The sequence below is a fragment of the Shewanella sp. SP1S2-4 genome, assembly GCF_031932075.1.
Lineage (GTDB): Bacteria > Pseudomonadota > Gammaproteobacteria > Enterobacterales > Shewanellaceae > Shewanella > Shewanella baltica.
This window is the reverse complement of the sequence record NZ_JAUOET010000016.1, coordinates 57672-102226: the sequence shown is the minus strand read 5'-3', so window position 1 is coordinate 102226 and position 44555 is coordinate 57672. Positions and strand designations below refer to the sequence as shown.

The window sequence follows — 44555 nt, the reverse complement described above, 5'->3', positions numbered from 1 at the left end:
ACTTGCTGCGAGTCACTGGAATGACAGTGCTTAATCATTCCTCGTCACAGAACAAGTATGATGCGGTGTTAACGCTCTAGTAATCCACGCCCTGACTCAATCAATGCCAGCTTTTGACTACGGCTTAACTTTTTAACTGCGATCTCACGTCGCAGTGCATCGCCATGACTGCCAACCTGCTCTTGATACATCAGTGTTAATGGACCTTTACCCCGCAGATACTTAGCGGATTTGATACCACCCGATTGATGCTCGCTAAAGCGTCGTGTGACATCTGTAGTGACGCCAGTGTATAAATGCCCGTTGGCGCAGCGGACGACATACAAGTACCAGAGGGATGATGACTTTATGGGTGTAGGCTTCAGAGGTGCAGAATTTAATGGTACGGGATTCAGCGCATCTTCTGTCGTGGCGACAGCGCTAGTCACTGGGGCAAGTGTGTCTGCCCCCAGTGACTCATGTTGCTGTAAAGCGCCTATGTCCGTATTGCCTAGGCTGACGGCTGATTCGGTCACTTGCGAATGACCTACTTCGCCATACCTAACAGACTCAAGAAGAACGCATATTCTTGGGCTGTGTCTTGGTATTGGCGATAGCGACCACTCTTACCACCGTGGCCGGCTTCCATATCCACGTTAAGTAACAAGACTTTATCGTCGCTCTTGTACCATTGGTTTTTAACATCGCGCAGCTTAGCGACCCACTTGGCGGGTTCAAAATACTGCACTTGCGAGTCATGCAAACCCGTCGTCACTAACATGTGTGGGTATTCTTGCTCGGTGACATTGTCGTAGGGCGAGTAACTCAACATGTAATCAAAGTAAGTTTTCTCGTTCGGATTGCCCCACTCGTCGTACTCATTGGTCGTCAACGGAATCGACTCGTCCAGCATAGTCGTCACCACATCAACAAAAGGTACATGGGCTGCAAGGGCGAAATACTTGTCCGGCGCTTGGTTAGCAATCGCGCCCATTAGCAAACCACCCGCGCTGCCGCCAGAGGCGACAACCTTGTTTTTATCGCCATAACCTTGCGCCGTTAATGCCGTGGTTACATCGATAAAATCATTAAAGGTGTTTTGCTTATTCAACAGTTTACCGTCGTCATACCAAGGACGGCCGAGCATTTCTGAGCCGCGTACATGGGCGATGGCATACACAAAACCACGATCAAGCAGACTGATAACGGATGAAGAAAAATCGGGTTCCACTGTGTAACCGTAAGATCCATAACCGTATTGATACAGAGGGTTAGTGCCGTCTTTGTTGAATTTATCTTTACGATACACCAAAGAAACCGGCACTTTTACGCCATCACGGGCGGTGATAAACACACGTTCAGCACGATATTGGCTGGCATCGAAGCCGCCTAAGACTTGATCTTGTTTCAATAAATCCCGTCTATCGGGATTCACTAGCGAATATTCGTATACGGCTTCTGGCGTTGTCAGACTAGAGTAGAAAATGCGTAACTTATTGCTGTCTTGCTGAGAATTAACATCTAAACCCATCACATAGGCAGGTTCATCAAAACTCAGTTCGAAAGGCTTTTGACCATTGAACGGCATCACTTTAATTCGCGTCAGGCCATTTTCGCGGGTCTGAATAATCAGATAATCCTTGAGTACTAACTCGTCTTCAATACGGGCATTGGGGTTATGCGCAACCACTTCTTGCCACTTAGATTTGTCCGCCGCATCTTTGATGGCGACTTTCATCAAACGGAAGTTAGTCGCCTGCCAGTTGGTGAGAATGTAATAAGTATCACCCAGCTTAGACACGCTGTATTCGTGGCCTTCTTCCCGCGCTAACACTGGCTTGAATAAACCCAGTGGTTCGCTGGCATCGAGCACTGACACTTCGCTCGTTGTGGTGCTCTCTTGGAACAACACAATTTGTGACTCATCTAAGGTTTTGCCAAGCGAGATATAAAAGGAATCGTCTTGTTCTTCATACACTAACACGTCGCTCGATTGCTTAGTGCCCAGCTCATGGCGATACACTTGGTAGCCAAGTAAGGTCTGCAAATCTTTGGCGATATAGAACACATGTTTGTTGTCGTTCGCCCACACCACCCGACCTTCGGTGTTTTCAAGCACGTCGACGATCATGTTGCCCGAGGCCAAATCTTTAAAATAGATGTGGTACACACGGCGGCTGAGGACGTCTTCACCAAAGGCCAACATGGTTTCATCAGGGCTAACACTGGCGCCGCCTAAGCCATAAAACTCATGGCCCTTAGCTCGCTCATTCACATCGAGCATCACTTGCTCAATGCCATCGGCGCCCTTACGGCTGATTAGCGGATATTCGCCGCCTTCTTTATAACGACTGTAATAGCTGTGCTGGTGCCATTGGTAGGGCACGCTTGACTCATCGGCAACTAAGCGCTCAGTTAACTCTTTAAAAAGGCCATCTTGCAGCGGCTTTAAGGGTTTGAAATAAGCCGCAGTGTAGCGATTCTCAGCTTCGAGATGGGCCAACACTTTAGGATCTTTGCGTTCATCGTCACGCAGCCAATAGTAATCATCGGTGCGCGTTACGCCATGCAAGGTCATCAGATGGGGAATTTTTTCAGCAACTGGGGCGGGTACTTGCCCTTTTGAGGTCGAACAAGCGGATAACAACATGGCAATACCTAAAGTTAGCAGCAGAGATCGCATTTATACGTCCTTGTGACGTCCATAACGACCGTCGCAGAATGCAACGGCAAGTCAATAAGCTTATGTGTTCAATATGATAGTGGTCAGGTGTGCACTAGCGCAAACATTGAACGCGAGAAGTTGCCATTCGCGGTAAATAAGAGCAACATAACCGCGTTTTTGAGCGCAAACGGCTCAAAAGCAAATTCTCAGGGCGGGGTGAAACTCCCCACCGGCGGTAAATGGGTAACGCTAAGTGATTATTTTACTGAGCATCCCCAAAGCCCGCGAGCGCCCGAAATCACTTTCGGGGTCAGCAGATCTGGTGCCTTAGATTTTGCCTAGTGCAAAACTGACTATTCCAGAGCCGACGGTAATGGACTGTTTGCTTTAATGGCGACAGTGCTGAGTCCGGATGGAAGAGAATGTAAGACAACACCTTGTGGTATTTAAGTGCAACGCGCTTATGTATTGCAGTGTTAGCCTCATGTTTTGCAATAACTTCACCCCAAGTGAAGTGATATTGCTACAGCAAAATCGAGCCATTAGGTTTGATTAGGTTGTATTTCTGCACGCCCTGATTCTGGATATTCCAATGTCGTATTTTTTAAGGATATTAACCATGAATCAGTCTTTACTTGCTCCTTTTGGTACTGCTATCGAACGCGTTGAAGCGGGTCTTAATGCCCTGCGTCAAGGCCAAGGTGTGTTAGTGGTCGATGACGAAGATAGAGAAAACGAAGGCGATTTAATTTTCGCTGCCGAGACGCTGACGAACGCCCAAATGGCCATGCTCATCCGTGAATGTAGCGGTATTGTTTGCCTGTGTTTACCCGATGAAAAAGTCAAAGCCCTCGAACTGCCTGCTATGGTCGAGCACAACTCGAGCCAATACGGCACGGCTTTCACTGTAAGTATTGAAGCAACTGTCGGTGTAACGACTGGGGTTTCTGCCGCTGACCGCGTGACCACCATTAAAGCCGCGATTGCCGACAACGCTAAGCCAAGCGATCTCGCTCGCCCTGGCCATGTGTATCCACTTCGCGCCCAACCGGGCGGCGTGTTAACTCGCCGCGGCCATACCGAAGGCACGATCGATTTAGTGCAACTCGCTGGCTTAAAACCCGCAGGTGTATTGTGTGAAGTCACTAACCCAGACGGTACTATGGCGCGTTTACCCGAAATTATCGCCTTCGGTGCGCTGCACAATATGCCAGTGCTGACGATTGAAGACATAGTGGTCTACCGTAAATCGTTATTGGCTAAGGTCGGTTAAGTCAGACTTCAATGGCCTAAACTTAGGTCATTAATTTAAGACGAAGGGACGTTTCGCTGCGGCAAACGTCCTTTTTATTGGGCTTTATTTGCAGTCCAACATCGCTTAACCCACCGGTTATACCATTCCCTGAATCAACGCCCATAAGGGCAATAAATAAAGCCATTCTTTCGAATAACAAAATACTGTGTCACATCACAGACAAATGAAATGTTTGTTTGATAGGCAAAAAATACACTAATAAAAATAGTTGCTTAGCTCGATATATAACAATCTGCTTAATTTCGTGACCTAGATTAGATATCCATAAACTAAAGGTCGCGGTGACTGGCCGCCTATGTTAAATATTCTCACCCTGTGCCTAGTTCCATTTTCAACTCAAGTTCAACGTGATGACGTTGAATTTCTTTTTTGACTAGGCGAACGAGTGGAGTGATCTTTAATGCCGTCAGCGCTACACCACCTCAGTTTGAAGCAAAAGCTCATTCTGTTTTCGCTTGTCCCCCTGTTGATGATGAGTTTTTTTATTCTGACTCGCATGCATGGCTTAATAAATGAATCACACTCGGCCAAGCACAACCATCTTGCGGTGCAGGCGACGGTACACATCACCGAATTACTGTATCAGTTGCAGAATGAATATGGTCTGAGCACCAACCAACTGCCCACCGATAACGCGCTAGTCACGCAACAACAGGCGACCTCCAAAGCTCTCGATACGTTACTTAACAGTGAACCTTTAGCCCACCTCAGTGAGTCGCTCGATCCTAAGAGTATTGAAGCCAGTCAGATGAACGCATTATTAGATGCCATCACACTCACGGGCCACAGACTCGCCAACGCACGCCAAACCCTTGCGAGCGAAACACAAAGCCCGTTTACTGACCTCTATAGTCAACTGCACACTCAGCTGTTGCAGCTCATTCAACTATTGCAGTTACAGACCAACGAAATCAGCCAATCCCGCGCTTATACCGATTTATTGAACCTGCTAATGGTGCAGGAACTCGCCGTAAAAGAACGTAGCGCAATTAATCATTTGCTGCTCAGCGACTCACTCAATCTGAATGATTACCGCACCATAGGCTCCTTCATGTATGAATATGGCCGAGCTGTGATGCACGCGAGCAATGCAGCGATTTCCGATAGAAAATCGTTACTGCAAAACCTACAAGATTCGCCAGAGAATCAACGTATTCTGCAGATAAGCCAACAAATTGAGCAGCAAACCCGCATTAGCGCACTGGCACAGAATATTAATGCCAACTTAGGTTACGGTGGCTTAATGGGGAGTTTTCAGGACTATCTGCTGAAGGGCGATGACGTTTCACTGCAAAAATTTAATAGCGCGCTGGCGACGATTCATCTCAACTTAGATGAACTTAATCACGAGACCCGCTTTCTTCCCGAATTTAAGCCAGCGCTGAAAACCCTTGAGGACAGCATAGATCAATACCAATTCAGCATGGCCAAGCTGCAGCAACTGAAGCAGCAAGGCTTGCCGATGGCGGAGATCAACGCCATTGCGCAAGTCCCAGCCAGTGAGGACAAGTTAAGCCAAGCGATGACACAGTTGCTAATGCCGCCACATCCGATTGACAGCCAAAAATGGTGGGCGCTCACCACCCAGCGTATTGAACAACTGCATCAACTCGCCAAAGGCATCACCCAAACCATGGCGCAACAGAGCGAGTTTCAACAAAACCAAGCCCTGACCTTCCTCGGTCTGTACTTGTTATCAGCCCTGTTCACCGCAACCGTTACACTCTGGCTCGGACAGAAGATCATTCGCAACTTTATGGATAAAATCACTAAGATTGCCAATGATATGCAGCAAATGGCGGAAGATCCCAAGCTCAATATCAATATTCGCGTCTCAGGTACCGATGAACTGGCTCGCATGGCTCGCGCCATGAACCGGATGATCAGCGAACGGCAGAAGGCAAACCATGCCCTCACCCGCGCCGCTGCGGTATTTGACTATTCTGCCGAGGGCATAATGGTGACTGATGCCGACAACCATATCGAACTGGTCAATCCGGCTTTCTGCAATATTACTGGCTATACATTGGAAGAGGTGAAAGGCCGCAGTCCATCCATCCTCAGTTCTAGCCGTCATTCGCAGCACTTTTACACCACCATGTGGGAGTCGCTGCAAACAGAAGGAAAATGGGAGGGTGAGGTTTGGAATAAGCGCAAAAATGGCCAAGTGTATCCCGAGTATTTAGCCATTACTGTGGTGCGAAATGAGCAGGGGCAAATAATCCAACACATTGGTTTATTTATGGATATCAGTAAACGTAAACAATATGAGCAAGATCTTTGGTATCAAGCCAACTTCGATGCGTTAACGGGGCTGCCTAACCGTAAGTTGTTTAATGAGCGCCTGCAGCACGAAATCCATGTGGCGCAGCATGACTCACGCAAACTGGCGATTCTGCTGATAGATTTGGACCAATTCAAATACATCAACGATGTGCAAGGCCATGCCACTGGCGACCTATTACTTAAAGATGTGGCCAAACGCTTAGAAGGCATTGCGGGTAAAACCGACTTTATCGCCCGCATCGGGGGTGATGAATTTGTACTTATTCTGCCACGACTGACCAACGAACTCGCCATCGAACACATGGCAACGCGTATTATCGAAACCTTGGGCATGCCGTTTGACTTAAATGACCGCGAGATCCAGATTTCAGCCAGCTTTGGTATCGGCGTCTATCCCGAAGATGGCCTCGATGTCAGCTCACTCACCCGCAATACCGAAACCGCCATGTATCAAGCTAAAGATGCGGGACGGAACAATTTCAAATACTTCACCGCGGGTATGAATCAAGCCATGTTCGCCCGGATGGAATTAGAGCAACGCCTGCGCCGCGCCGTGGCACAAAATGAATTTGCCCTGCATTATCAACCCATAGTGGATATGCAAACTGGAGTCGTCTGCAGCGTCGAAGCCCTTATCCGCTGGCAAGACCCCGACTTTGGCCTGATCCCACCGGATCAATTTATCCCGCTGGCCGAAGAAACCGGACTGATAGAACCTATGGGCGAATGGGTGCTCAACCAAGCCATGCATGATCTCAGGCAGTGGCAAAAAAGTGGCTTAAAAATCAATGTCGCGATTAATGTTTCCGGTCGCCAATGCATCAACACCCGCGGCATGGGATTCGACCAAGTGCTGCAGGAATGCTTTAACCGCCACCATGTAAACCCACGCAATGTGCATATTGAGATCACTGAGAGCATGCTGATGGGCGATGCCAGCCATTGCTTGAGCACGCTCGAATCGATTCGCCATTTAGGCTCGCAAATCTATATCGATGATTTCGGCACAGGTTATTCTTCCCTGAGTTATTTGAAAAAATTCCCGATTTCAGTGATTAAAATCGATCGTAGCTTTGTGGAAAATGCCCTCGAAAGTAACGCTAATGCTAACTTAGTCAAAGCTATCGTCATGATGGGGCAAAGTCTCGAAATGGAGTTAGTGGCCGAAGGCATAGAAACCGAGGCCCAGTGGCACTTCCTGCGGGATCTAGGTTGCCACTTTGCCCAAGGATATTTGATCTCTAAACCACTGCCCTTCGACGAGATCACGCCCTTGCTGCACATCAAGCACACAGCACTGCTCAATCATGATTACCAAGATAGTTGTGTGAATATCTAAGCTTATAAAAAATAAAATGATAAAGAACAAAAAAGCAGCCTAGGCTGCTTTTTTGTGGCAAATAAAACGGACTTAAGCCTGTGGTTGGCCTTGACCGTTCATTATGCTTTCGCCGCCCTTAGAGGCTAACTTAGCTAAATCTTTATCAATAAAGAACAGCGCCTTACCATCTTCACCCACTAAACGTATCTTATCGACAATCGACTTGAACAGCTTTTCTTCTTCGTGCTGCTCGGCCACATACCATTGCAGGAAGTTGAAGGTTGAGTAGTCTTGATTCGAAAAGGCGGCATGGGCCAAGGCATTAATCTGACTAGTGATCAACTGCTCATGTTCATAGGTGAGTTCGAACAGAGCCAGTAAAGAACTAAACTGTGACTGCGGCGCTTCGATCGCCCCTAACAAAGGTAAGCCACCGGTTTCACTCACATAAGTGAACAGACGACGCATATGGCCCATCTCTTCGTCCGCGTGCTCACGCATAAACTTAGCTGCACCTTCAAATCCCTGATCTTCACACCATGCGCTCATTTGCAGGTATAAATTTGAGGAGAAGAACTCCATATTAATTTGTTCATTCAACTTTTCGATCATAGTGGCTGACAGCATAGTAAATCCTCTTTTGCATTCGAACTGAATCATGGGGCACATTGTCATCAAGGGGGTCGACAAAAGCAACAAAATTTACCTTTAGATTTTTAGCTAAGTTAATGATTCATTGATAAAAATGATTTTCATTTGTCCAGCGACTCGCGTTCAGCCTTCGACTTAGCTGCGCAAATTGCGTTACTTCTTGCTAGGTTATCATCCAAAGTGGCAGGAAAAACTGACTGGCCTATCACAGAAACTCACATGCAAATCATAGCCATCACCGATCACCGTGGCATAATAGCCAATCATAGTCAGGTGGAAATTCATTCAGCGTCATCACGACCCATTGCATATAAGGCAGACCCTCATGTCCGTAACAGCCGATCCTTGTTCGCAACCTAGCTTAATGCATCCAGATCAAGCTATTCCCCTTTTGCTCGAACAAGTTAGCCCAGTGTCAGACACCGAAGTCGTATTGCTTCCCCATGCCCTTGGCCGCGTCCTTGCAGAAGATCTCGCTTCCTGCATCGACCTGCCACCCTTCGACAACTCCTCCATGGACGGTTACGCCTTCCGTTTTGTCGACTTGAATACGCAAACCAATCACACCTCATTACGCCTTATCGGCACTTCGTTCGCCGGCCATGGTTTTGAAGGTGAAGCCAAACCTAATACTTGCATACGGATCATGACGGGCGCGCCCGTGCCTGCGGGTTATGACACAGTACAAATGCAGGAAGAAGCCGAAGTTGAAGGTGAGATTATTCATATTCGCCATCCTAAGGCGCAAGGTGCCAATGTGCGTTGTCGTGGCGAAGAGCTGACCCAAGGCACTAAAGTACTTACTGCTGGTATTCAAATTGGCGCTGCCGAACTCGGCGTATTGGCCACTATTGGTATCAGCCAAGTGCGAGTCTATCGTCAACTTAAGGTGGCGTTTTTCTCCACGGGTGACGAACTGCGTCCTGTTGGCAGCGAACTCGCGCCGGGGCAAATTTACGATTCAAACCGTTACTCGATTCAAGGTTTACTCAGCCGCGCTAATGTTGAATGGCTCGATTTAGGCGTGATTGCCGATGATCCTGAAGCCATACGTCAGGCATTTCGCCAAGCCGCCAGCCAAGCAGACATGGTGCTAACCTCGGGCGGCGTGTCCGTCGGCGAAGCGGATTTCACAAAACAAATTCTCGATGAAGAAGGTAAAATCACCTTCTGGAAACTCGCCATCAAACCAGGCAAGCCCTTTGCCATGGGCAAAATTGGCAAGGCGGTATTCTGTGGTTTACCGGGCAATCCCGTGTCTTCTATGGTGACGTTTTACAAACTCGTTTGGCCAATACTGAACAAGATGCAAGGTTTAACCCCAGTCGAGCCTTTGATGTTGGACGCCACTCTCACCACGCCAGTGCGTAAACAACCGGGCCGCGTCGAATATCAACGGGGCATTTTAAGCCGTAATGCACAGGGCAAACTCGAGGTTGCCATTACTGGTAGCCAAGGTTCTGGCATGTTGACCTCAATGAGCCTAGCGAACTGTTTCGTTTTATTGGAACAATTCCAAGGGGATACTGCCGCTGGCACGCAAGTGACGGTCGAGCCCTTTAACAGCGTGCTCTGCTAGGAAAATCTCAATGAATGTGCCTGACGATATTCTCAGCGACAGCGAACTCTTAAGATACAGCCGTCAGATCTCCATCAAAGCCATGGATATCGACGGCCAAGAACACCTAAAACAAGCGAAAGTGTTGATGATAGGTGCAGGCGGATTAGGCTGCGCCGCCAGCCAATACCTCGCAGTTGCGGGGATTGGCGAGCTGACCTTGGTCGATTTTGATCACGTTGAACTCTCTAACCTGCAGCGCCAAGTGCTGCATCAAGATGCCAATGTCGGCCAGCCAAAAGTCGAATCGGCCAAACAGAGCCTGAGCCAGCTCAATCCCTTTATTAAGATCAACATTATCAATGCAGTATTAGATGATCATGAGATTGACGCCCTTGTCGCCAATCACAATCTAGTGCTCGACTGCACCGATAATGTCAGTGTGCGCGAACAACTCAACCTCAGCTGTTTTAAGCATAAAGTGCCCTTAGTGTCCGCGGCGGCAATTCGGATGGAAGGCATGGTCACTGTGTTCGATTATCACAGCGAAACACCTTGTTATCATTGCTTTAGCGCCCTATTTGGCGAGCAACAACTCAGCTGCGTCGAGTCGGGCATCCTAGCCCCGGTCGTCGGCATGATAGGTTGCTTGCAGGCGGTTGAAGCCATCAAGGTGATCACTGGTATGGGTAAAACCTTAGCGGGCCGCATTTTGATGATCGATGCGATGACGATGGAGTTTCGTGAGATGAAACTACCGAAACACAGCAACTGCAGTGTCTGTGGTACTCAGGCTTAAGATATTCTCGCTTGAAAAACGGCTTTACTTGCCTTAACTTAGCTCGACGCTGGTGAGGCTGAACGACCAGTTAACATAAGGAAATCACAAGGAAAACATATGGATTCGGAAAACAGTGTATTTGATCGTATGACAACAGACGATCCCATCGTTGGCGCAGGTATGTACAACCTCGTTATCGGCCTCACGCTGATTTGGGGTTTTGCGGTTAACTATTGGATGGTCACCAATATCGACCCAGAAGCGATTGCCAGCGTTAATCCTTGGATTTTCTTTATCGGCTATTTTGCCTCCTGTTTCTTCGGGATTTATTTGTTTCAAAAATCGAGTAATCCCATCGTCAGCTTTATTGGCTACAACTTTGTAGTCGTCCCCTTCGGCTTAATTATCAATATGGTAGTCAGTCAATACGACCCTGAGTTAGTGACGGAAGCCATTCGAATCACAGGCCTAGTGACCATTGCCATGATGTGTTTAGGCACACTCTTTCCCGCCTTTTTCCAAAAAATTTCCGGCGCACTCACGATTGCTTTGGTGCTCGTCATCGTCGTCGAACTGATTGAAGTGTTTATCTTTAATACCCACCACGGGATTTTAGATTGGATCGTCGTGCTGATTTTCTGCGGGTATATAGGTTACGACTGGGGACGGGCGAATCAAATTCCGAAAACCATAGATAATGCCATCGATAGCGCAGCCGCTTTGTATATGGATATCATCAACTTATTCCTACGCATTCTGCGGATTCTAGGGCGCAAATAAGTCACCACGGAGTGTCTATGAAAATCCTATTACCGCTTGCTGCAACTTTACTGCTGGCAACTGTGGCACTCGTGGGTTGCGGCGAAGCTGAAAAACCTGCTGCGCAAGTTAAGATTGCTAATCCGGCCTCTGAGTATTGCATCTCTCAGGGTGGTAGCTTAGTAATAGAGAAAACCGCCGAAGGTGAGCATGGTATCTGTACCTTGCCAAACGGTGAAGCCATAGAAGAGTGGGCGTTATTCCGCCGTGATCATCAGGAAGAAAAGCCGCAGTAACAGTGGTTATTTTTACCTTTAATCAAAACAGGCGCCATTGGCGCCTGTTTTGTTATTAAGTAAACTGAAAATCTTAATTGGCTAAGTGTTCAGCGCGCCAGATTTTGCGCTTAGCGGCCGACTGAAAGCTCCACGCTAAGACCCGCGTAATTTTATTGCCTTGCTGCATTTCAATCGTCTTCACTGTATCGACGTTCAACTGTGCTAAGGCTTGATAACAAGGTTTCAGGTTTTCTTGCTTCGACACTAGGCTAGTGAACCACAGGCATTGGTCTGCAAACATCTGACTCTCACGGATCATAGTCGCCAAGAACTGTCGCTCTCCGCCTTGGCACCAAAGCTCTGCCGCTTGGCCGCCGAAATTCAGCTTAGGTGCAGCCTTTACTGAGCTCCCACGATTAAGCTGTAGATTATTCACCTTACGCTTTGTACCTTCGCTCGCCTCGGCCATAGAGGCATGAAATGGAGGATTACACAGGGTTAACTCAAAACGCTCTTCGGCTTGGATTACTCCCTTGAAGACCGCCTTGTCATCTGGCTGTAATCGTAAGCTTATCCGCCCTTGCAGCGCTGGGTTTTGCTCGATAATACTCTGCACATTGGTGAGTGAATGGGCATTGATATCCGAGGCAACAAATTGCCAGCCATACACTTGGCTGCCCAATATGGGATAAATACCGTTCGCGCCTGTACCAATATCTAATACCCTCGCCTTACTTATGGCACATGACTTATCGCCTTCGGCTAACAGATCTGCCACGTAATGCACATAATCGACGCGACCGGGGATAGGAGGACATAACGCTCCTTGAGGAATATCCCAAGAACCAATCCCATAGTGATGTTTAAGTAGTGCCGCATTGAGGGTTTTGACTGCCAAGGGGTCGGCAAAATCTATCGACAACGCGCCATAGGGCGTGGGCCGAACAAAGGTTTTCAGCCGAGGGAATGCACTGATTAGCGCCGGAAAATCATAGCCATTCAAGTGGGCATTACGCGGATGCAGGGCTTTTTTGATTTCAGCCCTAGGTTTGTCTTTGCTGGGCTTTGACCTGCCTTCAGGTTTAACCTGCTTAGATGCGTTAGCTTTTTGGCGGGGGCTCGCTGCGCGGGTTGCGGTTTTCGCAGTCGCTGATGGAACGGATTTAACGGCAGGTTTTGACATAGCAGCTCTTGTAACGCAATGGGCCGACATAAGTCAGCCCATAGAATAAGACAATGAATTAATCGTACAGATAAGAGGTAAAGAGTAAGTTTACAATCAATGCTTTACCTGCTTCTTGAGTGATCAAGTTATTGACCATATCGAAGCACTCACGACGGATTTCTTCACGGCCAGTGAGTGACTTAATCTTTTCTTCCGATTGATTACCTAACACTTCCACAATCGCGGCGCGTAATAGCGGATCGTGACGCTCAATAGTGACCAGATCATCGGGGCTCTTCACCATTAACTCGACGCTGATCTTCACAAACCCTAATTTCTTACGGTTAGAAATGTAGTTAGTGACGATTTCGGGCTCAAAACCATAGTAGGCGTATTCACCCGTAGGTGTTGCCGCGGGTGCAGCTTCTTTTTCATCGGCCGCATAAACACTGAAAACACTGGTAAACAGGATCAGACAGACTGAGAGTAATTTTTTCATAGCGACTTGCGGCTCCCTAAAAACAATCATGGTGATGGAAAATACTTCCCAATCTATATAGCCAAACAACCTGAAAACGCCAGATCAGTATCAGGAGGTCGCTTGGGTATATATGCTAGTGTCGCGACATGTTAAACTGCCGACGTTTGCCTATATTGTAACGAGTATTTAATGAATGTGACTAGCTTAAGCTTCCCCTATGGTGAATCTATTCAGTGGTTTTCAGCCGAACTAGCCGACAAACTCCCAAAATCGCCCTTGAAAGAATGGTTGCTAGCTACAGGCAGCCTAACTCAAAAACTCAAAACTTGCTGCACTCAATTTGAAGTCAAAGTCCTTGGCGAAGGACTGCATGCGCCCTTAGATGGCGAATATCCCCAGCAAGGCTCAGTATGGATCCGCGAAGTGTTACTTTGCCTCGACTCAATCCCTTGGGTGTTTGCCAGAACCTTGATCCCCGAAAAGTTAATGGCCGAGCGCCAAGCGGATTTTTTAGGGCTGGGCACCCGCCCCTTAGGTGAACTACTGTTTAGCCAAGATCATTTTGTCCCTGGCAGAATCGAAGTCGCCAGTTTTGAGACCTGTAGCCGCCTCGCGCATTTAGCCGAAAGTTTAGATCAGAGTGTCGAACATGAACTCTGGGGACGCCGCCGCTATTTTCATCACGGTGAACACGAAATGATCGTCAGTGAAATCTTTCTGCCTGCGGCCGAGCAAGCTATCCGTAAGCTTGAATCCGAGCTTTAGCCAAAGCTGCACTAATGACTGATGACAAATAAAAATGCCTCTAAATTAGAGGCATTTTTGATCTGCTATTACGCGATTCACTTAGCGAATATTTAACTGACGACGCCAAGTCAATAAGCCAAGGAAAGCAAGGCTCAACCAACCTAGACTACCACCGCCAGAACTTTCATTCGCCGGCGGAGTCACCGGAGGTGTGACTGGCGGCGTAACTGGTGCAGTAACGGTCACTGTCAGACTACTAATATCTTTAGTATTTTGCGCATCAGTTACTGTAAGCGTCACAGTATAAGAGCCTGCGCTTGCGTAGGTATGGGTTGGCGAAGCCGCTGCACTTGTGGTGCCATCACCAAAATCCCAAGCGTAGGTTAATGCTCCCGCACCACCATTGACATTACTGGTGAAGTTTACAACTAATTGATTGACTGTATTAGTAAAACTGACTGTTAACGGCGCTACAGCATCAGAATTTGCATTTGCTAACCGAATAACCGCTGTGCTGTTATTACTGGCTTGCGATAGTACCTGCATCGTCAAACCTAACTGCTGCAATACCATACCTGACTGGGGTTGTAGCGGCGCACTGTAATCTAGACTATCATCAAATAAACTGACAGCATCGCGATTATTGTCACCTGCATAGAAGGTTTGTTTTACTGTGCTAAAGGCTGCATCGCGGATTTGTACCTCGGTAGAGCGAGTGCCAATCAGGTTTTGGTCAGCATCAATCACGCCAATCAAGCCATGGCCCGCATGATCCGAGACATTATTGTCACTGTAACCAAAATCTTCTAACCAGACTAATACACCAGGATCAAAACTTGCCACGTTTAAGCCAGCATCGACACCGTTATGGCTACGCAGTTGGATAAGATAGCGAGATGCTGGCCCAGGACGTGAGTCCTTAATCCGACTATAACCATAGAACGTCACTTTATCCGCAACTTCGGCGTTATCACTATAGAACTCAGTGGTATTTTGTTTAACGCTGATGTTATCGAGGGTGATCCCTGACCCTCCGGTATAGTCATCGGTGACATAATTGATCTCGACCGCAATCGTTTTCCCTGAATAGGCAGATAAATCATACTCTAACGTTACCCAAGCATCATTGCCTTCCGCCTGAGCAATCGCAGACGACTCGCCAGTAATAATATGACGAGCGCTATTTACCCCATTGTTAAACTTAGTGTAATTACCCGCAATAGCCTCACCATCCACTTTCACTTGCATGTAGTCATAGTCACGTTCAATACTCCAACTGGCTTTCATACTCAGGATCAGTTTATCTGTCGTGACTGCGGGCAAAGTAACATTGAAATTCATGCTGTTATTCAGCATATCCCCTTGACCAGAATAATACTGATAACTGCCCTGATAAGGTGTTTTAAAGGGGATTGGCGTTGGAGGAAGTGGAATGGAGATCTGGTTAACCGCCTGATGATTAACCGCCTCATTCAAGGTCACATCCATGCCAGATTTTGGAATACTATCTAAACTGATTTCACGTTCATTCAACCACTTACCTTTATATCTTTCCTGTAGGTAAGAGCGCGCATAGGGACTAAAGCCACTCGGCTGGGCACCAGCGATAGCGCCAGCCCAACTTCCACCAGACATCAAAGACCATAACCCTACAGGCGAGCCGTCTTTATTATCATTTTCAGTGGTATCGTATTCATCTGGCAGACCTAAATCATGGCCAAACTCATGGGTACACACGCCCGTGGCCGCATCGATAGGCTGAATGGTATAACCGAATACTTTTTTATCCGTACCAGGAAGCGCATAGCCATTGGTTGCTTGGTCAACAAAAAATCGATGCGACCAAATTGCACTCGCGCCTAAAGCTCCACCACCGGCTTCTTCACCTATGCTAGAGTGGAAAATCATCACATGGTCGATAATGCCATCGGGCTCGTTGTAATTACCGTTGTTGTTCAAGTCATTTTGGTCTTCAACATCATAGCTAGCCAACTCTGCAGGAGACATATTCGCGACGGCTTGAGATACGGCTTCTTTTACCAATTGTTCGACCTGTGAATCACTACGAGTATCTGGATCATTAGCACCATAGTATTCGGCATTTTGTGAGGCGGTATACCAACCCTTTACATCCCCAGTAAAGGAGAAGGTTTGCCCTGAAACCGCTTGATAATATTGATAAGCCGAATCTAACGTCTGCCCCTGTGGACCATTAAAGCCAGTCGTCGAAAAAAGTAATGCCTTGTAGTGGGACGCAGGATAACTTGGGTAATACATGGCCGTATCACCCGCACTTAAGCCATTGTTATCATGTTTTAAATCAGGAAAATCCACTAATATAGAGAGTACTTTAACGGTTTTTTTTACATCCGCATCAACCAGTAAACGCTGTGCGGGTGAGCGCATCATTTGCGATGACTTAGCTCTTTGCAGACGCGCATGTTCGGCTTCAACTTCGATGCGCGGCGCCTTAGGTTGAGCCAAAGTGGCACGATGAATATATGCTTCTATCGCTTCCTGCTTGACGCTATCACTGGCATCCGCGGCCACTTCGCCACGTTTAATCAACCAATATAAAATTCGATCTTTATTAATCACACCCGCATCAGCAGGCGTATGATTCGGAGCCGCAATACTCGCGCCGCTAATCAATGCCAACATCAGTCCAAACGCTGTCACGCCTTTTGCACTTCGCATTTTTAACATCCTTACTGTAACAGCCAACGCCATTCTATTTATTAAGACTAGTGTCTCTTTGTATTAAGACAAATTTGCCTTTATGAGTCATCTACTCAGGGTTTATCTATCTCAAGATAGAGAGACAGAGTTTTTGACATTATCAGCACTGCGTTGAAGTAACAACTTGATACATTACTTCGCTGGCACGATTTACACTTTTGTCAGCGTTTATTCAGCAAACCTCTATGCTGAGGGCATTCCAGCCAAATCCCTGCCATAAAAAAACCGCATTAATAGCGTTAATGCGGTTTCGATTTAAGCGAGCGAGATAAATTTAGCCGGCGGTTTTTAGATAATTTGAAATACCGTCGAGGAACATTTGTACTGAGATCATGACCAATACCATGCCCATCAAACGCTCAACCGCAGTGAGGCCTTTTTCACCCAGCACACGGGTGAAGAGTTTATAAAACATTAAGATCACTGCGCTTGCCCCCCAAGCAGACACTAATGCTATGGTCCAATCGCCCATGCGTGAGCTATCGGTATGCGCCAGTAGAATCAAAGCGGCAAGAATCGATGGACCTGCCATCAAGGGAATGGCCATAGGTACGATAAATGGCTCTTCTCCCGCGGCTAATCCAACGACACCACCGGGTTGAGGGAAAATCATTTTAATCGCGATAAGAAACAGAATAATCCCGCCTGCAATACTCACAGACTCAGAGCGAAGATTTAAGAAACTTAAGATAGCCTCACCCGCATAAAGGAAAGACAGCATGATCACTAAGGCGAAGAGTAACTCGCGGATCAATACCTTACGGCGTTTCTTAGGATCGATATGCCGTAGAATCGACGCAAAAATCGGCAAATTCCCCAGGGGGTCCATGATCAAAAACAACATTACCGCAGCAGAAAATATATCCATTTAACGTATCAACACCCAAGCCAACATAAGCCCATATTGTATAACCTTTTCTCGGCTTAGATCTGAAAATTTCTCCGCTAAATGGCCAAAGTGAATAAAATTCGCCCCCGAAAACCCCAGCGCAAAATGTCAGTTTGGTAAATTGCCAGCAAGTCACTGCTCACTTTGACTTACAGCTGGTATACTATGGCGTTTTTTCAGCAAATTTCCGTGGAATCCATGCTCTATCTTCTTGCTAGTTGTATCGCACTCTTAATTGGGCCACTGTTTTATCGCTACTTTTCATCGGGCAGCGGATTACAGAAGGGGCTCGATGGCTTTATATTCGTCTCATTAGGCGGATTAGTGTTGATCCACATCTTGCCAGAGCTGCTGCAGCATGGCGGTTTGTTAGCCGTTGTTTTTGTATTCCTAGGTATCTGGGGACCGACCGCCAGCGAACGCCTATTCCACCGTTATTCAGAAATCACCCATAATCTCACCTTGTCCCTAGGGATCGGTGGCTTGCTACTGCACACCATCACCGACGGTGGCGCTATGGTATTGGCGCAGCAAGACGGCAGTTCGATCTTACTTGCCCTCGGGGTCATTATGCATCGCCTCCCCGTCGGCCTCGCCATTTGGTGGTTACTCAAACCTCAAGTCGGCACCCGCTGGGCAAGCTTAGTGCTGGTCGCTATGATGCTACTTACGGGTGTTGGTTACTTTGCAGGCGAGCAATTAATCACTCAGCTCAGTTTAGAAAATACCGTTTATTTACAAGCCTTTGTTACCGGTTCTATTTTGCATGTGGTGCTACATCAACCCCACGGCCAGCACGATACCGACAAGCAAGGCAAATACGAGTACCAAGCGGGTATCGGTAGTTTGCTCGGCATAGGCTTGCTCGTGATGCTGCTCTTGATGGATTCTGGCGGCCACGAACATGCCCACCATGATCACAGCACAGAACAATTAATGACTTGGCTACTGACACTCGCGCCCATATTACTGCTGAGCTATGGTGCGGCGGCGCTGCGCTTTAAATTAGGTCTGACACCGCAGGATAGCAGCTTAGCCCGTCGCTGGTTCCAACGCTTAGCGGGGCCAGAAGCCTTAGTCATCACCGCCCTGTTGCTCGGTCCTTGGTTAGCGTTATTCCAGTTACTTGTGGTCTTTATTCTCAGCGCTTATTTAAGCCACGCTAACGTCACTATTACCGATCCACATACTAAATTACCCAGTAATTTCCTACGTTTCGGCTTTGCACATTTAGTCGATCGCAGCGCACCGTGGATTTTACTCAGCCTAGTATTAGTGAATTTAATCGGCCATCCTTCAGTGCCATTAAGCAATCCGCTCCTGCAGGTTATAGTGCTGTTACTCGTATTCTTACCTATGCGTTTCTGCAACTTAGGCGCAGCGGTGCTGGCTCTTGCACTGGCCTACAGTGGCTGGAGCCCTATCGCAATTATGATGCCGCTGATTGCCGCACCTGTGCTTAACATAGCGCAGCTTAAGTTAATGACATGGCCGCAAAGGGCAATATTACTGAGTATTATTGCGCTGAGTTTAGTCGCAGCACTACGTTTGCCACTGTGGTTCTCCCTATTCACTTTGCCAGAAGTGGTGAACTTAGTCGCGCTACTGATCCTGTCGGGATTATTTGCCGCCAGCTTACTGCGCTTAGGCCCACGTAAATTTCTACGCCGCTTAATGCTGAGCAAACCGGCAGCTCATGGGCATAGTCATTCGCACGCGCATGGACATTCCCACGAACATGCTCATAGCCATAGCGCTTCGCACGCATCTGTTCAAAGCACGACTGAAATACCTAGTGCCCATGATCATTCCGATGAACATACACACGAAAAAGCAAAAGCAAATAAGCACTCGCACCACTAACACTGTTCATTTATGAGCAGACAGGCTAAGTTAATCTACCTTTGGATTAATTTAGCCTGCTATGTGCATACTCTTTGTCGCCATTAATGCCCATCCTAAGTATCCCTTAATCATCTGTGCCAACCGCGATGAGTTTCACCATAGACCGACCGCGCCAGCGCACTTTTGGCCACCAGAAGAAAATATACTTGCAGGTAAAGATCTGCAGGCGGGCGGCACTTGGTTTGGGGTGAATAAACAGGGACAAGTCGCCGCTGTGACGAATCTGCGCGTACCGCAAAAGAACCCAGAAGCCATGCGTAGCCGTGGCGAACTCATCACTATGACGCTCAACTCTGGGTCGCTCGTGTGCCCGAATTGGCTCATTGAGCACAGTGACAATTATCAGCCATTCAACCTCGTCTTCGGCCAAGGTACTGACTTATATTGTTTTAACAGTATCAATAAAGACACAGTCAAACTCGCCGATGGGTTTCATGCCATTAGCAATGGTGCACTCGATGATATTTGGCCGAAAATGGCGAAGGGACAACAAGCGCTAGAAACCGTGATAAGTCAGTCAGACAACCTAGAAGTGCAAGCGCTGTTACAGCTGATGAAAGACGACTCTCGACCACAAGATAATGAATTGCCGAACACGGGAGTGGGGATAGAGTGGGAACGGCGCTTAGCCGCAATTTATATTCGTCACCCCGACTATGGTACGCGCTCCACCAGCATTCTACTTGAGGATACTGAGGGCGGCATGCATTTCACCGAAGTGAGATACGACGGTAAAGGTAGACAGCTCGGACAGCAGGATTTCCATTTAACCCTGCCCGCCGAGCCACCCGCTAAGCCAGACTGTTTATTAACGCAAATCTAAACTGAACAACTGTGCAGCCTTAGATTGAAACGGCGCACTTTAGTCAGCGCTGTTGTTCAATTAAAGTAGTAGCTTAGTCCGAACTGTGATCCATAGTGATCACCCAGCGATCGTCAATTTTCTCAATCAACAGGGTAAACACGCCCGTTGGAGCATCTTTTATCCGCCGTAAATCCCAGCGCCCAACGACCATAGCGGCGTAATTGCTGAGCATTTTGATTTCTTTGATCGTGAACTTCAGCTCACCAAGCGCTTCTTTATTGGGATAATTTATCTTATAGGCAGCGAGCGTATCCTCCCAGCCGAAACGGAACTTACCGTTAGAGACAAAACGCAATTGCTCGCTCTTCCAGTAACCTTGCATATAAGCATCGAGATCGCCGCGATTCCAGGCGTCTTCTTGGCCTTTGAGCATCTGCGTAATTTCATCCGTCGGCACCGCACTCACATGGCAAGTCACTAAGAGTAAAAGTGCCGCAAAAACACGCTGCCAGTTAACCTTGTTTAATAGTCCATTTTTCAACATAGTATTGTTCCCCCACAATCAGGTTAGACTGTACTATAGCGAATTCAGCACAGACTATCTTGTTTAAGCCAATTTAAAATCTAAAAAAGCTGATGATATTATTAATTTTTCGACTCTGGGCACCGAACTATGTTTACACCACTTTGCCGTTGGCTACTTAAGCTTTCAGGCTGGCAGATAGAAGGCCAACTGCCCGACTGCGCTAAATACATCATCATAGTCGCGCCGCATACCAGTAACTGGGACTTCATCGTGGGTATCTTAGCTCGTGGGGCGCTTGGCACTCGAATTCACTTTCTCGGTAAACACCAACTCTTTATCCCGCCTTGGGGCTGGTTCTTCCGCGCGATTGGCGGCAGCCCGGTGGATAGACGCAAAAACAACAACTTGGTCGATGCCGCTGTGCAGCTGTTTGAGTCGAAAACCGATTATAAGCTAGCGTTGGCGCCCGAAGGCACCCGCAGCCCAGTAACACGCTGGAAATGCGGCTTCTACCATATCGCCTGCAAGGCTCACGTGCCTATCACTCCCGTTGGCTTAGACTTTAGCCGCCGCACTGTCGTTATCCGTACGCCACTGCAACCCAGTGGTGATATCACGACCGACATGCACGAGATTTTAAGCTTTTATCGCACCATTAAAGGCCGCCATCCTAAGGTGATCCCTGATTTTGTGGCGAGTGCGAAGCATTAATATTTCCCCCATCTAGAGCGGCACACATGCAACCCGAAACTTGGTTACTCTATCTCTTCGCCATTGTATTGATTGGGATCTCGCCCGGCCCCATCGCTATGTTGTCTATGTCCCACGGGATCCATTTCGGCAAGATGCGCAGCATGGCCACCGGCCTTGGCAGTGTGAGTGCCGCTTTAGTCTTGATGATGGCGTCAGCAGCGGGATTAGGAGCCATTATCAGCGCCTCAGAATACGGTTTTACCCTGCTAAAATGGTGCGGTGCGGCCTATTTAGTGTTTTTAGGTATTAAGCTGTTGTTGACCAAGAACCAAGGTCAAACCCTTGAGGTCAGCCAATTAAAAGGCAAAGGCACGCCAAGGCAACTTTATCAGCAGGCGTTTCTGGTGGGGATCAGTAATCCCAAGGATTTACTATTTTTTGCCGCGCTGTTTCCGCAATTTATCGATCTTGCCGCGCCGCAATTACCGCAACTTACTATACTTGCAGCCACTTGGGCCGTGGTGGATTTTAGCTTTGTGATGATTTACGCCAGCATGGCCAATGTGCTTGCGCCCAGCCTAAAGGCGAGCAACAAGCTGCATTGGTTTGACAGAACCAGCGGCGGTGTCTTTCTTACCTTAGCCGCGATTCTTATCTCTCGAAATTAAATCAATAATCGTCGACAGTCATTAACACTAGTCAACCTTAACCGACTTTAAGCTGCGAATATCGTTGCCCGTTGGCGCTTGGAATGCCTGCAGACCAAACTCAGGCAATATCGCAAAAATATGGTCGAAGATATCCGCTTGTATTGCTTCATAAAATGCCCAGCGGGTGTCGTTGGTGAAGATATAAACCTCGATCGGCAATCCCTCAGTGGTCGGCGCTAATTGGCGCACCATTAAGGTCATTTCCTTATGGATTTTATCGTGACGCTGTAGGTATTCCTGCAGGTAAGCGCGGAAGGTGCCGACGTTAGTCAAATGGCGACCGTTTACTTTCATGTCGAGGTCAGACACTCTGGCATTCGACTCACGGATTTCGTTGATCTTTGCAGGGAAATATTCTTTTAAGCAATTGATCTTACTCAGACGCTCGCGCTCTTCCTCGCTCAAAAACTTAATGCTGTTGATATCGATATTGATGGCGCGTTTGATCCTACGACCACCCGACTCAGACATACCCCGCCAGTTGCGAAACGCATCCGACACTAAGGCATAGGCGGGGATCATAGTGATGGTTTTGTCCCAGTTGCGCACTTTGACCGTGGTCAGCGAGACTTCTTCTACCGCACCGTCGGCGCCGTATTTGTCCATCTGGATCCAGTCGCCCTTGCTCACCATACGGTTAGCCGCTAACTGAATACCCGCCACGAAACCTAAGATAGTGTCGCGGAACACTAACATCACAAAACCCGTCGCCACACCTAAGCCGCTGAGGAAGTACACAGGGGACTGATCGGCCAAGATTGAGATAGAAACGATAATACCGACAAAGAATAAAAACAGCTTAGTTAACTGCACAAAGCTTTTAACGGGTAAACGCCGACTCACCAGATTCACATCTGAAATTTCATCGACCGCATCTAAACCCGCATAAATAGCGCGGATCATCAGCACCACCAGCCAAATACTCAGTAGCCGATCGACTAAATTACTTAAGATTTGATGCTCGGTTAAGGCGATGGGCACTAATAGATTGAGCACGATTGCAGGCACTAGCATGGCCAGCTTTTCGAGCACCTTGTAACGCATGAACACGTCGTCCCAGGTAACTTTGGAGCGCAGGATCACCATGTTGACCGCACGTATGACTACGCGTCGAACAATGAAATAAGCGATGCCTGCAAGCAGTAAGCAGGCAATGATCATGATGCTGGTTGATATGCCGTCCGAGGGTTGGCTATCAATCCCAAAGCCCGCTAACCATGCCGAAATTTCGAGCCTTATTTCCTGATCCACAATTCCACTCCAACGTAGGCGCTAGCGCAACAAACCCATACAAAGGTAACCGCCGAGTTGACCTCGGTTAATGTCACCCTAGAAAATACTGACATCCAAACACAATAAATTTACAAACACTTATTTTAAAAGAGATTTTAGCATTTTGAATTGACCGAGCACAAAGGAAAATGAACAATCTTCAACCTGTTCCCAAGGAAATCATCCCATGAGTCGTTATTCATCTATGCTAGCCTGTCTTAGCTTTGGACTATTGAGCCTAAGCCAACCACTTCAAGCTGCCGAATATAGCACTTCGAAGCCATTGGTGATGTCAGATAAATCAGAGAAAACCGCCAATCCTTCTTATATCGCCCTCATGCTGGATTACGTTCCCGCCGCAGACAATCTCTACGGCATTACATTAGCACCCTATCATTTCGATAATAATTACCAGCAATGGGGCTATTACCTCGGCTATGCCCGCAGCCGTGAAACCGATGTAATAGTGCCAGAACCCGCGCTGTCATATCGCCAAGAAAGCCTCTTTCGCTTAGGGTTAAACTACAGCCTCACTGCCGACTTAAGCTTTTATGCGGGCGGCAGCGGCTATATCAGCGCTGTGTCTTACACGAATAACATTTCACCCAAAATTGTCGATGGCAAACCCACATGGGAAGAAGATAAAACCACCCGTTGGGGCGCAGAAGCAGGGCTAAGATACCGCATCACAGAACATTTCATCCTGAGCGCGGGCTACAACTCCAGCACAGAATCCACAGTTTTAAGCATAGGTTACGCGGGCTAAGCTCCTAGCGACTGGGCTTGAGCTATTTATTGCGTTAGCTCGGCTCGCGCCTTAGCAAGCTCCAATTCCACTTCGGCGACCTTATTGCGTTTCTTATTGATTTTATCCATAGAACGACCTTCTTCTATGGCTTTGGCCAGTTCATTTTGGCGCTCAGTCAGTTTTTCTTCTAAGGCCGAAACTTTGGCAACGCGCTCGGCATATAAGCTGTCGTCATCACAATGGGTTGAGACTTCGTAATAGGCCTTTTCGAGCCCGTCAACTTTATGCTTATTGCCCGCCGCTTTCGCTTGGGCAAGTTCGGCACTGATGGCTTCTAACTTCGCCGCGCAGCCCACTTTAGGGGCTTCATCGGCCCATGCTGCCGCGCTCAATGCCAAGCTAATAACGACGCCATAAATTCCATGTTTAATCTGCATCTTAATCTCCTCACGCTTAATTCATTGATCATTGCCGCTATCTGACTGTGTCCTGTCACCGCGCTATCAATATAGTGCCACACTCAGTGAGCTCAATCTGTATTCGAGTCAGTATCTTCCAGCTAAATCCACTTTATTCATCAAAACACGACTTAGACAGTGACTAATATGCGGCAAATTGTTTATGTTAGGGCAGAATATTGACTCAGACGGATATCGGAGCCAGAAAATTAATGCAAACTTCATTACGCCTTAGCTCACTTAGCTCATTGTTATTGCTAACATCATCGGTTATGGCCGCCGACGTAGCTCAAATCACCCTAGAAAATGGCGCCCAAGTCAGACTTAAAGACGACTTTACCTGGGAATATGTGATCACAGAAACCAAAGCTGCGCCCAATGCCTTAGCAGCGACGGCAGTGAGCACCTCAAGCAATATTGCCAGCGTCCCAAGTGTTGCACTCGCCACTCAAACTGTGGCGGCACCTGTCACCACCTTGACTGCCACCGCGATTGCCCAGCCTGAATTATTAGGCTCGACCGCCAAAGACGGGATCAAAGTCAGCTTTACAGGCGGACAATGGAAAGGCGATAAACTCGGACTCAGTTTCGATCTTGCCAGTACCAGCAATGAACACGTGACCTTAGTCGAAGTGGAAGCCAGCTTCTTCGCCGATAATGGCACTTTGCTCAAAACCGAAAAACTCGAAGTATGGGAAGCCATTTTCCGCATGCCTGAAACCTATCTGCGTAAGGGCGAGCAGCGCAAAAGCAGCGTGATTTGGGTCGAAGGCATAGATAAAGCTCAATGGCAGAAGCAGTTAATTAACCTCAAAATCACCGAAATTAACTCCCGCTAATCCTTTGAGTAAAAGCAGGAATTGGACGTTGATGTCCAATTCCATCTCTTCCTCTTAACACTATTGCCTTACTCGCTGTGATATAGGCTAGAATGCCAACATATCCGACACCGTTTATGCTGAGCCAGTCGCTAATGCCAAATCGCTACCCTACGTTATCTATAGCCATGCTTCTGGTGGGCTTAAGTGGACAAAGCCTTGCTGATACCGTGTTACTCAGAAATGGCGATAGAATCACTGGCGAAATTAAAAACTTTGACGAAGAACACTTAATCATCAAACCCAATTATTCCCCTAAAATAACCATCGAACGTAGTGCAATTAAAAGCTTTGAAACCACCCAAAATCATTATTGGAGCATTAATCGCACCCTGCATGATGTGAGCATTCAATACTCCGACCTCGATGGGTTTGTGCTGGTAAATAATCGACAAACTCCTATTAGTGATCTGGTGTTTTCTGACCGAAAAAGTGACTCTGAGTGGCGCTATAGTGGCAGTGTTGAAGCCGCAATTGATGTCACCAGTAACACTAAAAATACCCAAAAACTTCATGCCAAAGGCGATATTACCGCCGAAACCTTACAATGGCGCCATAACCTCAAAACTGAGGTTCGCTATGAAACCGAAGAGAAAACCACTAAACGCAATACGCTTGAAGCTCACTACAGCCTTGACTACCTCATCAGCGAGCATTGGTTATTACGTCAAGAAGATTATTTTCAAGAAGATAGACTCGACTTCCCCGTTCGCAATTATTACGCCGCGCTCGGACCGGGTTATCGATTTTGGGGAATAGGACGAGATAAACTGGACTTTGTTGTCACTTACAACCACTTTTGGTTAGATAGTCAAATATTTACCTATCAACTCAATGCTTGGGCAACCACAATTAACTATAAACAGTATTGGTTTGATGGCGTGCTGGAGACCTATGCCGATCTCCAAATCGCTTTCCCTGACACGCCAACCATTGACTATATTTCAGACTCAATAATAGGGCTTAAGTATCTGCTTACACAAGAGATTTACCTCTCGTTTAAGTATGATATTAATGAAACTCAAACACCTTGGCACACTACTCGTGATATCAAGTACAACCTTGGACTAGGTATTAATTTCTAATCCTCACTCCTGATACGCTAACCTGTACGCCATAGGATGCCCATCATTCAATTGCAGTAAATCCCATAAATTACCGTAGAGATCTTTAAACACAGCGACTGTGCCGTAGTCTTGTTCTTGCGGCTCGCGCGCAAATTCGACGCCATCGGCGACCATGCGGCGATAATCACGCCAAAAGTCATCGGTATTCAAGAATAAGAACACCCGCCCACCCGCTTGATTACCAATAAAATCGAACTGCTCTGGCTTAGAAGCCCGCGCTAACAAAATAGACGCGCCCTTAGAACCCGGCGGGGCAACAACGACCCAGCGCTTATCTTGCTCGGCTTGATAAGTGTCTTCAACCAGTTCGAATTTTAATTTATTCACATAAAAATCAATTGCCTCGTCGTAATCTCTTACGACCAAGGCGATATGCACAAGGGCTTGTTTCATGGCGACCTTCAATTAACGCTATTTGGTCACCAGTTTACACGTCATTTCTGGCGCTTCGAAGCCCCAAACCACTTTCGCTTCGCCTTGATGTTCCCAAAGACTTTCATTGCGGCCTTGATACTTAGCGCCGCTGCCGCTGGGTTGTACAAACATCAATGAAGTACTATCACCATGTTCAGCAATTAGAGTCGCGGGTTCGGTTTTAAAATAAGTCACCACGACTTCATTAGCAGGATTGCCGTCACAGGCATAAAACACTGGGCCGGTCATATCGACTAAACGGTACTGCGCCTGCAGTTCGGCAATACGGGTTTGGTAGCTAGCTTCAATACACGCGTGTTTATCCTCGCTCTTCCAACACTCATTACGGCCTTTCACCCAACCACGCTGCATCGCTTTTAAAGTCGGTGGCTGTTCATTCTTTGCTTTTTCAAGCGCTTGGCTGTAAATCTCAGCTAACTGATTATCGAGTTGGCTCAGTCCCGCATCCTTACAAACCATAGCTTCGATACTGCCCGCATTGACTTTTGCGCAGTCAAAGGAAGGCGCATCGGCCGCCATGGCGCCTGTACTTAACGAACTCACCATCACAACGGCGACGCAATACCTAGTGAAGCCCAGTCGATTATTCAACATCTTATTGATTAACTTTACCATCTCAATTCCTTTATATTCTGTGGTTTACTTCAACGCTTGCCATAGCTAACCCTAGATCGGCTTAACCTAACCTGACTCAAAGAGTCATGCCTTAAATTGCACTCAAAATAGTGTACAAATCGTGATTAAATTCACCTTTATCTCAACTCTCACGAGCACTTCATTCTAGTGCTAACAATCAAATTCGGCGAAAAAAATACATCGACTTTGCAACCCGTGTCCACCAGCCTGTTCGGACACATTGCCGAACACTCTAGCGCCATCTCGGCAGTGATCGGCGGACACTTAAATAGCCATTAGATTGATAAGTAATATGAAATTTTTATGGCACAGATTCTGCTGTGGCAGGTTAATGCAACTCTGGCATAACCCGCCGATCCACACAGCCATACAAGGAAACACTATGAATACGCGCACTCAACTTATGGGCGGTCTGTTTATTCTCGCTCTGATCCCAACCGCCATTTGGGCGACTCAAACAAAGGGCCAAGCAACGAGCAACAGTGCCGATGGAGGTATATCAGTCTTCAGCCAATCAGTGCTCAGCCAAAGTCAGCCAGATTTTTCATGGATTTATGTTAAACAGGATGGCGAGATGACTATCGGTGCTGGCCACAGTGACGATTGGGAGCAACTTGAACGCCAAGGTAATCCTTATCATACCGATTACCTATGGGTGAAAAAAGCAGGCACGCCTTATGTCATCACAGATCCCGCCATAGTGGCGCAAATAAAAACCGCCATCATGCCCATGCAGCAACAGGGTGAGAAAATGAAAGTGTTAGGCGAACAAATGCAGCAAAAAGGCGACGCGATCAACAGCCAAACTCAGCAACTTCTACTCAATATTGCGGCCGATAAAGAAGATCCTCAGATACAGATGGAGATCGACAACCTGAGCACATCAATGGACATGCTTGGTCAACAAATGGATGAGCTAAGCAAAGTTCATGAAAGCCTTTCCAATACCGCAGAGAAGCAAATTGTCAGCCTCGCTCAAGCAGCCATTCAGGCGGGCACGGCGATAAAGGCACCTTAACCGCCTTTGGAAAACAGCCAGCACATTTGCCAACAGGCTAAAAGCCGCAAGATCCTGACACAAGCTTCCTACGCCAGTTGCGCTTAATGCTGATTTAACCGAATCACAAAACGGTTAATTTTGGTATTACGCGTGATAGTGGTTGAATTTTCGAGCGAAATTGACTATTTTCACGCCGCTTGTCACTTCACTAGGAAAAGGATCAACATGGAACAAGTTATTACCCCAACCGCAGGGAAAGATAATCCCATCCAAATGACAGATATTGTCTATTCGAAGGAAAAATCGCTGTTCACTCTGTTAGCGATTATCTCAGGGATCGTCTGGGCAGCATTGATCATAGGCACTTTGGGCATGGCCCTGCTCTATGTGTTGATGTTTTTCATTATTTATCTTTTCAGCCACTCCGCTTTTATCAGCTACCTAAAAGGTACGGCTGTCGAAATCAATGCAGAGCAATTCCCTGAATTACACAAACAATATTTAGCATGCTGCGATCGTTTAGAAATGAAAGAGCCACCACGGGCTTACTTGTTGGCCGCCGATGGCATGCTAAACGCGCTGGCAACCCGCTTCCTCGGCCGTAACTATATCGTGTTGTTTTCATCGATTGTGGATGCGCTTGAGTCCGATAAAGATGCACTTAACTTCTATATCGGCCACGAATTAGGCCATATTCGCCGCAATCATATTGGCAAAGCGCCCTTTTTAGTCTTCGCCACTTGGTTGCCTTTAGTGGGTGCGGCTTATTCTCGCGCCTGTGAATATACCTGCGACCTCCACGGGTTACGTTGCTGCAACAGCTTACGTTCTGCCACCAATGCCGTCGCCGTCTTAGCCGCTGGCGTAGAGCAATGGAAACGTATGAATGTGGATCAATATATCCGCCAAGCTCGCGAATCGAGTGGTTTTTGGATGTCACTGCACGAGCTTAACGGCAGCTATCCTTGGCTGACTAAGCGTATGGCAAGAGTCGACGCCAAAGCGCAGGGAACTGAATACACGCCGCCATCACGCAGTGCGTGGGCATTTGTATTTAGCCTCTTTATGCCACGCATGGGCACGGCAGGCGGTGGACTCATTATTTTTGCTGCGATTATTGGAGTTGCCGCCGCAGTTGCGTTGCCAGCATACAAGCAATATCAAGAAAAGATGAGTGCAGCCACGAGTTATGAAGCCCCGGCTGCAACCGAAGCGACACCAGCAGCCATGACTGTGCCTGACGCAACACTCGCCATTGCCAGTATCGATCAGCAGCACCAAGCATTAACGCCGATCACCGACATCTTAGTTGGCTATTATCAAACCAACCAAGCATGGCCAACTGAATTAGATGCCCTAAAGCTGACGGACGAGCAGATTGCGACATTTAATTTGTACACAGATGGCATTGTCGGCTTTGTAGGAAGCGAAGCCCTCGGTGATTATCAAGGCTACGAAGTCTATCTATCGCCACAAGTCGATGAGCAAAGCAATATCACTTGGGTATGCAGCAGTAGCGACATTCCTGACGAATATCTGCCGCTAGATTGCCAAGGCTAAGCCTGCGTTAACTCGGTTAGATATCGACTACAGGAAACTTTTCCAAAGGAAGTTAATTGTATTTCCAAAGGAAATAGTAAAAAGGCACAAACTTATGTTTGTGCCTTTTTCAGTTTTACGCCTCAGTGAAAATCAGTCACTAACGCTGGATCAGATAACGAATCGTTGGTCCATTCTGCTCAATTTCTAACACTTTATAGCCATGATTTTTAGCATCGAGAGGAATATTATTGATGGACTGCGGACAGTCACTGATCACCTCGAGAATTTCACCGGGCTTTAACTTAGGCATAGCTTCAAGGGTGGCCACAGCAGGATAAGGGCAAGGTTCCCCCACCATATCGAGTTGATAATCTGGAACATATTGATTCATTACGCCGCCTCCGCTAGCAATTGTTCATCACGCTTCGCCTTGCGAGCAAAGAAACGTTTTTCCCATAACAACATAGCGCCAAAGGAAAGTCCCAGCAGCACATAGGTCAGCAATAAGCCGCCTCGATCACCAAAGCTGGTCAATAAATTCACTTTGTCCCAGTTAGTCGCTAAGGGTTGAGCTAGATCATCCCAGTAATACGCCAGTAAAGTCGAACCTAACACATTGCCTAAACCGACCCACCAGAAATGCACTTGGCCTTCAACTGCACGGTACATCCAGCCCGTTTCACAACCACCAGCAAGCACAATACCAAAACCAAACAGTAAGCCACCGATCACCGCATTAGGACCCGCCCACATAATTTTAGGTGGCACACCCAGTTGCACATAGCTGTAAATGCCTATCGCACTGACCGCCATACCTAAGATAATGGCCTTCGCCATGTGAGTACGACCAGTGATCCACATATCGCGGAACGCTGAGGTAAAGCAGATTTGCGCCCGTTCAATTAACAGACCAAATCCGACTCCGCAAAGCATAGCTATGCCGAGTTTAGGCGCATTGAACATAGTCAATAAGCCCCAACCGACGATGCCGACAAACACTAACATACCGATGCGGAAACGACGTCTAGCCTGATTTTCATCCTGCTTAATCGAAGTCGCTTTATTTACCTTCTTCAGCTTAACCGGAATACGGAACATAGGCAGTAAGGTAAATCTTGCACCAAAGTAAGAGCCCGCAGCGGTCGCCAGAGCAAAGAACCAAGCATGCAAAGAGAACTGCGGAATACCCGTGAAGAAGGCCGCTAAGTTACAGCCCATAGCCAAGCGGGCACCAAAGCCAGCAATAATGCCGCCGATCAGCGCCTGAGCAATACGGATACGGCTCTGTGGCATACGCAATTTGACGTTATTGGCCCAGAGTGCCGCCGCAATACAGCCACCAAACATACCGATGATCATCATGCCGTCGATGCGATCTAAAGGAGATCCCTGTAAACCTATCACTTTGAAATAACCCCAGGTTTCAGGCTCTGCACCTAAAAACTGCATCAAATGTCCGCCCCAACGGGTAAATTCCCCCGTCACCGCCCAGAAGGTGCCAGTTAAGCCAAAATAGTAAGTAGAAAGGATACCGGCGGCAATTACCGCGGGCATAGGCGCCCAAAAACGGACTAAATATTCTTGTTTAAATTGTTGCCATGTCATGTCATTACCCTAATGAACGAGACTATAAAAAATAAGCGCAATGCGCTTATAACCTGTGTGCCAGAGTGATTGAAGGCGTTCGACAACTTCAATCTCAAGTGGCCTCACGCTTAAATGGCTTTAGCTAAGCTGACACACTGCTGCCCCAACAGGCGATAACCGTGGGTGTAAAGCGTTGCCCTGCCGTTACGGCAAAAACCGATAAGCGTGATGTTGCTTTTCTCTGCTAATTCCAACGCCAGTGAAGTCACGGCGGACATAGCAAACAGAATTTGGATATTGGCACTGGCGGCCTTTTGCACCATTTCGAAACTGGCACGGCTGGTGAGCAACACGGCGACAGGACGCTGTGCCTGACGCATTGAAAATCCACCGATTAACTTATCCAGTGCAATGTGCCGACCTATGTCTTCAAAGGCGGCTATGATTTGTCCATCTTGATCTAAGCCCATGGCCGCATGCGTTGCACCCGTGAGCCTAAAGTGATGTTGATTCTCTTTGACTTGTTCGAGGGCAAACTGCAGGTGATCGATATTAAATCTGGCGTCCGAATCTACGCGGATAACGGGTTTTACCGCCTCTTCCAACTGAGCCACACCGCAAAGACCACAGCCAGTTCGCCCCGCCATATTGCGCCTTTGCTGCTTGAGTTCCATAAAGCATCTTTGGGTGATTTCCACTTGAATAAGCACGCCTTCGGGAGTGAATTCGAGATCCACCCCTTTAATTTCATTCACATGGGAAACAATCCGCTCCGACAAGGTAAAGCCAATGGCAAACTCTTCGAGGTTTTCGGGGCTGGCTAACATCACAGTGTGGGAAATGCCGTTGTACACCAGTGCCACACGCACCTCGTTGGCGACATAATCGGTCAAATCCGATGCCTGTCCCAGCTCTAACAGGACTACGTTTCTCTCTGTAACCACAGCGTGTGAATGATATTCCATAGCGCCCTCGAAAAACTACAAAACCAAATAAAAACAATTAGTTTGATAACAATTTAAGACTTGTATCACAAACCCATAAACTAAATAAGAATCGCCTTGAATCATCTTTACGCATTTTCTACTATCGAGTTGTCTTCGAATGGAAGAACGTCGTCTCCGGTGAGGCGTCCGGATTTCAAATCCGGGTAGGGCTGCCAGCAGTCCTGGGTAGGTTCGACTCCTATGTTCTTCCGCCAATTCTCATGGGAATAAAATAGTTCCCCATCCCGAATTTCCCGGCTGTTACTGCGATACTTCCTGCGGGTAAAACCGCTGCGGTCAAAAAACTCCAGCAATTGAATACTGACCTTGCGGCCAAGGCCAATCAGATCCTTAAACTCTGCGGTTTCAAGCTTGCCGTGGGTGTCCACATGCTCACGCACCAGATTGGCGTAGTGGCACAACTGCTCACTCAGCAAATATCTGTCCTTCACCACCGCGGTAATAAAGCCCTGTTGCACCAGTTGAAAGCACAGCAATCTAAGTTTGGCGGGCTCGAGTTCGAGATATTCCCCCATCTCAGTCACCCACACGGGCGAGGTTTGCAGCGCCAACCAAGGGGCCAAGCGTTGCCAGCACTGCTGCGCCTCGCTATCGAGGACAATTTTGTGATCCGCCAACTGCAGCAAAGCGCCGCGCAGCACCATCTGCCCATCTTGGCAGAGGCTATCGAGCACCTTATTGGCAAGCTCGTTGGGTAATATGCTGTGGCTCATGCGTTGCAGACGATTACGCCCAAGCCCTAATTGGTCGGGATGCTGTTGGTGATACTCACGTAACAGCTCGATAAACTGCTGTTTTTCTTGCTCAAGTAACTGAGTCGATAGCCCATAGGTACCGAGACGAGTCAGCCCCGCCTGCGCTAGCATAGCTGCGAGCCCTTCATCGGTTAGCTGCCAGCGCCAACGGATTTCATCAATACTGAGCGCCTCACTCTGGCCGAGTAACGCCAGCACATTTACCGGATTGGAGAGCTGAGCCAGCTGTTGCAACTTACTGACACGCTCCGGGGTGCGCTTCTTACGATTGGGAACTTTTACTGCCAGCACACGTCCCGCACCCAGCGTTTGCTTGCCGCCAATATGCCTGAGCACTATCGGATCGTCCTGACACAGCAGCAGCGGCTTATCGAGCACCATTTCGGCCAGATAGCACCCCTGCTCATCGGCTTCATCGAGTAGTGACACTCGACCCAAGGTATGGTCGGCGCCGTGGTGACAATGAACATTTTGCCAATGGCTGATGGGTTCGAAACTGCGAATTTGCACTACGGGTCTGGCGCACAGCTCAGCCTGAGGCAGGTTGCTTAACCAGTCGCCACGGGCGGGCGCCCTGTGGTTATCGACACCGGTAAGATTTAAGGCGACCCGAGTGCCACTTAGTGCTCGATGAACTTCCATCCCTTGGCAGTGAATGCCGCGCACCCGTAATTTTGCTTTTTGCCCTGAACTGTAGAGGCTATCGCCGATACACACACTGCCGCTAATCACTGTGCCAGTGACCACACAGCCGGCGCCTTTAACGCTAAAGGCGCGATCGAGCGTCATCCTAAAGCTGCTGGCATCTTCCGCTTGGGTAGATTGCTGCTCGGCGATCTCTAAAATATGTTGTTTAAGGGTTTCTCCCCCCGTATCGCCTGCATCATTCGCGCAAACCTCAAATACGCCACTGGCCTCGATACCGTATTCGGCAAGCAGCGCTTTTCCTTCTAGAGTCAACTTGGCAGCGATTTGGTCATCGACCAAATCCCGCTTGGTCAGCACTAAGGTCAAACTTTTTAGCGGTAAAAGCGCGAGGATTTGCAGATGCTCGCGGGTTTGCGGCATCACGCCGTCGTCACAGGCCAACACCAGCAGCGCGTGGCGCACATGGCTCACGCCCACCAGCATGTTATTGATGAATTTTTCATGGCCGGGCACATCGATAAAGGCTAAACGAGTACCATCTCGCAGAGGCATAAAGGCGTAACCGAGATCGATGGTCATGCCACGGCGTTTTTCTTCGGGGAGCCTGTCGGTGTTCATCCCCGTCAGGGCACGGATTAGCGTGCTCTTGCCGTGGTCGACATGCCCCGCGGTGACCATAATCATAGCTGCACACCTAAGGTGCTGAGTTCGGCCAATAATTCGGCCTCATCATCGATACCCCGCAAGTCGAGGCGAAGTTGATCTTGAGCCATTCGACCAATTACAGGGCGCTGCGCCTGCTTAAAATGCTGCTCGAGCAGCGTTAAACTGCCGCCCTCTTGCGCGTTAAAGCACAGGGTGATTGAGGGTAAAAAGGTGTCTGGCTGCGAGCCGCTACCGACTTGGGTTTGGCACTCCACTAACTCGATGCCATAGCTCGGGGCAAACAGCGGTGCTAAGGCGCGCTGCAGGCGCTCACCGATTTGGCGTAACTCAGCTTGGCTACGGGCAAACTTAGCCATAATTGGCAGTTCTTTGTCTAAGGTTTCGGGGTTGAGATAGTGGATCAACGTTGCCTCAAGCGCCGCGAGAATCAGCTTGTCGCAGCGCAATGCACGCTTTAGCGGATGACTTTGAAGCTTATTAATTAACGCCTGTTTGCCAACAATCAAACCCGATTGCGGGCCGCCGAGGAGTTTATCGCCGGAGAAGCTGACCAGATCGACGCCATCCGCCAGCATGGCTTGGGGGGTTGGCTCTTGTTTTAGGCCAAAACGGCGTAAGTCGGTGAGTGAACCACTGCCAAGATCCGAGATCAACGCAACACCACGCTCGCGGCAGAGTTGGCCTAATCTGGCCTCATCCACCGAAGCGGTAAAGCCACTGATATGGTAGTTGCTGGTATGCACCTTCATGATGGCGGCGGTATTTTCGGTGATCGCCTGCTCATAGTCCTTGAGGTGAGTACGGTTAGTGCTGCCGACTTCCACTAAGGTGCAGCCCGCTTGGCGCATAATGTCTGGAATACGAAAAGCGCCGCCAATTTCCACCAACTCGCCGCGGGAGACAATCACTTCTTTGCCCGCCGCGACCGCCGATAACATCAGCAGCACAGCGGCGGCGTTGTTATTCACCACACAGCAGGCTTCAGCGCCTGTTAGGCGCTGGATTAACCCACTAATGGCATTATCTCGATGGCCGCGCTCACCGGCGGCTAATTCAAATTCCAGCGGCGTGGGATAACGCATCACAGAGGTAACGGCACGAATAGCCGCCTCAGACTGTTGAGCGCGACCAAGATTGGTATGCAGAATGGTGCCCGTGAGGTTCCACACGGGCTTGAGACTATGGCTATAATCCTTAGACAATTGATCAACCAAATATCCGTTCAATAACGCCGGGTTAGCACACCAAGCGGGCAAGCGCCGCTCTTGGGCAATCAGCTCACGCGCCGTGCGTAACTGGCTGTCCAGCGCCGCTTTTACTGCTGCTTTACCATAGCTTTGCAGCAAAGGGGCTAACGCCGCATCGGCGAGCAGACTGTCCATCGACGGCAGCGCACGGTACAGGGCTTGGGGTGTATCGGGTACTTGGGTCATCATTTGTATCATCTTGATAAATATAAGAGGAAGGACTCAGTGAGCCCTTCCCGACTTTGGTTATTGCTCAGTTTCGTGGGCCAGCAGCAATGGATTGACCGTGGTCGCCCCAAAGCCCTTGGCATTTAGCTCACTGTCGAGCATCAAGGTCGCTAAGTCGTCGGCCGCCACATCCATCAGCGGTGACTTTTCGACGAACAGCATCTTAGTGTAACCATGGCATTCGTCGCAGCTCTCGATACGCACCTGCGCATTGGCATCATCAAATGACCAAAGGGTCATCTCCTTATCCTGACCACAACTAGTGCAATGGGCACGAATGTAATGCCATTCGCTCTCACACAAACTGCAATGCAGATAACGCAGACCCGCCCTCGGCTCATCCACGATTACGCTCGCGACCGGATGACAACCGCAAATCGGACATAGGCTCTGCTGCGCCACCTTGCGTTGGTCTATTCGTCTGATCACCATAGGCGCCCAGTGGGACCAGTAGACCCCCATCGCCGCCCAGATAAACAAACTGAAGCGCGCAGGCACTGCGCTCATATGTCCCTGACGCAACGCATTACCCCACGAGGTGAGTTGTTCTGGAGATTGCTGCATCAACAACCGCAGCACTCGCGCCATATCCTCATCCACCTGCGGCAACAAATCACTTAACAGTTGCTGTAGCAGTCCTTGCCAATAGCTATCTGCCTCTGAGCCCAAGCGGGAAAGCGGAGTCGCCTCATCTTTCCCCCAAGCGAGCAGTTGACCGAAGTCAGCCTCCGCCGCCAATCTGGCCTGAATCGCAACCACACGGCGGCATAGCTCAAAGTAGTCGGCCAGCGGCGAGTCCTTGGCCAACGACAACAAACGCTGCGCCCGTCTGTGATACACAGCGTTAGGATCCACCGCCTTTAAGGGTTTAAGTTCCAGCGGCGATTCGCTGCCTTGGGCCAGAGGTATCTCGGCTGTATGACTCATTAATGTTTCTCCACGTCCGAATGTTCATCCAACATCACAGGGTGATGTTTGCGGCACCAAGCCTTAGAGACTTTGCCGTAAAGCATGCCTGTAACCGACCCTTCCACCCATGTCGCCATCCAAAAATGCACCATCACAAAAATCAACATGATGAGCGCACAAATGGCGTGCAACAGAATGGCCCAACCCACCACAGTGGCTGAGAAATAGGGCGCAAAGTAAGGCTGCCACATGATGATTCCCGTCACCGTTAAAGTGATAGATGTCAGCACGAAGGCGCGAAACAATACCTTTTGCCCAGGGTTGTAATGGCCGATAGGCGGGATTTTCTCCTCGTTCTCGAACATCACATCCTTAATGGCGAGCATCCAAGCGAGGTCGTGCTTTTCCCATTTGTTGTGTTTGTAGTAACGCACCAACATCAACATCAGAGGTAAGCACATCATCAAGCCCGCAATTGGATGAATAAACTTCGCCAATTGCGGTGTGCCCGCTATCGCCCCAAGCCATTGAAACGATGGATAGAAGAAGGAAAAGCCAGTGAGAAATGTCACTAGGCCAACCGCCACAATGAACCAATGACAGATGCGATCGAACAGCTTGTGACGCACTATCATTTCTTGCTTATCATGCTTGCTCATTTGTCGGCCCCCTCTTCCTGCTTAGCCTCTTCCTCTGGCGGTTGATAACCCGGTTGGTCTTCTTCGACTATGTTGCGACCGACGGTGATCTTATGCAGACAAGCGACGGCGGCAGTGGCAAGAATGCCCATAGTGCCTAAAGGTTTGACCCAGTCCTGCCACAGAGTAAGTGACAGTGGGATCTGCGGGTTATCGGGCATGTTGTAGCTTTCGGGCTGATTGATATCGTGTAATATCATCATCATACCCGTGCCACCTACACCCTCAGGGTTATAAAGTCCTGCCTTAGCAAAGCCCTTTTCCTTCAGTTCTTCGACCCGTTTTTGCGAGTAGAACAACATGTCCTCACGGGTGCCAAAACGCAGCGCCCCTGTGGTACAGGACTTAACGCAGGAAGGTTCCAATCCCACAGCCAAACGGTCAGAGCACATAGTGCACTTGTAGGCCTTGTTATCCTTAGGATCGATTTTGGGCACATCGAAAGGACAAGCACTGGCGCAATAACCGCAGCCGATACATTTGTCCGAATCGAAGTCCACCACACCATTGGCGTGCTGGATAATCGCGCCAGAGGTCGAACAGGCCGTTAAGCAGGCAGGGTCAGCACAGTGCATACAGGCCGAGTGGGTAAATTGCCAACGCAGCTTGTTGCTTTCCATCACCTCATGGAACTCCATCAGGGTCCAACATTGGCCCGATAGCGACATAGGGTTTTGGTAACTGCCTTGGAAAGTACCTACCTCTTCCCGTAAATCATTCCACTCAGAACACGCCACTTGGCAGGCTTTACAGCCATTACACTTAGTGGCGTCGAACAGCTTAGCGACCTTTTCTGACGAATTACGCCCCTTTGCCGCAGGCGTCACCGCTGAAGTACCGGAGCGGCGGATAATGTCTTGTGATGCCATAATCAGCTCCCCTCCGCTTTAGTGATGTTAACCAAAAATGCTTTGAACTCAGGCACCTGTGTATTTGCATCCCCCACTTCCGTGGTGAGTACGTTACAGGAGTAACTCTTACGAGTGAGCGCATTATGGCTGCCGTGACGGGGTAACCCGACGGTATGGACTAACTGGCCATTTACCTTTAACGGCTGTAGCCGTTTAGTCACTAAGGCTTTGGTTTCAATGCTGCCGCGTTTAGAGCTGACAGTGACCCAATCCCCATTGGCGATACCTTTTTCTGCCGCTAACATTTCATCGATTTCGACGAAGGTTTCAGGCATAGAAATCGCAGCTAAACGAGCATGCGTAGACCAGAAGTTAAAGTGTTCAGTTACACAGTAAGTAGTTGCCACATAAGGGAAGTCCTTATGTGAACCTAAGGTTTCTTTCACACCCGGTAACATACGTACCGCAGGGTTACTGGTGACCTTGTGTAACGGGTTCAACCCAATAGGCGACTCCATCGGCTCGTAGTGCTCAGGGAACGGACCTTCGGCCAATAATTTAAGGGCGAAGAAACGACCCACACCTTCGGGTTGCATGATGAAGGGGCCAGCGGATTCCTGTGGTGTTAACTTCATATTGAAGTCGCCCACATCGATACCGTGCCACTTACCGTCAACCCACTCGACGATAGTGCGTTTTGGATCCCAAGGTTTGCCGTTGATATCGCAAGAAGCGCGGTTATACAGCACACGACGGTTTGCTGGCCACGCGAATGCCCAGCCCGGAGTGACACCTTTACCCGAAGGATCATGGTTGTCGCGGCGAGCCATCAAGTTGCCTTCTTCGGTCCAAGAACCGGCATAAATCCAGCAGGCGCTAGCAGTACTACCATCAGCTTTGAGTTCAGAGAAGCTACTGAGCTGACGCTGAGTGACGAGATCCTTACCGTTAAGCTCGCGAGCAACTTCTTCGGCATGCGGCGAGTAAGGATTGTGGTAATCCCAACTTATCGCTTGCACTGGCTCAGGCAATTTACCGCCCTCTTGTTTGTACAGTTCACGCATAGCCATTAAGACACCGGAGAGGATCTCAGCATCTGGCTTGGCTTCACCCGGCGGGTTAGCGCCCTTCCAATGCCACTGCATCCAACGTCCAGAGTTGACAATGGAACCTTCTTCCTCAGCAAAACACGTCGTCGGTAAGCGGAACACTTCCGTCATGATTTCAGCGGGATTCACCTCGTTGAAGCCATCGGCGTTTTGCCAGAAGGTTGCGGTTTCCGTTGCCAAGGCATCCAGCACCACCATGTACTTAAGATTACTCAGAGCTTTGAGTACCTTATTGCGGTTCGGCATAGAGTTAATGGCGTTAACCCCTTGGATAATATAGCCATTCACTTCACCGTGGAAAGCCATGTCTAAGTGCTTAGTAAAGTCGTACTGTTTATCCCACTTAGGCACCCAGTCATAACCAAAGTCGTTTTCAACCGTGGCGTTATCGCCCCAGAAGCTCTTCATTTGTGAAATAAAGAATTTAGGGTAATTTTGCCAATAGTTGGTTTGACCTGGGCGCAAGGCGACAGGCGTGTAACGATCGAGATAGGTCTTAAGATCAGTGTCTTTTTCACTCGGTAACTTCAAGTAACCAGGCAAGCTTTGACACAATAAACCCATATCGGTCGCACCTTGCACATTAGAGTGACCACGCAGTGCGTTAACACCACCGCCCAACACCCCAATGTTACCCAGCAGCAACTGCACCATGGCCATAGAGCGAATGTTCTGCGCCCCTTTAGTGTGGTGAGTCCAACCTAAGGCATACATAAAAGTGGCAGCCCTATTGTGGGTATGAGTGCTGCCAATTTGCTGGCAAACCATCTCATAGTCCGCAATCGGCGTACCGGTAATATTGCTTACTGTTTCAAAGTCATAGCGATCTACATGTTGCTTCATTAAGTTCCACACGCAACGTGGATGCTCGAAGCTAGGATCGACTTTCGCGTAACCCTGTTCGTCTAACTCGTAGTACCAAGACTCTTTATCGTAGCTATCTGTTTCTTCATCGAAACCACTGAACAGACCTTCACTAAAAGAGAAGTCTTCGCGCACTATGTAACTGGCATTGGTATAAGCCTTCACATAGTCGTAGTTCACTTGTTTGGTTTCAATAAGATAGCGGATCACCCCGAGCAGGAAGGCGATATCTGTGCCCGAACGGATCGGCGCATAATAATCGGCCACAGCGGCGCTACGGGTGAAGCGAGGATCGACCACCAAAAGTTTAGCGTTGTTATGTTGCATTGCTTCTGTAACCCAGCCGAATCCGACAGGGTGAGCCTCTGCAGCATTACCGCCCATGATAATGATCAAATTAGAATTTTTAATATCGATCCAGTGGTTGGTCATGGCACCACGTCCAAATGTCGGAGCAAGACTTGCTACCGTTGGAGAGTGTCAGTTACGCGCAATAGTATCGATTGCAACTAGGCCCAGTGCCCGTGCAAATTTCTGGGTGATATAGCCGCCTTCGTTCGGCATCGCCGACGAGGTCATCATCCCAGTGCTAAGCCAACGGTTAACCGTCGTCCCGGCAGAATTCTTTTCAATCAAGTTAGCATCACGATCATCTTTCATCAGGCGGGCGATGCGTTGGTAAGCTTCGCTCCAGCTGATACGTGTCCATTCATTGCTGCCTGGCGCACGGTACTCTGGGTATTTAAGCCGATTAGGGCTATTTACATAATCCACTAAACCAGCGCCTTTAGGACACAAGGCCCCACGGTTAACTGGATGGTCTGCATCCCCTTCGATATGGAAAATACTCTGTTCGGCGTTCTTGCCATTACTTCCTTTGCTGTACATCAGCAATCCGCAACCCACTGAGCAATAGCAGCAGTTATTGCGGGTTTCTTTCGCGCTAATGAGTTTGAATTCCCGAACGGCCGCATAGGCCTTTTCGGACATCAATCCCAACGCAGAAATTGCTGAGGTGGCAGCTCCGGCAGCACACAGTCTAAAAAACTGGCGTCTGTTCATTGCGTCCTCTCACACTCTTGTCGTTATGAGTCTATTGGTTGCAGTGGTAAAGATTGCAACCGATCGAGTGGGGCCACTTAAAGACCACACTTAATTTAAGATTATCCTTAAAGAGGAAATAGATAACAAATAATGACATGAGATCGAGATCGCAAATAACCAATCACAAAACTTAAATCCAAATAAATAAATAATATTGAAATTAAAAACCTTAAATAATGTAAAAAACACTTAATTCAAGAGTTAAAACCCAATAATACCAAAAGGACAATTTGTCTAAAAATGCAGGTACATATTGTCCCACAACCTAACCATATGGTTATTAAAAATAGTTTTAGATATTAAAATGTGTATAACGATGGCGGATAAAAACACAAAAGTGACGGTTTATTGAGGGGTAAGTAGCCACTGAAATTGACAATGTAAAGATCAGCGCAAAAAGTGCAGAGTCGGCGGTGTTAAACACACCAAAAGGGCAAAGATGAGGATCGAGCTAAAAAGGGGAAACACTCAATAAAAAGGCATAAGCAATCCACTTATGCCTTCGTTTTGTTTTATTTCAGCAGTTATGTTTAGCAAATTGGGGAGTGAATCGTGAGTATTTCAGCAAAAGCGCCCCAATACGCCCAACTCAACCGAGTCAACATCGACTGAGTCGTTTACTCACTCGGAGCTAAAACGCTTAAAAGCTCGCTAGCGTTCCTGCTGGCAGGTAAGCGTTAAAACTCGCTGTATATAACAGGTCTGTCGCGGCTTCGATATCTGGTGCGAAGTACCTGTCTTTATCGTAATAGGCGACGACTTCACGCAATTCGGCTTTGGCCTTAGCCACTGCAGCACTTGGCATTAAAGGTGCGCGGAAATCTAAACCCTGCGCCGCCGCTAACAATTCAATTGCCAGTACACCACGGGTGTTTTCGCTCATATCGCGCAAACGGCGCGCCGCAAAGGTCGCCATAGAGACGTGATCTTCTTGGTTAGCAGATGTCGGTAAACTGTCTACCGACGCTGGATGGGCGTAGGTTTTGTTCTCAGACGCCAATGCCGCCGCTGTTACTTGAGCGATCATAAAGCCTGAGTTCACGCCGCCATTTTTCACTAGGAAAGGCGGCAGTTTCGACAGGCTAGAATCAATTAACAGTGCGATACGACGCTCGGCAATAGAACCCAGCTCGGCAATCGCAATCGCCAGATTATCCGCCGCCATAGCCACAGGTTCAGCGTGGAAGTTACCGCCCGAAATGATATCGCCTGTGTCTTGGAACACCAGTGGGTTATCGGTTACGCCATTCGCCTCAGTGCCTAACACATCGGCCGCATGGCGAATTTGCGTTAAACAAGCACCCAACACCTGTGGCTGACAGCGCAGTGAGTAAGGATCTTGCACCTTTTCACAGTTTGCATGGCTCACGCTGATCTCAGACTCTTCGCCCAATAGATGACGGAAAATCATGGCCGAATCGATTTGACCTTTCTGACCACGGGCCGCATGGATGCGTGAATCGAACGGGCTACGGCTGCCCATCGCCGCTTCGACGCTCATGGCGCCGATCACTGAACTCGCCGCAAACAAGTCTTCGGCGTGGAATAAGCCTTCCAGCGCCAGCGCAGTCGAGGCTTGTGTGCCGTTAAGCAAAGCGAGCCCTTCTTTAGCCGCTAAATCGATTGGCTTAAGGCCGGCGATTTCTAAACCTTCGGCGGCGGAAATTAACTCACCTCGATAGCTCATCTCGCCTTCGCCCAGCATAGGCAAACACATGTGCGCCAGTGGCGCTAAATCGCCCGATGCGCCCACTGAGCCTTTTTCTGGCACGCAGGGATACACTTCGGCGTTCACTAAACTGATTAAGAAGTTAATCACTTCTAAACGAATGCCCGAGAAGCCACGGCTTAATGAATTGATTTTTAACACCATCATCAAGCGCACTGTGGCGTCTTGCATGTATTGGCCTGTGCCAGCGGCGTGCGACAACACGATTGAGCGTTGCAGTAATTGCAGATCTTCGGGCGCTATCTTGGTATTGGCCAACAAGCCAAAACCCGTGTTGATGCCATAAACGGTGCGACCTTCATCCAACACTTTTTGCACGATTTGCGCGCTGGTGTTGATGTCAGTAATGGCCTCTGGCGCGAGTTCGAGTGTTAGCTTATGACGACTGATTTCGCGTAATTGCGCTAGGCTCAAGCTGCCCGGCGTTAATACTAAGTGATTCACAGATTTCATATTTTTAGCTCCAAGCTTTTAGTTATTATTGTTATTGAGTCGTTAGCATCGGCTAGTCTTGCATAGGTAAGTCGAGCCCCTGCTCTTTGGCGCAGTTTTTCGCAATCTCGTAGCCCGCATCGGCATGGCGCATCACGCCTGTCGCTGGGTCATTCCACAGCACACGGCCAACTCGTTTTGCCGCCGCATCGGTACCGTCACACACAATCACCACACCAGAATGTTGGCTAAAGCCCATGCCGACGCCGCCGCCGTGGTGCAAAGACACCCAAGTTGCGCCACTGGCCGTATTGAGTAGTGCATTCAATAATGGCCAATCGGATACCGCATCTGAGCCATCCAGCATAGATT

General features: G+C 48.5%; 38 protein-coding genes, 1 tRNA gene, 1 pseudogene and 1 riboswitch (1 of these 41 only partly in view). Of the genes and pseudogenes, 17 read left to right on the top strand and 23 right to left on the bottom strand.

Going from position 1 to position 44555, the window contains the following annotated elements:
- Positions 1 to 68: 68 nt before the first annotated feature.
- Entirely contained in the window at positions 69 to 515 is a 447-nt protein-coding gene (locus Q4Q52_RS15035; protein WP_311990978.1) for a GIY-YIG nuclease family protein, read from the bottom strand.
- An 11-nt stretch (positions 516 to 526) separates the two neighbouring features.
- Complete coding sequence (locus Q4Q52_RS15030; RefSeq protein WP_311990977.1) at positions 527 to 2662, bottom strand: S9 family peptidase; 2136 nt, start codon at positions 2660 to 2662, stop codon at positions 527 to 529.
- A gap of 180 nt (positions 2663 to 2842) precedes the next feature.
- Positions 2843 to 3072: riboswitch (FMN riboswitch) on the top strand.
- A gap of 191 nt (positions 3073 to 3263) precedes the next feature.
- On the opposite strand from Q4Q52_RS15030, the gene ribB reads away from it, so the two are divergent.
- Positions 3264 to 3917: a 3,4-dihydroxy-2-butanone-4-phosphate synthase gene (ribB, locus tag Q4Q52_RS15025; protein WP_006083662.1), complete on the top strand. Its 654-nt coding sequence runs from the start codon at positions 3264 to 3266 to the stop codon at positions 3915 to 3917.
- A gap of 442 nt (positions 3918 to 4359) precedes the next feature.
- Positions 4360 to 7584, top strand: a complete 3225-nt coding sequence (locus tag Q4Q52_RS15020) for an EAL domain-containing protein (RefSeq protein ID WP_311990976.1) — start codon at positions 4360 to 4362, stop codon at positions 7582 to 7584.
- 72 nt (positions 7585 to 7656) lie between these two features.
- On the opposite strand, the gene ftnA is transcribed toward Q4Q52_RS15020, so the two are convergent.
- Complete coding sequence (gene ftnA / locus Q4Q52_RS15015) at positions 7657 to 8193, bottom strand: non-heme ferritin (protein WP_006083664.1); 537 nt, start codon at positions 8191 to 8193, stop codon at positions 7657 to 7659.
- A gap of 349 nt (positions 8194 to 8542) precedes the next feature.
- Here ftnA and moeA point away from each other — a divergent pair, with 349 nt between their 5' ends.
- The 4 genes from moeA to Q4Q52_RS14995 all read left to right on the top strand — a co-directional run bounded on the left by moeA (position 8543) and on the right by Q4Q52_RS14995 (position 11611).
- On the top strand, positions 8543 to 9796 hold the full coding sequence (gene moeA, locus Q4Q52_RS15010; protein ID WP_311990975.1) for a molybdopterin molybdotransferase MoeA: 1254 nt from the start codon (positions 8543 to 8545) through the stop codon (positions 9794 to 9796).
- 10 nt (positions 9797 to 9806) lie between these two features.
- Positions 9807 to 10574 (top strand): molybdopterin-synthase adenylyltransferase MoeB, encoded by a 768-nt coding sequence (moeB, locus tag Q4Q52_RS15005; RefSeq protein WP_311990974.1) that lies wholly within the window; start codon positions 9807 to 9809, stop codon positions 10572 to 10574.
- 99 nt (positions 10575 to 10673) lie between these two features.
- Entirely contained in the window at positions 10674 to 11336 is a 663-nt protein-coding gene (locus Q4Q52_RS15000) for a Bax inhibitor-1 family protein (protein WP_259515998.1), read from the top strand.
- 17 nt (positions 11337 to 11353) lie between these two features.
- Positions 11354 to 11611: a DUF333 domain-containing protein gene (locus tag Q4Q52_RS14995; protein ID WP_311990973.1), complete on the top strand. Its 258-nt coding sequence runs from the start codon at positions 11354 to 11356 to the stop codon at positions 11609 to 11611.
- Between the two features lie 73 nt (positions 11612 to 11684).
- On the opposite strand, the gene rlmF is transcribed toward Q4Q52_RS14995, so the two are convergent.
- Together rlmF and Q4Q52_RS14985 are read right to left on the bottom strand one after the other, a co-directional pair.
- Positions 11685 to 12776, bottom strand: coding sequence for a 23S rRNA (adenine(1618)-N(6))-methyltransferase RlmF (rlmF, locus tag Q4Q52_RS14990; RefSeq protein ID WP_311990972.1), 1092 nt, complete (start codon positions 12774 to 12776; stop codon positions 11685 to 11687).
- A 58-nt stretch (positions 12777 to 12834) separates the two neighbouring features.
- On the bottom strand, positions 12835 to 13257 hold the full coding sequence (locus tag Q4Q52_RS14985; RefSeq protein WP_107946212.1) for a flagellar basal body-associated protein FliL: 423 nt from the start codon (positions 13255 to 13257) through the stop codon (positions 12835 to 12837).
- A gap of 171 nt (positions 13258 to 13428) precedes the next feature.
- Between Q4Q52_RS14985 and Q4Q52_RS14980 the strand changes: the two genes are divergently transcribed.
- Positions 13429 to 14004 carry a chorismate lyase gene (locus tag Q4Q52_RS14980; RefSeq protein WP_107946211.1) on the top strand — a complete coding sequence of 192 codons (576 nt, stop codon included), beginning with the start codon at positions 13429 to 13431 and terminating at the stop codon, positions 14002 to 14004.
- Between the two features lie 81 nt (positions 14005 to 14085).
- On the opposite strand, the gene Q4Q52_RS14975 is transcribed toward Q4Q52_RS14980, so the two are convergent.
- Together Q4Q52_RS14975 and Q4Q52_RS14970 are read right to left on the bottom strand one after the other, a co-directional pair.
- A complete protein-coding gene (locus Q4Q52_RS14975) occupies positions 14086 to 16683 on the bottom strand; it encodes an immune inhibitor A domain-containing protein (RefSeq protein ID WP_311990971.1) in 2598 nt (865 codons plus the stop codon).
- 316 nt (positions 16684 to 16999) lie between these two features.
- Positions 17000 to 17593 (bottom strand): YhgN family NAAT transporter, encoded by a 594-nt coding sequence (locus Q4Q52_RS14970; protein WP_011848195.1) that lies wholly within the window; start codon positions 17591 to 17593, stop codon positions 17000 to 17002.
- A gap of 219 nt (positions 17594 to 17812) precedes the next feature.
- On the opposite strand from Q4Q52_RS14970, the gene Q4Q52_RS14965 reads away from it, so the two are divergent.
- Both Q4Q52_RS14965 and Q4Q52_RS14960 read left to right on the top strand, forming a co-directional pair.
- Complete coding sequence (locus Q4Q52_RS14965; protein WP_311990979.1) at positions 17813 to 19477, top strand: metal transporter; 1665 nt, start codon at positions 17813 to 17815, stop codon at positions 19475 to 19477.
- Positions 19478 to 19538: 61 nt separating this feature from the next.
- Complete coding sequence (locus Q4Q52_RS14960; RefSeq protein WP_311990970.1) at positions 19539 to 20342, top strand: NRDE family protein; 804 nt, start codon at positions 19539 to 19541, stop codon at positions 20340 to 20342.
- Between the two features lie 73 nt (positions 20343 to 20415).
- Here the strand turns inward: Q4Q52_RS14960 and Q4Q52_RS14955 are convergent, their stop codons facing one another.
- Complete coding sequence (locus tag Q4Q52_RS14955) at positions 20416 to 20868, bottom strand: nuclear transport factor 2 family protein (protein WP_311990969.1); 453 nt, start codon at positions 20866 to 20868, stop codon at positions 20416 to 20418.
- A gap of 129 nt (positions 20869 to 20997) precedes the next feature.
- Between Q4Q52_RS14955 and Q4Q52_RS14950 the strand changes: the two genes are divergently transcribed.
- Together Q4Q52_RS14950 and Q4Q52_RS14945 are read left to right on the top strand one after the other, a co-directional pair.
- Positions 20998 to 21561: a lysophospholipid acyltransferase family protein gene (locus Q4Q52_RS14950; protein ID WP_311990968.1), complete on the top strand. Its 564-nt coding sequence runs from the start codon at positions 20998 to 21000 to the stop codon at positions 21559 to 21561.
- Positions 21562 to 21587: 26 nt separating this feature from the next.
- A complete protein-coding gene (locus Q4Q52_RS14945; protein ID WP_311990967.1) occupies positions 21588 to 22211 on the top strand; it encodes a LysE family translocator in 624 nt (207 codons plus the stop codon).
- Positions 22212 to 22238: 27 nt separating this feature from the next.
- Here Q4Q52_RS14945 and Q4Q52_RS14940 read toward each other — a convergent pair whose 3' ends face one another.
- Positions 22239 to 23504 carry a mechanosensitive ion channel family protein gene (locus Q4Q52_RS14940; protein WP_006083709.1) on the bottom strand — a complete coding sequence of 422 codons (1266 nt, stop codon included), beginning with the start codon at positions 23502 to 23504 and terminating at the stop codon, positions 22239 to 22241.
- A 208-nt stretch (positions 23505 to 23712) separates the two neighbouring features.
- Between Q4Q52_RS14940 and Q4Q52_RS14935 the strand changes: the two genes are divergently transcribed.
- A complete protein-coding gene (locus tag Q4Q52_RS14935) occupies positions 23713 to 24291 on the top strand; it encodes a TonB-dependent receptor (RefSeq protein ID WP_311990966.1) in 579 nt (192 codons plus the stop codon).
- A 26-nt stretch (positions 24292 to 24317) separates the two neighbouring features.
- On the opposite strand, the gene Q4Q52_RS14930 is transcribed toward Q4Q52_RS14935, so the two are convergent.
- Entirely contained in the window at positions 24318 to 24710 is a 393-nt protein-coding gene (locus Q4Q52_RS14930) for a DUF1090 domain-containing protein (RefSeq protein ID WP_259582577.1), read from the bottom strand.
- A gap of 233 nt (positions 24711 to 24943) precedes the next feature.
- Between Q4Q52_RS14930 and Q4Q52_RS14925 the strand changes: the two genes are divergently transcribed.
- On the top strand, positions 24944 to 25570 hold the full coding sequence (locus Q4Q52_RS14925) for a DUF3157 family protein (RefSeq protein ID WP_311990965.1): 627 nt from the start codon (positions 24944 to 24946) through the stop codon (positions 25568 to 25570).
- 92 nt (positions 25571 to 25662) lie between these two features.
- Complete coding sequence (locus Q4Q52_RS14920; protein WP_311890542.1) at positions 25663 to 26694, top strand: DUF481 domain-containing protein; 1032 nt, start codon at positions 25663 to 25665, stop codon at positions 26692 to 26694.
- A 3-nt stretch (positions 26695 to 26697) separates the two neighbouring features.
- Here the strand turns inward: Q4Q52_RS14920 and Q4Q52_RS14915 are convergent, their stop codons facing one another.
- Entirely contained in the window at positions 26698 to 27129 is a 432-nt protein-coding gene (locus Q4Q52_RS14915; RefSeq protein ID WP_011982063.1) for a VOC family protein, read from the bottom strand.
- Between the two features lie 18 nt (positions 27130 to 27147).
- On the bottom strand, positions 27148 to 27786 hold the full coding sequence (locus Q4Q52_RS14910) for an MliC family protein (protein WP_311990964.1): 639 nt from the start codon (positions 27784 to 27786) through the stop codon (positions 27148 to 27150).
- 403 nt (positions 27787 to 28189) lie between these two features.
- Between Q4Q52_RS14910 and Q4Q52_RS14905 the strand changes: the two genes are divergently transcribed.
- On the top strand, positions 28190 to 28825 hold the full coding sequence (locus Q4Q52_RS14905) for a hypothetical protein (RefSeq protein ID WP_311990963.1): 636 nt from the start codon (positions 28190 to 28192) through the stop codon (positions 28823 to 28825).
- A gap of 207 nt (positions 28826 to 29032) precedes the next feature.
- Positions 29033 to 30367 carry a M48 family metallopeptidase gene (locus tag Q4Q52_RS14900; RefSeq protein WP_259578771.1) on the top strand — a complete coding sequence of 445 codons (1335 nt, stop codon included), beginning with the start codon at positions 29033 to 29035 and terminating at the stop codon, positions 30365 to 30367.
- A gap of 139 nt (positions 30368 to 30506) precedes the next feature.
- On the opposite strand, the gene yedF is transcribed toward Q4Q52_RS14900, so the two are convergent.
- The 3 genes from yedF to fdhD all read right to left on the bottom strand — a co-directional run bounded on the left by yedF (position 30507) and on the right by fdhD (position 32901).
- Complete coding sequence (gene yedF / locus Q4Q52_RS14895) at positions 30507 to 30740, bottom strand: sulfurtransferase-like selenium metabolism protein YedF (RefSeq protein ID WP_006084883.1); 234 nt, start codon at positions 30738 to 30740, stop codon at positions 30507 to 30509.
- Entirely contained in the window at positions 30740 to 31954 is a 1215-nt protein-coding gene (gene yedE / locus Q4Q52_RS14890) for a selenium metabolism membrane protein YedE/FdhT (RefSeq protein ID WP_311990962.1), read from the bottom strand. The genes yedF and yedE overlap by 1 nt, the downstream gene beginning before the upstream one ends.
- Before the next feature lie 110 nt (positions 31955 to 32064).
- Entirely contained in the window at positions 32065 to 32901 is an 837-nt protein-coding gene (gene fdhD / locus Q4Q52_RS14885) for a formate dehydrogenase accessory sulfurtransferase FdhD (RefSeq protein WP_311990961.1), read from the bottom strand.
- A gap of 141 nt (positions 32902 to 33042) precedes the next feature.
- Between fdhD and Q4Q52_RS14880 the strand changes: the two genes are divergently transcribed.
- Positions 33043 to 33137, top strand: a tRNA-Sec gene (locus tag Q4Q52_RS14880).
- A gap of 93 nt (positions 33138 to 33230) precedes the next feature.
- Here the strand turns inward: Q4Q52_RS14880 and selB are convergent.
- The 8 genes and pseudogenes from selB to hutU form a co-directional block, all read right to left on the bottom strand.
- Positions 33231 to 35024 (bottom strand): annotated as a pseudogene (gene selB / locus Q4Q52_RS22235) (selenocysteine-specific translation elongation factor); the annotation flags it as partial.
- 2 nt (positions 35025 to 35026) lie between these two features.
- Positions 35027 to 36448 carry an L-seryl-tRNA(Sec) selenium transferase gene (gene selA / locus Q4Q52_RS14865; protein ID WP_311990959.1) on the bottom strand — a complete coding sequence of 474 codons (1422 nt, stop codon included), beginning with the start codon at positions 36446 to 36448 and terminating at the stop codon, positions 35027 to 35029.
- A gap of 57 nt (positions 36449 to 36505) precedes the next feature.
- Positions 36506 to 37414, bottom strand: coding sequence for a formate dehydrogenase accessory protein FdhE (fdhE, locus tag Q4Q52_RS14860; RefSeq protein ID WP_311990958.1), 909 nt, complete (start codon positions 37412 to 37414; stop codon positions 36506 to 36508).
- On the bottom strand, positions 37414 to 38055 hold the full coding sequence (locus tag Q4Q52_RS14855; RefSeq protein ID WP_011982054.1) for a formate dehydrogenase subunit gamma: 642 nt from the start codon (positions 38053 to 38055) through the stop codon (positions 37414 to 37416). Before Q4Q52_RS14855 ends, fdhE begins: the two co-directional genes overlap by 1 nt.
- Positions 38052 to 38963 (bottom strand): formate dehydrogenase subunit beta, encoded by a 912-nt coding sequence (gene fdxH, locus Q4Q52_RS14850; RefSeq protein WP_168826883.1) that lies wholly within the window; start codon positions 38961 to 38963, stop codon positions 38052 to 38054. The genes Q4Q52_RS14855 and fdxH overlap by 4 nt, the downstream gene beginning before the upstream one ends.
- Before the next feature lie 2 nt (positions 38964 to 38965).
- Complete coding sequence (fdnG, locus tag Q4Q52_RS14845; RefSeq protein WP_311990957.1) at positions 38966 to 41980, bottom strand: formate dehydrogenase-N subunit alpha; 3015 nt, start codon at positions 41978 to 41980, stop codon at positions 38966 to 38968.
- Positions 41981 to 42662: 682 nt separating this feature from the next.
- Positions 42663 to 44204, bottom strand: a complete 1542-nt coding sequence (gene hutH, locus Q4Q52_RS14840; protein WP_311905771.1) for a histidine ammonia-lyase — start codon at positions 44202 to 44204, stop codon at positions 42663 to 42665.
- Between the two features lie 52 nt (positions 44205 to 44256).
- Positions 44257 to 44555, bottom strand: partial view of a urocanate hydratase gene (hutU, locus tag Q4Q52_RS14835; RefSeq protein ID WP_311990956.1) — the final stretch only. 1369 nt of this gene lie beyond the right edge of the window; the window shows 299 of its 1668 coding nt (coding positions 1370-1668); the start codon falls outside the window, past its right edge; the stop codon is at positions 44257 to 44259.

What these genes read in the sequence shown, in the direction of transcription:
- Q4Q52_RS15030 (WP_311990977.1), bottom strand. Translation starts at nt 2,662, where the DNA reads ATGCGATCTCTGCTGCTAACTTTAGGTATTGCCATGTTGTTATCCGCT.
- ribB (WP_006083662.1), top strand. Translation starts at nt 3,264, where the DNA reads ATGAATCAGTCTTTACTTGCTCCTTTTGGTACTGCTATCGAACGCGTT.
- Q4Q52_RS15020 (WP_311990976.1), top strand. Translation starts at nt 4,360, where the DNA reads ATGCCGTCAGCGCTACACCACCTCAGTTTGAAGCAAAAGCTCATTCTG.
- ftnA (WP_006083664.1), bottom strand. Translation starts at nt 8,193, where the DNA reads ATGCTGTCAGCCACTATGATCGAAAAGTTGAATGAACAAATTAATATG.
- moeA (WP_311990975.1), top strand. Translation starts at nt 8,543, where the DNA reads ATGTCCGTAACAGCCGATCCTTGTTCGCAACCTAGCTTAATGCATCCA.
- moeB (WP_311990974.1), top strand. Translation starts at nt 9,807, where the DNA reads ATGAATGTGCCTGACGATATTCTCAGCGACAGCGAACTCTTAAGATAC.
- Q4Q52_RS15000 (WP_259515998.1), top strand. Translation starts at nt 10,674, where the DNA reads ATGGATTCGGAAAACAGTGTATTTGATCGTATGACAACAGACGATCCC.
- Q4Q52_RS14995 (WP_311990973.1), top strand. Translation starts at nt 11,354, where the DNA reads ATGAAAATCCTATTACCGCTTGCTGCAACTTTACTGCTGGCAACTGTG.
- rlmF (WP_311990972.1), bottom strand. Translation starts at nt 12,776, where the DNA reads ATGTCAAAACCTGCCGTTAAATCCGTTCCATCAGCGACTGCGAAAACC.
- Q4Q52_RS14985 (WP_107946212.1), bottom strand. Translation starts at nt 13,257, where the DNA reads ATGAAAAAATTACTCTCAGTCTGTCTGATCCTGTTTACCAGTGTTTTC.
- Q4Q52_RS14980 (WP_107946211.1), top strand. Translation starts at nt 13,429, where the DNA reads ATGAATGTGACTAGCTTAAGCTTCCCCTATGGTGAATCTATTCAGTGG.
- Q4Q52_RS14975 (WP_311990971.1), bottom strand. Translation starts at nt 16,683, where the DNA reads ATGCGAAGTGCAAAAGGCGTGACAGCGTTTGGACTGATGTTGGCATTG.
- Q4Q52_RS14970 (WP_011848195.1), bottom strand. Translation starts at nt 17,593, where the DNA reads ATGGATATATTTTCTGCTGCGGTAATGTTGTTTTTGATCATGGACCCC.
- Q4Q52_RS14965 (WP_311990979.1), top strand. Translation starts at nt 17,813, where the DNA reads ATGCTCTATCTTCTTGCTAGTTGTATCGCACTCTTAATTGGGCCACTG.
- Q4Q52_RS14960 (WP_311990970.1), top strand. Translation starts at nt 19,539, where the DNA reads ATGTGCATACTCTTTGTCGCCATTAATGCCCATCCTAAGTATCCCTTA.
- Q4Q52_RS14955 (WP_311990969.1), bottom strand. Translation starts at nt 20,868, where the DNA reads ATGTTGAAAAATGGACTATTAAACAAGGTTAACTGGCAGCGTGTTTTT.
- Q4Q52_RS14950 (WP_311990968.1), top strand. Translation starts at nt 20,998, where the DNA reads ATGTTTACACCACTTTGCCGTTGGCTACTTAAGCTTTCAGGCTGGCAG.
- Q4Q52_RS14945 (WP_311990967.1), top strand. Translation starts at nt 21,588, where the DNA reads ATGCAACCCGAAACTTGGTTACTCTATCTCTTCGCCATTGTATTGATT.
- Q4Q52_RS14935 (WP_311990966.1), top strand. Translation starts at nt 23,713, where the DNA reads ATGAGTCGTTATTCATCTATGCTAGCCTGTCTTAGCTTTGGACTATTG.
- Q4Q52_RS14930 (WP_259582577.1), bottom strand. Translation starts at nt 24,710, where the DNA reads ATGCAGATTAAACATGGAATTTATGGCGTCGTTATTAGCTTGGCATTG.
- Q4Q52_RS14925 (WP_311990965.1), top strand. Translation starts at nt 24,944, where the DNA reads ATGCAAACTTCATTACGCCTTAGCTCACTTAGCTCATTGTTATTGCTA.
- Q4Q52_RS14920 (WP_311890542.1), top strand. Translation starts at nt 25,663, where the DNA reads ATGCCAACATATCCGACACCGTTTATGCTGAGCCAGTCGCTAATGCCA.
- Q4Q52_RS14915 (WP_011982063.1), bottom strand. Translation starts at nt 27,129, where the DNA reads ATGAAACAAGCCCTTGTGCATATCGCCTTGGTCGTAAGAGATTACGAC.
- Q4Q52_RS14910 (WP_311990964.1), bottom strand. Translation starts at nt 27,786, where the DNA reads ATGGTAAAGTTAATCAATAAGATGTTGAATAATCGACTGGGCTTCACT.
- Q4Q52_RS14905 (WP_311990963.1), top strand. Translation starts at nt 28,190, where the DNA reads ATGAATACGCGCACTCAACTTATGGGCGGTCTGTTTATTCTCGCTCTG.
- Q4Q52_RS14900 (WP_259578771.1), top strand. Translation starts at nt 29,033, where the DNA reads ATGGAACAAGTTATTACCCCAACCGCAGGGAAAGATAATCCCATCCAA.
- yedF (WP_006084883.1), bottom strand. Translation starts at nt 30,740, where the DNA reads ATGAATCAATATGTTCCAGATTATCAACTCGATATGGTGGGGGAACCT.
- yedE (WP_311990962.1), bottom strand. Translation starts at nt 31,954, where the DNA reads ATGACATGGCAACAATTTAAACAAGAATATTTAGTCCGTTTTTGGGCG.
- fdhD (WP_311990961.1), bottom strand. Translation starts at nt 32,901, where the DNA reads ATGGAATATCATTCACACGCTGTGGTTACAGAGAGAAACGTAGTCCTG.
- selA (WP_311990959.1), bottom strand. Translation starts at nt 36,448, where the DNA reads ATGATGACCCAAGTACCCGATACACCCCAAGCCCTGTACCGTGCGCTG.
- fdhE (WP_311990958.1), bottom strand. Translation starts at nt 37,414, where the DNA reads ATGAGTCATACAGCCGAGATACCTCTGGCCCAAGGCAGCGAATCGCCG.
- Q4Q52_RS14855 (WP_011982054.1), bottom strand. Translation starts at nt 38,055, where the DNA reads ATGAGCAAGCATGATAAGCAAGAAATGATAGTGCGTCACAAGCTGTTC.
- fdxH (WP_168826883.1), bottom strand. Translation starts at nt 38,963, where the DNA reads ATGGCATCACAAGACATTATCCGCCGCTCCGGTACTTCAGCGGTGACG.
- hutH (WP_311905771.1), bottom strand. Translation starts at nt 44,204, where the DNA reads ATGAAATCTGTGAATCACTTAGTATTAACGCCGGGCAGCTTGAGCCTA.